The organism is Ruminococcus sporogenes (genome assembly GCF_054655175.1).
The window spans coordinates 1-57671 of record NZ_BAAHOA010000004.1 but is presented as its reverse complement, the minus strand read 5'-3'; the positions used below and the strand labels follow the sequence as shown (position 1 = coordinate 57671).

Here is a 57671-nt window from a genome sequence, read left to right as displayed (position 1 = left end):
GGTTAGAGTAAACGGTCTTGACGGTCTCGCTATAAATAAGCTCGACACTCTCTGCGGTTTGGGGACTCTTAAAATCTGCGTGGGCTACAAAAAGCCGGACGGAAACGTTATAAGCGATTTTCCGCCGACTCTTGAAGAATTAAGCGGATGTGAACCGATCTATGAGGAAGCCGAGGGATTTGATGAGGATATCACCGGCTGCCGCAGCTTTGAAGAACTACCGGAAACCTGCCGCAGATATATTGAACGTCTGGAACGGCTTTGCGAGTGCAGGATCGCGATGATCGGCGTTGGTCCGGACAGAAGTCAGATAATCGAAAGATAATTTTATATTGATATGTCTGCGGCTTAAATGCCGCAGATTTTTTTGAAAATATTTTGTTATCATGAGCTAACAAATTTGCTAAAATGAAAAAAATGAGTTATAATAATATTCGTAAATTAAAATTCGGCAGGTGAACGACATAAAAAAGGTTGAGATTTTTACAGACGGGGCTTGCAGCGGAAATCCGGGACCAGGCGGATACGGCGTCGTTCTTCGCTGCGGAGAGCATATAAAGGAGCTTTCCGGCGGGGAACGGGAAACGACAAATAACCGAATGGAGCTTACCGGCGTTATACGCGGTTTGGAGGCTTTAAAATATCCGTGCGAGGTTACTCTTACAACCGACAGCAGATATGTTGTAGACAGCGTAACCAAAGGCTGGGTTTACGGCTGGAAAAAAAGGGGATGGATAAAATCTGATAAAAAGCCCGCGCTGAACGTCGACCTTTGGGAAAAGCTCTTGCCGCTGCTGGAAAAGCACAAGGTAGAATTTGTTTGGGTAAAGGGACATGCCGGACATCCCGAAAACGAGAGATGCGATCGTCTTGCTGTTGAACAGCGGGATATACATTCATAAATATATAAAGCAGGGGACTTGCATATGGAAAAAAGATTTATTTATGCGGATAACGCCGCTACGACAAAAGTATCCGAGCCTGTTCTTGAAGCTATGCTGCCGTACTTTACAGAGGAATACGGAAACGCTTCAAGCATATACGCTCTTGGCAGAAATGCAAAAAAGGCTCTTGAAACCGCAAGAGAATCAATTGCCGCTTCAATCGGAGCGCAGCCGTCGGAAATATATTTTACAAGCTGCGGTTCAGAATCTGATAACTGGGCGATAAGGTCTGTCTGCGAGAGACTTGCGGCAAAGGGTCAAAAACATATAGTAACTTCCGTTTTCGAGCACCATGCGGTACTTCATACCTGTCAGGCGCTTGAAAAGCTGGGGTTTGAGGTGACTTACTTACCGGTTTACGAAAACGGTATTGTTAAAACGGAGGACGTAAGAAACGCAATCCGCGAGGATACGGCGCTTGTGACTATTATGTACGCCAATAATGAGATAGGAACGATACAGCCTATTGAGGAGATCGCCGCAATCTGCCGTGAAAAGAACGTTATTTTCCATACTGACGCAGTTCAGGCTGTGGGACACGTTAAAATAGACGTTCATGCTCAGGGAATTGATATGCTCTCCATTTCCGGACATAAGATACATGCGCAGAAGGGAATAGGAGCGCTTTATGTAAGAAAGGGCATACCTATGACTAATCTTATATTCGGAGGCGCTCAGGAGAGAAACAGGCGCGCGGGAACGGAAAATATACCGGCAATAATGGGACTTGCAAAAGCAATGGAGCTTGCCAATACGGATATAGAGGAAAGAGCGGAAAAAACGTCAAGGCTGCGCGACAGACTGATTGACGGACTTTTAAAGCTTCCGAGGACTCGTCTTAACGGCGATCGTGTGAAAAGACTTCCCGGAACCGTCAACGTTTCAATAGAGGGAATAGAAGGCGAAAGCCTGCTGCTTATGCTGGATATGAACGGAATCTGCGCTTCTTCGGGATCGGCGTGTACCTCAGGTTCGCTGGATCCGTCCCATGTTCTGCTTTCACTGGGATTAAAGCACGAGGTGGCTCATGGATCTCTCAGGCTTTCTATTAATGAAGAAACTACGTACGAGGATGTTGACTATATTCTGGAGGTCGTTCCGAAGGTTGTAAAACGTCTTCGTGAAATGTCGCCGCTCTGGGAAAGAATATGCGGGGAAGAAACAGTTTAACGTTATATATTGTAATACGTATATATTCCGTATTTTCGAACGGAATATTACATTCGTCAGGTTTTGATTTTAAGGAGGAATTTTAAAATGCTATACAGTGAAAAGGTTCTGGATCATTTCTCAAATCCGAGAAACGTCGGAGAAATCGAAAATGCCGACGGAGTCGGCGAAGTAGGAAACGCTAAATGCGGCGATATTATGAAAATGTATATAAAGGTTGATAACGGCGTAATTTCAGACGTCAAGTTCAAAACCTTCGGCTGCGGCGCCGCTGTCGCTACGTCTTCTATGGCTACAGAGCTTATAAAGGGCAAGCCGATTGACGACGCTCTCAAGCTTACAAACAAGGCCGTAGTGGAGGCGCTGGACGGTCTTCCGGCAGTCAAGCTGCATTGCTCGGTGTTGGCGGAACAGGCAATAAAATCGGCTCTTTCAGATTATTATTCAAGACAGGGCGTGGATCCTGTGCCTATCGTAGGCGAAATCGGCGAATGCGAACATTGTCATTAATATAATACTGAAAAAAAGATAACTCCCGGATTTATTTAGTCCGGGAGTCTTTTTTTAAGATTGATTCTACCGCGTTCGGTATTTCCGTAATACTTTCAACTGTTATATCGGCGCTATCAAGCTCTCCCTTTTCTCCGTAGCCGTAATTGCAGCCAATGGATTTGAGAGAGAATTTTTTAGCTGTCTCGAGATCAAGAAATCTGTCGCCTACGATAATAAATTCGCCGTCGTACTTTTGCTGAATATGAGTGAAGATTTCCGGCTTTGATATGAATCCGAAATCCTCGGTGCAGTAATAGCCGCTGTAAAACCTGTCAAGACAGTGAACCTTTCGGTGAGCTTCCATATAATCATGCATACAATTGCTGAGGAATATCAAGGCGTGTCCTGAACTTTTAAGCTCTTGAAGCGCTTTTTCCGCTCCGCTGTACAGAACTGATTTTCCGTCAGCTATCATTTTAAGCATTTCTTCGCTTATAATTTTACCGCATTTATCTCTGTGAGAACGCTCAAGCTCTGGCATGAATCTGTTCCACATCTCATTAACCGAATAACCCAGATAGCCGCTTACTTCATTGTAGCCGTATTCATGAACGGGAGCCAGACCTCTGTCGGTGAGATATTTATATCCGGTGTAAAAAGCCGGAACATATATTTTTGCACAGTCATGGATTGTGCCGTCGTAATCCAGAATTATATTAGCCATTATTTATTAATTTCCCTTATTAGATTTACCATTTCTATAGCGCCCAGCGCACAGTCATATCCCTTGTTTCCTGCCTTTGTACCGGCGCGCTCAATTGCCTGTTCAATGTTTTCCGTAGTTACAACTCCGAACATTACCGGTATGCCTGAGGAAAGAGAAACAGAGGCTACGCCCTTTGAAACCTCGTTGCAGACATAATCATAATGAGAGGTAGCTCCTCTGATTACGGCTCCTAAGCATATGACGGCGTCATATTTTCCGCTTTCAGCCATCTTTTTTGCAATAAGAGGAATTTCAAATGCTCCCGGTACCCATGCTACGTCTATATCATTCTTTGCGACGTTATGCCTTTCAAGACCGTCGATAGCGCCGCTTAATAGCTTAGAGGTTATAAACTCATTGAATCTTGCCGCAACTATCCCTATTTTTATGTTTTCCGATACTACCTTACCTTCAAATACGCTCATTTTTATTATACTCCTTTATTAATAATTTAATATATGGCCCATTTTTTTCTGCTTTGTTTTCAGATAGAATTCGTCAAATTCGGTTGCTTCCATCTGTATCGGAACACGTTCTTTAATAGAAAGTCCGAAATCCGATAACCCTTCTATCTTTTGGGGATTATTGGTAAGCAGACGGAGGGATTTTACGCCTAAATCACGAAGTATCTGTGCTCCTATATAATACTCTCTGAGATCCTCGTCGAACCCAAGAGCAAGATTGGCCTCGCAGGTGTCCATTCCCTTATCCTGAAGCTCGTATGCGCGCAGCTTGTTTATAAGTCCTATTCCTCTGCCTTCCTGACGAAGATAAAGCAGGATTCCTCTGCCCTCCTTTTCTATCTGCGTCATAGCCGCTGCAAATTGCTGCCCGCAGTCGCAGCGTACGGAGCCGAACGCGTCGCCTGTAAGACATTCGGAATGCACCCTGCAAAGGATACCCTCGCCGTCGCCGATATTCCCCTTAACAAGCGCCACATGATGCTCGCCGTTTAGCTTGTTTACATATCCGTAAGCCTTGAAATTACCGTATTTTGTCGGCATTCTCGTTATTGCGGCACATTCTACAAGTTTATCGTTTACCTTTCTGTATTGCTGTATAGCTTTAATTGTAATAAACTTAAGACCGTATTTTTCAGACATTTCAATAAGCTCCGGCGTCCTCATCATAGTTCCGTCGTCGCGCATTATTTCACAGCAGAGACCGCATGGCTTTAGTCCGGCAAGCTTCATAAGATCGACTGTGGCTTCAGTGTGTCCGTTTCGTTCTAAAACGCCGTTTTTCCTTGCAAGCAATGGAAACATGTGTCCCGGACGTCTGAAGTCCTCCGGTCTGGCGTTATCGTCGGTACATTTCATTGCGGTTACGGAGCGCTCCGCAGCGGATATTCCTGTCGTAGCGCTGATATGATCTATAGAAACAGTAAAGGCCGTTTCATGATTGTCGGTGTTGTCGTCTACCATCTGGGGCAGCTTTAGCTTTTTAACGTATTCCAGGCTCATAGGCATACAAATAAGTCCCTTTGCATGTGCCGCCATAAAGTTGACGTTATCGGTTGTTGCAAATTCCGCCGCGCATATAAGATCGCCCTCGTTTTCTCTGTCCTCGTCGTCAGTTACAAGAATAAGCTTTCCCTGACGCAAGTCCTCAAGGGCTTCGTCGACCGTATTGAATTCAAACATTACGCTTCCTCCTATATAGAATTAAAAAATACGTTTTTCCTTTAAATTAAGGCATTATATTTTCCGTTAAGCTTTCAACCGCTTATTTACTATTTAAAAACCGTTTTTAATCAAAAAATCTGCTGTAATATTGCTGTCCGTAATACGCTTATTCTTAATATCCGGACATCCTGTAAGCTTTTCAACATATTTTCCTATCATATCATTTTCAATATTTACCCTGTCTCCGCATTTTTTATTTGAAAGTATTGTTTCACGGGCGGTATGCGGAATAACTGACACGCTGAAATCCTTATCCGTTACCGCCGCGACGGTAAGACTGATTCCGTCAATGGAAACCGAACCTTTTTCGACGATATATCTAAGCACAAAGCTTTCTGCCGCTATTTTATACCAGACTGCGATACCGTCGTTTTTTATTTCCGTAACGGTACCGGTTCCGTCCACATGTCCGGCGACTATATGACCTCCGAATCTTCCGCCGGCCGCCATTGCTCTTTCAAGATTTACCGGACTGCCCGTTTTGAGGTCGGAAAGGGAGGATCGGTTAAAGGTTTCGTTCATAACGTCGGCAGCGAAGGTTCTGCCGCTTATTTCGGCCGCCGTAAGACAAACTCCGTTTACAGCGACGCTGTCGCCGATTTTAAGGTCGTCAAAAATAATATTACCGCTGATAACAAGTCTGGATTCTCCCGCGCCTCTTTTTATAGACGAAATTTTTCCTATTTCTTCAATTATTCCCGTAAACATCAGTCCATAATCCTCCATTCGATCAGAATATCCTCTCCAAATCGGCTTATGCTGGGATTATGCAGCATAAAGGCGTCCGCCGGACTGCTTACGCCTAATCCGCTTACAGGAGAGGGCGCGTTTTTTCCTCCGAATATTTTCGGAGAAATATATGCCTGAACTTTATTTACAATTCCCGCCTTCATAGCGCTGTAATTAAGCTCCGATCCGCCCTCCAGCAGTATACTGTCAATTTTCATTTCTCCAAGTCTAACGACAAGCTCTTTGAGATCGACTCGACCGTCCCTTTCGCCTGTTCTGAGAATTTCAACGCCGTATTTTTGGTAAATTTCCGCGTTTTTCGCTGTTTCAAGACATGCTATAATAGTTCTGACCTTATCGGCGGTTTTAACGATATTGCAGTCGGCGGGTATTCTAAGCCTGCTGTCGCATATAATACGAATCGGATTTCTTCCGTTTTCAAGTCGGCAGGTCAGCATAGGATCGTCCGCAATTACAGTTCCCGCCCCCACCATTACAGCCGAATACCTCAGCCGGCTTTTCTGTACGTTTTCTCTTGCCCTTTCTCCGGTTATCCATTTAGATTCTCCGTTGTAGCAGGCGATTTTACCGTCGGCTGTCATGGCATATTTCATTACCACAAAAGGAGTTTTATAGGTAATATAATGAAAGAAAACATCGTTTATCCTGTCGCACTCTTTTTTTAAAATCCCCGATTCCACATATATTCCGTGTTTTCTAAGCGTTTCTGCTCCTTTTCCTGCAACAAGCGGGTTGGGATCCTCTGAGCCTATGAATACTTTTTTAATACCGCTTTGAATAATAGCTTCTGTGCATGGAGGAGTTTTACCGTAATGGCAGCATGGCTCCAGAGTAACGTAAATTTCCGAGCCGTTTAAGTTATCCTTACAGTTGTTTATCGCGTTTCGTTCGGCGTGAAGCTCTCCGTATCGCCGATGGTAGCCGCGGCTTATGATTCTGCCGTCCTTTACGATTACAGCGCCGACCATTGGATTTGGATTAGTAAATCCCAAGCCTTTGACAGCCTCGTTCAGAGCGGCTTTCATATAATCTTCCTTTTTCATAGACACCGCCTTCTCAACAAAAAGACGCCCCGATTATATACGGAGCGCTTTAGGGTAAATAATTAATCCCTGAAATAAATATTTCAGGGACATTGTTCTGCTTTTATCTTCTTTCATCCAGACTTTACTGTCGGTTCCGGAATTACACCGGATCATGCTTTTTAGCTCGCAGACTTTAACTGCCGGTAGGGAATTATCACCCTGCCCCGAAGATTATTATATTTTATATTATTGTAGCATTGCCTAAGCGGTTTGTCAATAGGGAATTTTACAGAAAGCTTGTTCATAAAAAGTTTACAATTTAAATATTGACATTTATTTTCTTTATTATATAATATTTTATAGAAATAATATTATCACGATGAATTATGCGATTTTTGCTAACAATAAATAAGTAATTTATATAACCGTCGTATTAAATTAAGGGGAGATCAATATGAACAAAAAAGTTTTGGCGTCAATTATTTCCTTGAGCGCAGTCGGCGTTCTGGGCGTGGGAATTGTCTGTGCTAACGCTGATAAAAGCCCTGTGCCTGATATTCCTAAAACAGCTGAAAACGGAGCGGCAATGCTTTCAACTGAAAATTTTCAGGATATAATCGGACGTCTTGAACAGAATCAAAGCTCCGGCAGCGAGATTGCTTTGGCTGCCGTAACAGATAACGAGGAAATCGCAAAATATGATATATTCTACAAAATGCTCAATAGTATTGATTATTTTGATACGGCGGAAGGGCATGTAGAAATTTTAAGACGTAATGGGGTGACAACGGCTGATTTTGCATGTAATCTTGTAACAGCCGATTGTTATGAAAAATCCTATCAGCCTGATGGAAATATTTCTGAAATTTACACATCTTCTGACGATTCGATTATAGAAGTTTCATCTGAAAACAAATCAATTCTGTATAGTCTTGGTTCATGCAAAAGGGAATATGCAGCCCCTATTCCAAATAACGAGCGCATAACGCTTGGCGCCGACGGAATCAATACCTATGCTCACAGAGCCGACCCGACAAATACGAGAACTGCCAGCGAGGCTCTTTTTGCGCAGGATATTATTTTTAATTTTATGACTGTCGAGGATATGTGGGAAATCGACGGGGAGACAGCTTTACTGGGCAGAGACTGCGTTGTTATTAAAGGATATACAAGCGATTACGCCAGAGAAAAATTAGGCGTATATAATTTTAAATTTACAGTCGATAAAATAACCGGAGTTATTATGGACTATGAAGGGTATGCAGAGGACGGCGGCATAGAAGCTTACTGCCGACTGACTGAAATAGAGTTTGACGGTAATCCCGAAATAAAGACCTTTGATATTAATGATTATGAGGATTACGAATATAACGATATTTCTCATGGAATTCAATAAAATAAAATTCTTAAAGACGCTTTATAAAATAAAGCGTCTTTTATTGTATAAACGTCAAATTCAATAATATATAATAAGTCTTTTTGTTGAAATTTAACTATTTGATAATGTGGAGTATAAATTATTATATTAATATTGACAATTCGGAGATTAGGGGTTATAATTTATAAAGAGAAATATTCGTAATATGTATATGAGGAGGAATTGCAAAATGCTGAAAATAATTAAAAAAATCGCGTCGGCTGTGACTGCGGCGATGATGCTGTCCGCAATGGCTTCCGCAGTCCCGGCGGGAGCGGCGGAAACAGACGTGATTTTTGATGATGAATGTGAAAATCTTGAGCTTGACGGACTTGATGTCTGGACTTCTATTTATGACAAGCAGCTCCCGGGATACTCGGGTGAAGGATTCGTTTACCTGACCGGTGGAACAATGAGGTTTGAGGTTACGGCTCCGGAGGACGGCATGTACGAGATCAATACGAGATATGTTCAGATACTTGACCAGGGTTCGAGAATGCAGACTATTTCAATAAACGGCGCTGAGAATATGGTCGATTTTCCGTATGCCGATACGTGGACTGACAAGAGCTTTGGAATATTCAGATTGAACAAGGGCGTAAATACTATAGAGCTTCTTACGAAATACGGATATGCCGCGTTTGATACTATTACCGTAAAAAAAGCGGTCTTGCCGGAGCTGAATATAGATCCGACGCTATCCGACCCAAATGCGACAAAGGAAGCTCAGGGATTAATGAATTATCTCTGCGACGTTTACGGCAAGAATATAATCTCCGGTCAGCAGGAGATATACGGCGGAGGACATACTGAGGACAGTCCAAATGGTTACAGCGGCGACGAGTTATTAGGTTATGAAACCGAATTTGAGTGGATCAAGAAAAATTTCGGAGATTATCCTGCTATAAGAGGCTTTGATATGATGAACTATAATCCTCTTTACGGCTGGGACGACGGCTCTACGGAGCGAATAATTGAATGGGCAAACGATAGAAACGGTATTCCGACAGTATGCTGGCATATAAATCTTCCGAATGATTTTACAAGCTATGAGGTCGGCGAAGCGGTTGATTGGAGTAAATGCTCATATAAACCCAACGATACATTCAGCGTTGAAAATGCCGTTGTCAAGGGAACAAAGGAATACGAGTATATAATGCTGGCTATTGAGGATATTGCCGAGCAGCTTATTAAGGTGCAGGAAGCGGGAGTACCCGTAATTTTCAGACCTTATCATGAAGCGGAGGGAAATCCCGGCGCCGCATGGTTCTGGTGGGGACAGGACGGAGCAGAGGCTTACAAGGCTCTTTGGAAGCAGCTTTATACCGAGCTTACAGAAACCTACGGACTTCATAACCTTATCTGGGAATATAACAGCTATACTTATTCCTCGTCGCCTGAATGGTATCCCGGAGACGAGTGGGTTGATATTGTGGCGTATGATAAATACAATACGGTATATAACAGGACCGACGGGCTTTCAGGCGTTCCGAATGAGGACGCAATATCCGGTACATTTTATAATCTTGTAAATCTTACGAATAATAAAAAGCTTGTGGCTATGTCTGAAAACGACTCGGTACCAAGCGTTGATAATATGCTTATAGAAAAGGCTTACTGGCTCTATTTCTGTATCTGGTATGACAACGGTACGGATAATTTCTTGTCCGACAGTCAGCGCTACAATAATTTTGACACCTTAAAGACGACATATCAGAGCGATTTCTGCGTTACCCTCAGTGAGCTTCCGGATTGGAAAAATTATAAAGCAGATGAAAAGCCTACAGAATCTACCGAGGAAACAACGGAAAATCCATTAGGATTTATTCCCGGAGACGTCAAGGCCGACGAGGTTATTAATGTGTTCGACGCCGCGGCTTTAAGAAGCATGCTTCTTAAAGATATCCCTGATGTAATTGAAGCGTCTGCTGCCGATACAAACGGCGACGGAAGCATAACGATTGCGGATCTGGTACTTCTTCATGAGTATCTTGTGGGAATGGACGTTGAGCTTACCTATTATAAGGGCGTTTAAGTCTGCATTTTAAAACGGCGGTTTATACCGCCGTTTTTTGTTTCGTTATATGCTTTTTGTATTTATATCAATTGAAAAAAACAGTTATTTATGTTATAATAGCATTAATTCAATAGAAACGGAATGATTTAAATGGAGATATATCTTGATAACGCCGCTACCACAAAGCCTTGCAGCGAGGCAGTTGAAGCGGCGCTTGACTGTATGACGGATAATTACGGAAACCCTTCGTCCTTACACGCCAGGGGGTTGAAAGCCCAGATTGCAATAGATGAGGCAAGAAAAATTATTGCAAGGGAGTTAAGCTGTCCAACAGAGTGCGTTTATTTTACCTCTGGCGCCACTGAAAGCAATAATGCGGCTATTTTCGGCGCTGCAAGGTCGTTCGGAAAGCGACGTCCCAGAATCGTGACGACGTCGGTCGAGCATGCGTCGGTTAAAGCCGCGATGAACGAGCTTGAAAAGCAGGGGTTTGAAATCGTTAGGATCTCGCCGGATAGTTCCGGAAAAATATCCTGCGAAGAAATTGTCGGCGCCGTTGACGAAACAACATGTCTTGTCAGTATGATGATGGTTAATAACGAAACAGGCTATATACTGCCGGCAGTCAGCGTATTTTCGGCTGTTAAAAGGAAATTCCCCCAATGTCTGACTCATTGCGACGCAGTGCAGGGCTTTATGAAGCTGCCGCTGCGCATGAAATCGCTGAATGCCGATTTGATATCTATGAGCGCGCATAAGATATACGGCTGTAAGGGAGCAGGAGCCCTTTATGTAAAGAAAGGTCTTCATCTTTCGGGATTGCTTTTCGGCGGCGGGCAGGAAAAAGGCTTTCGCCCGGGAACAGAAAATGTTCCGATGATTGCCGCGTTCGGAGCAGCCGTAAAGTCGCTGAGCGGTACGGCGGATAAAAGATATTCGGAAATCGTCAATCTGAAAAACGCATTTATAAAGCGAGTTTTGCTTATAGACGGAGTTGTTGTTAATTCCGGCGACGACTGCTCTCCTTATATAATAAATTTATCCGTTCCCGGAATACGTTCGGAAATAATGCTTCATTATCTTGAGTCCAAGGGGATTTATGTATCAAGCGGTTCCGCCTGTTCAAAGGGAACGCAAAGCGGCGTTTTAACCGAATTCGGTTTGAATTCTCGTTTGTCAGATTCGGCGTTAAGAATAAGTCTGTCTTTCTGTAACACTGAGGAGGAGCTTATGACGCTGGCCGACGCGATTGAAGAAGCGCAAAAAAAACTGATACATTATAAATAAAATCCCGGTAAAAATTGTATGACAAGTATGCTTGACATATACCTGCGGATATGATATTATATTTCTATGATTTAAATGCGCCGGCGCCTGAAAGGAACTGTTATGGACAAGGAAGAAATATTGAAAAGAGGCCGTGAGGAAGGTCCTGATGAGAGAGAGCAGAAAATATATCTTGACGCTTTGAATTTTTCAGGGATAATAGTATGTCTGATATGCATATTTTTTATCTGCTACAGTATTATAAAGGGCGTTTCTCCTTATCCTTACTGTATAATGGCTATGGCCTACTGCGCTTCCGATAAGCTTTACAGATTTGCGAAGCTTAAAAGAAAAAACGATTTGATCTTCGGATTGGCGGCGTCCGCCTCGCTTATCTGCTGGGTCGTGCTGTTTATTCTTGATTTCTGACGGGAGGGGTTAAAATGGAGGCGTTAACGCTGCAAAACCGCCTTAAAGCCGTCAGGGCGGAAAAAAAGGTTTCACAGGGAGAATTGGCGGAAATGGTCGGGGTATCCCGTCAGACAATAAGCTCAATAGAGAATAATCAATTTTGTCCGAGCGCGAAGCTCGCCTTATTAATTTGCGTGGCTCTTGAAAAGCGTTTCGAGGAGCTTTTTTATTTTGAATAACGGAGATGATAAAGGGATGAAGGAAATTATTTTGGTGAAATACGGAGAAATGGCTCTGAAGGGCCTCAATAAGAGGACTTTTGAGGATGTTCTCGTTAAAAATATAAAAAGACGTCTGAAAGATCTCGGCAAAACAAATATAACAAGGGCTCAGTCGACGATTTTTATTGATCCTTACGAAGAGAAATACGATACTGACGAAGCTGTGGATCGGCTTAAAAAGGTTTTCGGTATAGCGGCGCTCTGCCGGGCTGCCGTTTGTGAAAAGCAGTTTGACGATATAAAAAGAGTTAGTCTTGAATATCTGGAAGAGGCACTTAGCTATGCTTCTACCTTTAAGGTGACGGCCAAAAGAGCGGATAAGAGCTTTCCTATGAAATCGCCTGAAATCTGTCGTGAGCTCGGGGGCGCTCTTCTTTCCAGATTTGACAATCTTAAGGTGGACGTTAATAATCCGGAGGTAACGGTTACTGTGGAAATCCGTGACAGCAAGGCTTATGTCCACGGGGAAAACATTAAAGGAGCCGGCGGCCTTCCGGTTGGAACAAGCGGTCATGCTATGCTGCTGCTTTCCGGAGGGATAGATAGTCCGGTGGCGGGATATATGCTTGCAAAGAGAGGAGTACATATATCCGCTGTTCATTATGTCAGCCCTCCTTATACTTCTGAAAGAGCAAGGTTAAAGGTAGAGCAGTTATGTGAAAGACTGACCGATTACTGCGGAAGCATAGCCTTTTTCTGCGTTCCGTTTACTGAAATACAGGAGGCTATAAAAAATCATTGCCCCGAGGAGTTTTTCACAATAATAATGAGAAGGCTGATGATGGAGATTGCTCAGAGGATATCAGAAAGGGAAAAATGCCTTGCTTTGATAACCGGTGAAAGCGTAGGACAGGTTGCAAGTCAGACTATGAACGCAATAGCGTGTACCGATGCAGTGTGCAGGATACCCGTTTTCAGACCGCTTATCGGAATGGATAAGACTGAAATTGTCGAAACTGCCAGAAAAATAGATACTTTCGACATATCAATTCAGCCTTACGAGGATTGCTGCACTGTCTTTACTCCGCGTCATCCAAAGGTCAGACCGCTGCTTTCGGATGTTGAAAACGCTCAGAACGGATTCGACTTTTCCGAGCTTGTAGACAAGGCGGTAAATGATACGGAGCTCAAAATATTTAATCTTGAATTTTGATTATTAGAATAAAAAGTTAATAGTGTAAACGAAAATTTGGTGAAAGTATGAAAAATACAGATAGGAATAATGGTGAAATAGGACAAACTAACGAAGTGACCCCTGATAATCTTGACAAATTGGTTACAGATGTAGTAAAATTGTTATTAATTAAAGGAGTAACTATAGCTACGGCGGAGAGCTGTACCGGAGGACTCCTTTCAGAACTGATAACGTCAGTTCCCGGCGCGTCTAAGATTTTTGAAATCGGAGTATGTACATATTCTAATAAAATAAAACACGAATATCTGGGCGTTCCTAAGAATCTTTTCAAGCAATACGGCGCTGTAAGCCGTCAGGTTGCCCTTGCGATGGTGGCAGGACTTCAAAAGCAATCCGGAGCCGATATATGTATTTCTGTGACAGGAACGGCAGGGCCGGGCGGCGGAACGCCCGAAAAGCCTGTAGGTACCGTCTATGTCGGCATAAGCTGCGGTAAAAAGCGTATTGTAAAGCTTCTTAAGCTGTGGCAGCTTGAGGATAAGAGTCGGGATAATATAAGAATGAATACCGCTTATAGAATTTTCGAATTTCTTGAGCAGATGCTTGTCGTAATGCCCGACAATCTTCCTAAAAAGAATGTTTCAGGCAATCAGAGGCGAACATACAAGGACGTGATTAGGGGACTCCTGCCTTGGAAGGGCGACAGCGTAGGCGAGGTTGTAAGGAAAACAATTTTTATGGCGGCGGTCGTCGTATTTAGCGTTTGCCTTTTTCTGATCGCTGATTATTATGTCGAAAACTATAAAAACAGACAGCTTGGAAAAGAAATAGAGGATATTTACGATAAGGCTAACTCCGGCGCGGCAGAGGAGCCGTCTCAGGAAAATGAAGCGGAGCCCGAGGCTTATAAAAGCTGGGAGCTTAAAGAGGGCGCTAAGCTGCTTCTTGAAAGAAATCAGGATGTTGTCGGATATATAAAGATACCCGGAACCGAAATCAGCTATCCTGTCGTTCAAAGAAGGAAAGAGGACGGCAACGAGTATTATCTCAATAAGAATATTGATAAAGAGGACGCCAAGGCAGGGACGATATTCCTTGACTGGAGAAATTATTTCGACTATGTGGTAGACGGAGTTAAGGTTCTTGAAAATTCACAGAACCTTATTGTTTACGGACATGACATGAAGGACGGCTCTATGTTCGGAGGTCTTCAGGATTATGAAGACGTAAACGGCTTTTACAGCGAACATCCGATTATCGAGCTCAGTTCCAATTACGAGACTTATAAATATAAAATATTCGCTTATTTCATCATAGACGCGGAAGATGAAACCGAAACAAAGTTTGACTGCTGGAATACCCTGAATTTTGCAGGAGAAGACGATTTCTATGAATTTGTGAATAACGCTAAAAAACGTGCGCTCACATTTAACGATGTGGACGTCAGATATGGCGATCAGCTTCTTACGCTTTCGACCTGCAACAGCGTTTTTGACACAGGAAGACTTATAGTTATGGGCAGGCTTTTGCGCGACGGAGAGGATCCTTATGAGGGAACCGACAACGTAAGGAAAAATCCTAATATACTCTGGCCATCGATATATTATGAATGGAACGAAAAGACATACGATCCAGACGCCGAATTTGAAGGCTATCCGCTTGCGACAAATTAAGGACGTATGAAAGGGCAGGAAACAAAATGATATCTAAGAAAAGCTTGATTACTATCGGCTGCACTGCCGCAGTAGCAGTTATTGCTCTGGGCGCGGTGTTTGTATTCGGCGGAAACGGAGAGGACAAGACTCCGTCAAGCTTGTCGGCCGATGTTTTGGAACCGGTAACTGAGGCTCCCACAGAGCCTGAGCTGCCAATAATAGAAAATTTTTCGGACGAACCCGGATTGACCGGACTTGCTAAGATGCTTCTCAGGGAAAATGACGATGTTGTAGGATATATTAAGATAAGCAATACTTATGTTGATTATCCGGTTGTTCAGTATGACGGCGAGGATCTTGACGAACAGGGAAACGACTATTATCTTCATAGAGATCTTTACGGCGATTATCTTGAATCTGGAACAATTTTTATGGATTACAGAGATAATTTTGAGGCAGATGAAAGCAAGCAGACTGACAACGTGGTGCTTTACGGTCATAACATGCTTAACGGTTCAAAGTTTGCCACGCTGCATTATTATAGGCAGGACGAATCCTTTTATGATGAAAATCCTATAATTGAATTTAGTTCAAATTATAGAGATTACAAATATATAATCTTCGGATATTTTGTGACAAGCGGAAGTTACGGAGAATCCTCCTACGGACCAGAATTTGCTTACTGGGATATGCATGATCTGAGCAATGAAAAGGATTTTGACGATTATGTCGAAACTGTTCGCAGTAGATCTATGATATCGCCGGATATAGACGTTGATTACGGGGACAAGCTTCTTACGCTTTCAACATGTCATTTGGACGAGGACAATTCACGCTTTATCGTCGTCGCAAGGCGTTTGCGTGATCACGAAACAGCAGATAACATTGATAAGACCGCGAGCGGCGGCAATGCTCGTGAAGACTCTGCTGTAACTGAGGATCAATAATAAATAGGAATTGGAGAGAGATATGGAATTACGAATACCACGAAAGGGCATAGCCGTTTTAACAGCCGCTGTGATAATGGGTTCCGCCGCATTAACAGCGAGTCTTTATACCGGAAATGTTGAAGCAGTGGAAGATAAACAGGTTACAACTGCGCCTGCTGCCGAAATTGAAATTCCTGAAACGACGGAGAATTCGACGGATGAATACGAGGTTACGGCATGGTGGAAGGCTAATTTATCAGATTATAATGATAATTTATCGCTTGTAAGCTATGAAACCGTCGAGGCGCCCGAGGAGGAAACCGAGCCGTCTGACGAGGGAGTCGTTGTAAACGATACGGGCGTAAGCTACATAGAGCAGGACGATTATGAATCAATTCAGATTGTTCCCGTACCGGAACGTCAGGAATCTGAGCCTGTAAATGTTGAGGCGGGCAATTTTGCCTTTACAACCTATGGATACGGGCACGGAGTTGGAATGAGTCAGAACGGAGCTAATCATTATGCGTCATACGCTGGATGGAACTATCAGCAGATCCTTCAGCATTATTATCCCGGAACTTATATCCAGAATACCGGCAGGACAAAGGATACTATTTCGGCCGGAGGAGTCAGCGGATCGGTACTTGACATAGTATCAATGGTTACATATAACGAGGTCGGCTCTTCTATGAGCAACGAGGCTATCAAGGCTCAGGCGGTAGCGGTCTATACTTATATTATGTATAAGGGAGGAAGCGCCGGAGATCTTTATCCTAAGTCTAATCCTCCGCAGAATGTAATTAACGCTGTAAATTCAGTATTGGGCGAGGCCGTTTACTATAACGGAAGCTTTGCGCTCGCCATGTTCAGCGCCTCCAGCGGAGGAAGCACCGCGTCTTGCTACGACGTATTCTATGAGGACATTCCTTATTTGAGAAGCGTATACTGCGAATATGACGCTCAGTGTGACCCGCATTACGGAACGGTCGAGGTTATAAGCGTTGATCAGGTAAGGTCTGATCTTGAATCATGCCTTGGAATTACTTTATCTGACAATCCGGCAAACTGGATTTCGATAGTCGAGGGAGACGGAGGCTATGCGGCTTACGTTGTAGTAGATAATCAGGTAACGGTTAAGGGCAATGATTTCAGAGGCTATCTGGGATTGAAATCGCCTAATTTTACTTGTACATATTATTAATTTTTTAAGCGGCATTACCGATAAAAGCGGTAATGCCGCAAATACTATATAAGGCTGATAAAATTCGGCTTTTTGCATTTTTTAAACCGAATCGCATATAATGTAAATTGCGTCGGTTTTAAAGGAGGAGTTATACAGTGAACGCCTGCGACATTATTTTCAAAACAAAGCGAAAGCAGCCTCTTTCCGCAAAGGAAATGAAATGGCTTATAAACGGATATGTCAGCGGAGAGGTGCCTGATTATCAGGTATCGGCATGGCTTATGGCCGTATGCTTAAACGGTCTTTCTGAGGAGGAAACAAAAAAACTTACTCTTATTATGAGAGATTCAGGAGAAAAAATTGATTTAAGCGGTATTGACGGCATAACTGTGGATAAACACAGTACCGGCGGAATCGGCGATAAGACAAGTCTTATCATAGCTCCGGTCTGTGCCGCCTGCGGCATAAAAGTACCTAAAATGTCAGGAAGAGGACTGGGTTTTACCGGAGGAACAATCGACAAGCTTGAAAGCATTCAAGGCTTTAATGTTGATTTGGAGCGTGAAAATTATATCGATACAGTAAACCGTGTCGGTACTGCAATCATAGCGCAAAGCGGAAATCTTGTACCGGCGGACAAAAAGCTTTATGCGCTTAGGGACGTTACATCAACTGTGGACAGTATACCGCTGATATGCGCCAGTATTATGAGCAAAAAGCTTGCGATAGGTTCGGATTGCATTTTGCTGGATGTTAAAACGGGAAGCGGAGCCTTTATGAAAAATATTAATGATGCGGAAAGGCTTGCGTCTCTTATGGTTGAAACAGGGCGGAATGCAGGCAAAAAGTGCCGCGCCGTTATAACCGATATGAATCAGCCCTTAGGAAAAGCGGTCGGAAATGCACTTGAGGTTATAGAAGCTGTCGAGGTATTAAAGGGCAGGGAAAAGGGAAGACTTTATGAGCTTTGCATGGTTTTGGCGGCTAATATGCTGGAGCTTGCCGGAAAGGGCTCCTTACAGGAGTGCAGAGCGTTTGCAGAAAACGCGGTTGAATGCGGAGACGCTTTAAGAATATTTAAAAAGATGATCTCGGCTCAGGGGGGCGACGCGGGATTTATAAATAATTATTCATTACTTCCTGAAGCGAAGCATAAAATAGAAATAAAAGCTAAAGAAAGCGGTTATATCGCTGAAATTGACAGCGAGGGAATCGGTTTTGTATCTCTTCTCACAGGCGCGGGACGCACAGGCAAGGATGACGCTATTGATTATTACGCCGGATTGATTATAAATTTCGTTCTTGGAGATTATGCCGAAAAGGACAGCGTTTTAATGACGCTTTATTCTAACGATAAAAATAAGCTGGAGGAAGCCGCCCGAAGAGCTGAAAATATTTTCAGGCTCACTGACAGGCCAACAGATCAGCCTCCTCTTATATATTCCGTTATATAAAAAGTATTTATTAATTTGTTTATTATTACTATTGACATAATTCAGGATTCAGTATAAAATTATTATAAGATTTTTAATATGGAGGAAAAATTATGCAGAAAACTAAAATTGGTATTTCAGTGGGCGTTATGGGAGCAGTCATGTATTTTGCATCGCTTTTCGGGGGATATATACCAATGCTTTTACTGGCAGGCTACATCTTTTTGAGGGAGGAAAATATATGGCTGAGAAAGGCCGCCTTCAAGGCTGTGGCGCTGATGCTGGTATTTTCCGCCTGCGGAGCGGTTATAAGCTCAGTTAATGATATTCTGGGCATATTCAACAGCCTGTTTGATTGGAGCTTGGAAATACCTCTTGAACTGGATTATGTACTTAGCAGAATTATTGATCTTGTCAAAGTAATTATGTTTGCTGTATTAGGCTTTAGGGCGTTCAGCCAGGGAGACGTTGCAATTTCAACTATTGACAAGGCGATCAGTGTGGATTCTGCGGGAAATAATAAATAATATTTGATATTTAAAAGGAGAAAATTGAAATGGGTTTTTTAGATAAGCTTAAGAGCACTGCCGGAAACGCTATGGCTGCGGCAAGCGACGCCGCCAGAAACGTTCAGGATAAGGGCAAGGAAATGACTGAAAAGGCCAGGCTCAATAAGGCGATAAAAAATGAAGAGTCTAAAATTAATAATCTATATATATATATCGGTCAGAAGTTTTTTAATGAAAATAACTCTGCTCCGGCAGGCTATGAGGATCCGTTTAACGGAATAAATAATGCTAAAGCCGAGATTGAAAGGCTTAAGAAGGAGCTTGACAGTATGAACGCTTCTTCTAATTGTCCGCAGTGCGGAGCAAAAATAAATCCGGGGCAGCCGTTCTGTCAGTGCTGCGGCTCAAAGCTTACTTCGGATTCTTCCTCGGCTCCGGAGGATAATAATATTTCTGCTGAGGCAGCTCCTGTTCAGTCTCAACAGACCTCCGAACAGACTCCCCAGCCGGAAGCTGCCGCTGAAAATAATGAAGAATAATGCGGCTGATTATAGTATGAAAAAACGCGGACCTTTAGTTAGTGTCCGCGTTTTTGATTTATAAAAGCAGGACGATATACGTCCTGCTTATTCATTGAATATACGATCCCATCTTTCCTCAGGGGTTCCGGTATATATAAGGTATTTTGCAACGTTTATAGCGTCATATAAATCAACCTGACCGTTCAGGTCGGTATCGGACATGGCGAAGCCCAGAGAATCCAGATAACCCTCCTTGGGCTTGTTTATAAGATATTTGGATATTTCAATAGCGTCATAAAGCGATACGTTGCCGCTTTCGTCCGCGTCGCCCCTTACGCCTATTCCCACAGGAATAACAGCGGCAATTTTATTTCCGGAAGTAATATTCACCTTGAAGGGAGTTGTTTCATTATTTATCAGTTCATTTTCGCCGGCGCTGAAATCTATAATTGAAAGGGCGCCGTAATTAAAATACAGAACCGATGAAATAACCGAAACAGAACAAGCTAATATTTTTATAAATCTGTTTGTTTTCATCTAATTACCTCCTGAATCTGATTATATTATATAATAACATTCTTTGCCCTAACTGTCAAATTTACTGTTATTATAATATTTTCTGAAATCAGGACCGTTTAAGTTTATTTCCTCGGAAAAATAAATGTTCATTTACTGTGTATAAAAAATACGTCGTATGGTATTGTAAATAAATATAAATATGGTTATATCTGCATAAATTTTCTATTTATAAAGCGTTAAAATTTCTTGACATATAGGTGGAAATTATATATAATTATATTGAAAGAAAGTAGCTAAATACTTTTCTGAGAGATTATTTTAATCCAAAAGGAGAATTATTAAATGAAATTAAAAAGAATACTTGCCGCTCTGGCAGCTATGACCATGATGGCTGCGTTTACAGCCTGCGGCGGCGGAGATTCGGACAAATCAGGCTCCGAGTCAAGAACAAAATCTGAAGACGATGTCAAGATTTCTGCTGACGCTTCTATTAATGAAGGCGATCCTGACATTAAAGGACAGACTATAAGCTGGCTCAGCTATTATGACGTTAACCCGACAGGCAATGACGACCGTTCTATCGCGCTTACGCTTTTTGAGGACGTTTACGGAGCTAAGGTTGAATGGATTTCAACAACCTATGAAACAAAATATGACGATTTAGCAAACAGACTTCTCGGCGGAGATCCTGTAGATATGTTCCCTTATGAATGGGACGCTGTTCCAAACGGCGTTTATAAAAATCAGTATCAGCCATTAGACGATTACATTGATCTTGAAGACGAGCTGTGGGCTGATGTAAAGGGCTTGGCTGATAAGATGGAATACAAGGGCGCTCATTATGTAGTACCTTATTGCATAAGCGATCCCGTTTGCATTATTTACAGCAGACAAATGATGGAGGACGAAGGTTTGGACGATCCATATGAGCTTTATCAGAAGGGCGAATGGGATTGGGACGCTTTCATGTCCATGATGAAGAGCTTTGTAAACAATGCGGACGACGGTGAAACAAGATACGGCTGTACAGGCTGGTTCGGGCAGGCTCTTGTTCAGTCAACAGGACAGACTATTGTTAATTATGACGGAACAAAGTTTACAAACAATGTAATGAATCCTGAAATAGAGCAGGCAGAACTTATTCTTGAAGAAATCGCTAAAACAAACCTTTATGATACCGCATGGCACAGCTTCTTCCCGGACGACGGTTCAGTTCTTTTCTACGGAATGGCTCCATGGGCGCTTTCAGAGTCTAACGGAAAGAACCCCGACGGAGATATATTCCTCGTTCCATTCCCTAAAATGCCTGGATCAGACGAGTACTTCCTGTGCACATCGTTCGGCGCTAAGATGCTTGTAGCAAATTCAGATAAGGGCGACGCGGTTGCGGCATATATCAAGTGTGAAAGAATCGCGGCTACAGACGAGCAGTATACCTCGGCGGCAAGAGAAAAGGCTTTAATTCCGACAGTTAATGCCAGCGGCGAAAAGACAAAGTACATAACCGAGGAGCAGTGGGATATGTGGCAGTCACTTATGGATCCTGCAAATGTAACTCCAGTTTTCGATTTCGGCTACGGAATGGGCTCGAGAATGACTGACGAAACATACGATTACAACACCAGAGGCGTTATGAAGAACCTTACCGACGCTCTTATAACAAAATATGAAGGCGCGCCGTCCTCATGGGCAGAGCTTCGCGATTCATGGAAGGCTGTTATAGACGAAGAAATAGCGAAATATAATTGATATGTTTTTTTAGGGAACGCTCATGCGTTCCCTTTCTGACGTATAAAAAAGTTTTTTTAACCCTTGATTTTTCAAGCATAATGTGGTATAATATGAAATAGTATGTATAAAGTATGCTCAAGACCGGAAATTTCCGGTCTTTCTTATTGCGGCATAAAAATGGGTCGCCGCTTGCGTCAAAGCATGGGTTAAAACTTTCAGGAGATTTCGGCAGGAGAATATAAACTATGAAGATAAAAAAATTCGGTCCCACAGAGCAGACCGTTTATGAGCTTGTAAAGAACGAGGCGGAACGTCAGGGCTTGAGGATATGGGATATTCGCTTTGAAAAGGAGGGCGCAGGCTGGTACCTCCGTATTTTTATTGACAAGGACGGCGGAGTCGGAATAGAGGATTGTGAAAATCTGACCAAGCCGGTCAACAAGCTTCTTGACGAAGCTGATCCCATTCCGCAAAGCTATATACTCGAGGTCGGCTCCGCTGGACTTGAACGTGAGCTTATCCGCGAATCACACTTTATAGCCGGAACAGGCCTTCCGGTAAGGGTGAGAGCAATAAGGGATTTTGGCGGCGAGAAGGAAATCGTCGGCATACTCGCGGACTTTGACAAGGAAAAAATTACTATCGCTTTTCCGGGAGAGAACGACGGCGAGGAAGACGTCTGCGGCGAATTAGCCCTTAAAGATATTGCGTATGTAAGGCTTTACGAGGAGTTTGAAGATTTATTATAAATAGTATATAATTTAAACGGAGGAATTTGTAAAAATGAACAGCGGTTTTTTTGAAGCATTGTCGCTTCTGGGCGATGAAAACAGTGTTGAAACAGAAATATTGGTGGAAAAGGTTAAGTCGGCATTGCTGAAGGCAATCAGAAAGGCATATCCGGACTGTGAGGACAATATCAGAGTAGATATTGATCCGGCTAATAAAAAGCTGGAAATGTATCTTATCAAGACTGTTGTAGATGATGAACCGATCGATTATAATGAGATTAATATTGACGAGGCAAGAACTATCGATCCGAACGCTTATCTGGGAGGTACTGTTGAATATCCTCTTGACGCCGCTAAATTCGGCAGAGCGGCGGCGCAGTCGGCAAAGCAGTCCATAAAAGGCGATTTAAGGGAGATTAATCGTGAAAATATACTTAGTCAATTTCAGGACAAGGAAAACGAATGCATAACCGCTAAGGTTTCTCAGGTAGAGCCGGGCAGCGGTACGGTAACGGTAGTTTATGACAAAACAGAGCTTTATCTTTTCAGAAACGAACAAATTCCCGGAGAACATCTCAAAGAGGGGGATCAGGTAAAGGTTTACGTTACCGGCATCGTAAATAAATCGAAAAAACCTATAATTAAAATCTCAAGGGCTCACAGGGATCTTGTAAAGCGTCTTTTCGAGCTTGAGGTTCCGGAAATTTATGACGGAATAGTTGAGATAAAGTCAATATCAAGAGAAGCGGGTTCAAGAACGAAGGTTGCCGTATGGTCAAAGGATGAAAACGTTGACGCTGTAGGCGCATGTATCGGACCTAAAAGGTCAAGAATACAGGCGGTGGTGGACGAATTAAACGGCGAGAAAATAGATATTATTAATTACAGCGAGGATCCGGCTGAATTCATAGCGAAATCTCTTGCGCCCGCTAAGGTGATCAGCGTTACGGTATCAGACGGGGAATTGAAGGAATGCAGGGTTGTGGTTCCGAACGACCAGCTTTCGCTCGCTATCGGCAACAGAGGTCAGAACGCCAAGCTTGCCGCAAAGCTGACCGGTTATAAAATTGATATAAAGCCTGAATTTGAGATACCTATAAAGGGTTTGGACAGATACGATTCTCCAAGGCAGGATGACGATATGGTATTAACAGACGATTCGGCTGAACAATAATATTTCTGCGGAGGCCAAAATATGAAAACAAAAAAAATACCGATGCGAATGTGTTTAGGCTGTAATGAAATGAAAAGCAAGCGGGATATGATAAGGGTTGTAAAAGCTCCGTCAGGCGAGGTTTCTCTGGATTTTACGGGGAAAAAATCCGGAAGAGGCGCGTATGTCTGTAAAAATATCGAATGCTTCCGTAAAGCCAGAAAGGCAAGGCGTTTTGAAAAGTCGTTATCCTGCATGATAGAGGAATCGGTTTTTGAGGAGATGGAAAATGAACTCACAGCAGAAAATAATTAATCTTCTTACAATATGCAGGAAAGCCGGCAAGTTAGTAATAGGCTTCGACGCTGTCAAGGAAGCGGTTTACGGCGGAAATGCGTCATGCGTTATTACGGCGAGCGATATTTCTGCAAAGACTTTAAAGGAAGTAAAGTTTTTCTGTAACAACTCCGCTGTGGATGTAGTTTATTCCGGATTGGACTCCGATGAATTTTACGACGCCGTCGGGAAAAAGGTTGTGGTCGCCGCGGTCTGCGATTATGGATTCGCCGTGAAATTCAAGTCGCTGGGGACGGTTGCGGGACCGCACAGAGGAAGAAAAAGAAAAAACGGCGGAAATAACAGTGAGTGATGAGCTTGCGTTTATATAGATCATATAATAAACTTTTAAGAACATATAGGAGGTTTCGCCTATGACGAAAAAAGTAAAGCTTGCAGAGGCTGCAAAGGACCTTAAAATAGAAAATCAGGAGCTTATAGATTTTCTTGAAAAATATGACGGGACAAAAAGAAAAAATACGACAGCCTTGACAGATGAGGAAATGAATATTATTTTAGAAAACTATTCACAGAAGAATCAGGTTGAAAGCTTTGACGATTACTTTGAATCTAAGAATAAACCGTTAAAATCAGACGCGGAAAAGGAAGAGGAAAAGTCCGTCAAAAAGGAAACGGTAAAAAAAGCCGCTTCTAAGCCTAAAAATACTAGGAGCGCGAAAACAGCAAATCCGGAACCGGTTCAGGCTAAAAAGGAACCGGCAAGGAAAGAAAGCGCCAAGACCAACCTTAAACCTGTCAAAACAGAATCTGATAATATAAAGGCGGAGCAGAATAAAAAGAACGCCAGACAGCCGGCTAAAGCGCAGAAGCACGGCGAAAGACAGAAGCTGGGAACCAATATGTCGTCGAGCGTGGACACAACAGTCGCCAATAACCGCAGGACAATTGACACCAGAGGCTCTTATGTTAATCTGGATAAATACAATGAGCGCTATGAACAGATAGCTCCGACCGGCGGCAAGCATCATAAGGATAATTATTCCAAAAAGCAGAAAATCAATCAGAAATCGGCTCAGAGGAATAAAAATAAATATTCAAGCAAAAAGGAAACGGAGTCTGACAGACTTCGCCGTATACAACTGGAAAAGGCCAGAAACCAGCAGCTTAAAATCATGATACCCGATGAGATAACCGTGGGAGAACTTGCGGCAAGGCTTAAGGCGACTGCTACGCAGGTTATCAAAAAGCTTATGGGACTCGGCGTTATGGCTACGATTAACGAAGTGATTGATTATGATACCGCGGCGCTTGTAGCAGACGAAATGGGCGCTAAGGTAGAAAAGGAAGTTATTGTTACTATTGAAGAGCGTCTTATCGACAACAGTGACGATAATGACAATAATACGGAGGAAAGAAGCCCTGTGGTTGTAGTTATGGGACATGTAGACCACGGTAAAACATCGCTTCTCGACAGAATCAGACACGCGAACGTTACAGCCTCGGAGGCTGGTGGAATCACACAGCATATCGGAGCTTATCAGGTTAAGGTGCAGGAAAAGACTATAACCTTCCTCGACACTCCCGGTCATGAAGCTTTCACCTCAATGAGAGCCAGAGGCGCGGACATTACAGATATCGCTATCCTTGTAGTTGCCGCCGACGACGGCATTATGCCTCAGACAATTGAATCTATAAATCATGCGAAAGCGGCCGACGTATCTATAATAGTAGCTGTCAATAAGATGGACAAAGAAGGAGCCAATGTAGACAGAATCAAGCAGGAGCTGACTGAACACGGTCTTGTCGTTGAGGAATGGGGCGGAGATGTTATGTGCGTTCCTGTTTCTGCAAAAACGGGAGACGGCATTAAAGAACTGCTTGAGGACGTACTTCTCATATCAGAAATGAAGGAGCTTAAGGCTAATCCAGACAGGCTTGCTAAGGGCGCCGTTATAGAAGCAAGACTCGACAAGGGAAGAGGACCTGTCGCTACGCTTTTGGTGCAGAACGGAACGCTTCATACGGGAGACGTAATAATTGCGGGCACGTCTGTCGGCAAGGTTAGAGTTATGACGGATCATAAGGGCGATAAAATTGATTCGGCAGGACCTTCTGTGCCGGTTGAAATAACAGGACTTGCCGAGGTTCCAAGCGCAGGAGATACCTTCAATGCCGTTGAGGATGAAAAGCTTGCCAGAGAGCTTGTTGAACAGAGAAAGCACGAGGCAAAGCAGGAGCAGTTTAAGTCCTATCAGAAGGTTACCTTAGATAATCTGTTCAGTCAGATAGAGCAGGGAGAGGTTAAGGAACTGCCTATTATTGTAAAGGCGGACGTTCAGGGTTCGGTTGAAGCGGTTAAGCAGTCACTTGAAAAGCTTTCAAATGAAGAGGTTAGAGTAAAGGTGATTCACGGCGGCGTAGGAGCGGTTTCGGAAAGCGATATTATGCTGGCAGAGGCGTCCGGAGCTATAATTGTCGGATTTAACGTGCGCCCCGATCCTGTTGCCGAGGAAAATGCAAAGCGCGACGGCGTTGATATAAGGCTTTACAGAATAATTTACGACGCAATAGAAGAAATCGGTACCGCTATGAAGGGAATGCTGTCGCCTAAGTTCAGAGAGGCGGTTCTCGGAAAAGCTGAGGTAAGACAGGTTTATAAAATTTCAAATGTCGGCGCTGTCGCAGGTTCTTATGTCATAGACGGCAAAATAACAAGGTCCTGCGAAATCAGAGTTGTACGCGACGGTATCGTTATTGCCGAAGACAAGATAGATTCGCTTAAGCGCTTCAAGGACGATGTAAAGGAAGTCGCAAAGGGCTATGAATGCGGAATAAGTCTTGAACGTTTTGCAGATATTAAGGAAGGCGATATCCTTGAAGGCTTTATTATGGAGGAATATACTGAATAAGCTTTTTTAGTAGATATTATGCCGGAATAACTTATTCGGAGGTAGCATATGTCCAGTTTCAAGGTAGGAAGAATGTCTGAGGACATTAAACGCGAGCTGACCGATATTCTAAGAGATATCAAGGATCCCAGAGTGGACCGGATGCTGACGGTAGTCAGAGTCGATCTTTCAAACGACCTTTCTCACTGCAAGGTATATGTGTCTTGCTTTGAGGGCATTGAAAGGGCTGAGAAGTCGGTCGAGGGTCTTACAAGCGCGGCGGGATTTATAAAAAGAGAGCTTTTTCATAGGCTTCATATGAGAAAATGCCCGGATTTAAAGTTTATTGCTGACGATTCCATCGCTCACAGTGCAGAGATTAACCAAAAGCTTAAAGAGCTTTGAGGATATGATTTATTAGGAAGTGAAAATATGAAGATAGATTTTAATGAAGCGGCAGGGCTTTTGAAAAATTGCGGAAACGCATATATTCTTATTCATCAGAGCCCGGACGGCGACTGTACCGGCTCGGGCGCCGCGCTTTACCACATATTGAAATATATGGGAAAAAAAGCAAAAATCATATGCTCTGACGAAATACCAAAGAGGTATGGATTTATAACTGACGGATATACCGACGAGGATTTTGAACCTGAGTTTATTATAGCCTCGGATGTAGCCGATATAAATCTTCTTGGAAGATACAAGGAGATTTACGGCGGAAGAGTTGATTTATGCATAGATCACCATATTTCTAATACGGATTACGCTGAAAAAACTCTTGTATGCCCCGACGCGTCGGCAACCTGCGAGGTGGTTTTCGAGCTTATGGAAATGCTCGGCGTACCCTTGACGGAAGATATTACAAAATGCATATATACGGGAATTGCAACCGATACAGGCTGCTTTAAGTATGAAAACACTACTGCAAGATGTCACGAGATAGTAGCTGAGCTGAAAAGGACGTTCGATATTGGATACGCTAAAATAAACCGAGAAATGTTCGAGGTAAAGAGCAGGGGAAGAATAAAGATAGAGAGAGCCGTAACCGATATAATGGAATATTATCTCGACGACCGCTGCACTATGATCTGTGTTACTACTGAAATTCTTGACAAGTGGGGAGTTGATTCCTCAGAGCTTGAAGGTCTTGCCGGAATTCCTTTACAGGTTGAGGGAGTAGAGGTTGGAGTCACAATAAAGCAGAGAGATGAAAACAGCTATAAAATATCAATGCGTTCCGCTAACGAAGTAAACGTGTCGGATATTTGCGCTTCATTAGGGGGAGGCGGACATGTCAAGGCGGCAGGCTGTCTGCTTTACGGTACGATAGACGAGGTCAAGAGGAAAATAGTGGACGCTGTTGCAGAAGGAATTAAAAAATGCAGTTAAACGGCATAATCTGCATAAATAAGCCGGAGGGCTTTACCTCTTTTGATGTAATAGCTAAAATGAGGGGTATCCTTAAAATGAAGCGTCTTGGACATTCCGGAACTCTTGATCCGATGGCAACAGGAGTTCTTCCGGTCTTTGCCGGAAACGCTACTAAAGCGGTTAGTATTATCCCGCATACCGGAAAGAGCTATATTGCGGGCTTTAGGCTTGGGGCTGTAACCGATACACAGGATATTACCGGAAAAATCTTATCTGAAACGAAAGCAGAGGTTTCACTTCGCCGGATAGAGGAGGCGGCCGACTCTTTTTTAGGCGAGTTAAGTCAGATACCGCCTATGTATTCGGCAGTGTCTGTCGGCGGGAAAAGGCTTTACGAGCTTGCCAGAAAAGGCGTCGAGATAGAGCGTAAGGCGAGACGGATAACCGTCAGCTCTTTTGAAATAGCCGATTATGATGAAAAAACCTCTGAAGGAAGGATATCCATAGCCTGTTCCGGAGGAACTTATGTAAGAACTCTTATTCATGACCTCGGACAAAAACTGGGCTGCGGCGCGGTAATGACAAGTCTTGTAAGAACATGCTCTAACGGATTTAAGCTTGAGGATTGCATTACGCTTGGGGAGCTTGAAGCGTTAAGGGATAATGGCGGACTTAAGAACGCCGTTATTTCTGTTGAAAAGCTTTTTGCCGATATGCCGGCAATTTATCTGAACGAGCTGAAAACTAAGCTGTATAAAAACGGGGTGAAGCTTCGCCTTGACAGGCTCGAAGGCTTTGACGGAAAAGAGCGTTATAGAATTTATTCATATAGAAAGGAATTTATGGGACTTGCCTTTGCCGATTTTGACAATAACGAGCTTAGGGTTTTGAAAAACCTTTATCAGGACGGTGACTGTTAAAATGATTGATATAACCGGCGGATCAATGAAAAGCAAGGCGGCCGTTGCTCTTGGGATATTCGACGGCGTTCACTGCGGCCACAGAAAAATTATAAAAGCCGCCGTAGATTATTCTAAAAAGGGCTTGATTCCGGCAGTTTTTACATTTCCGGCTGACGGAATAAGCTATAAGCACGGAAAACCGTATGAGTTTATTTACGGGAACAGACAGAAAATTGATATACTTAGCAGACTGGGAGCAGAATACATTTATTCGCCTGATATAAGCGATGTATTTGAGATGAGCGGTGAAGAATTCGCTGAAAAAATACTTGCCGGAAAAATGAACGCGGAAGCGGTCGTATGCGGTGAAAACTTTCGTTTCGGAAGAGGGGCCGCCTGCGGCGTATGCGAGCTTGAGAGCTTTGGCAGAAGATTCGGCTTTGAGTTGAGCGTATGCGGCATGGAAAGGAAAAACGGGCGCGAGGTAAGCTCGGAAATTATACGGAGGCTTCTGAAAAACGGGGAGGTTTCCGAGGCGGGAGAGCTTTTGGGAGAAGCTTACTTTATAAGCGAGGAAGTAAAAGAGGGCGCCAGGCTTGGCAGAACGCTTGATTTTCCTACGATAAATCAGATTTTCGGTCAAAAACAGCTTGTGCCCAGAAATGGCGTTTACCATACGTTAACGCTTATTGACGGGAAAACCTACAATTCAATAACCAACGTGGGAGTTAAGCCTACGATTGAAAAAAATACGGATCCCTTGGCGGAAACGCATATACTTGATTATTGCGGAAATCTTTACGGAAGAATAATAGAGGTTCGTTTCCTGCGATTTGTAAGAGATGAAAAAAAATTCAGTTCCATAGAGGAGCTTAAAAATCAGGTTCATGAGGATATAGCCCTAATTCGACAGGAAAAAACGGATACAATACGCTAAAGTCTTTAAGAAAGGAATGAATTTAAAATGTCACAAAGAGTAAGAACAAGATTTGCGCCGAGCCCTACAGGATATATGCATATCGGCAATCTGAGAACGGCTCTTTACACATATCTTATAGCTAAGAAAAACGACGGCGACTTTATTTTAAGAATCGAGGATACCGATCAGGAAAGATACGTCGAGGGCGCGGTAGACGTAATATACGATACGCTCAGAAAAGCTGGACTCAAATGGGACGAGGGCCCGGATGTAGGAGGCGAATACGGTCCCTATGTGCAGTCTGAACGAATGGGAATGTTCAAGGATTACGCTTTAAAGCTTGTTGAAAGCGGAAATGCTTATTACTGCTTCTGCGATAAGGACAGGCTTGACGAGGTGAGAAAAATCCAGGAGGCTTCTCACATACCTCCGATGTACGACAGGCACTGCCGTAATCTTTCTAAGGAAGAAGTCGAAGAAAAGCTCGCGGCGGGTATACCCTACGTTATTAGGCAGAAAATGCCGCTTGAAGGAACAACTACGTTTCATGACGAAATATATGGAGACATTACGGTGGACAATTCTACGCTCGATGATCAGATTCTTATTAAGACTGACGGTATGCCGACATATAATTTTGCAAATGTCGTTGATGATCACACAATGGGGATTACTCATGTTGTAAGAGGAAACGAATATCTCTCCTCCGCTCCGAAATACAATCTTCTCTATAAGGCTTTCGGCTGGGACGTTCCGGTGTATATACACTGTCCGCCGGTTATGAAGGATCAGACGTCAAAGCTTTCAAAGAGAAACGGAGACGCTTCGTTTGAGGATATTGTGGCAAAGGGATATCTTCCGGAAGCCGTTGTTAATTTTATTGCCCTTTTAGGCTGGGCGCCAAAGGGAGAGGAAGAAATTTTCAGTCTGGAGGAACTTGTAGAAAACTTCGACATAAGCGGTATTTCAAAATCGCCGGCAATATTTGATCCTGTAAAGCTTAAGGCTGTCAACGCCGCTCATATAAGAAGAATGACGCCGGAGGTATTTCTGGAGCATGTTACTCCTTATATCCGTCAGACCGTAAAGAGACAGGATATAGACCTTCCCCTTCTTGCTTCGGTGCTTCAGCCAAGAACTGAATTATTTAACGATGTTCCTGAAATGGTTGATTTTATTGACAAGCTTCCGGAATATGATATAACAATGTACTGTCACAAGAAAATGAAAACCAATGAGGAAACCTCCCTGAAAGCTTTAAAGGCGGTTCTGCCGGTTCTGGAAAAGCTGGAGGACTGGAATACGGAATCTATTCATAAAGCGCTTTTTGGACTTATAGCAGAGCTTGAAGTGAAAAACGGCTGGCTGCTTTGGCCTGTAAGAACGGCGGTGTCCGGAAAGCAGTTTACTCCCGGTGGCGGAGTCGAGTTATGCGATATTTTAGGGAAAGAGGACGCTTTGGCCAGAATACGCAGAGGAATAGAAAAGCTTTCATAGCTTTTTCATAGAACTGTCACATTAATTAGATATAATGTTAATGCTTAAAAGCTATGTTAGGAGGTAGCGCTTAAAGTATGATAGAGGTAAAAAATCTCACTAAGAATTACGGTGATAAAAGGGCTGTGGATAATATAAGCTTTACTGCCAATGACGGTGAGATATTGGGATTTCTCGGACCGAACGGCGCCGGAAAATCCACGACAATGAACATTCTTACAGGATATATTTCATCCACTTCCGGATCGGCGCTTATAAACGGCGTAGATATCCTTGAGGATCCGATAAAGGCTAAATCCAATATCGGATATCTTCCGGAGCTTCCGCCGCTTTACCTTGATATGACTGTAAAGTCCTATCTGAATTTTATTTTTGATCTTAAAAAATGCAAGCTTCCGCGTAAATCGCATCTTACAGATATATGCGAGCTGTGTAAAATTACAGACGTTAAAGAAAGAATAATAAAGCATCTTTCTAAGGGCTATAAGCAGCGTGTGGGGCTTGCTCAGGCGTTGATAGGAAATCCGCCTGTGCTTATTCTGGACGAGCCGACTGTGGGACTTGATCCTAAGCAGATGGTAGAGATCAGAACTCTTATTAAGAAGCTTGGAAAAAATCACACAGTTATACTTTCTTCACATATACTGTCTGAAATACAAGCCGTCTGCGACAGAGTGGTTATAATAAATAAGGGAGAAATTGCAGCGGACGACACAGCCGGAAATCTTTCAAAAAAGATTTCAACTGACCACCGCCTCATATTGAGGATAGAAGGAAATAAGGATGAGATTCTATACGAGCTTAGAAAAATCGAAGGTATAAAATATGTCAGGGCGGATATGGAACGCGAGCCCGGCGTATTTGAGTTTGAGCTGGAGGCTGAGGAAGGAATCGACCTTAGACGTGAGATAAATAAAACGGTTCAGAAGCACGGCTGGCCCATTCTTATGATGAATTCCTCGGAAATGACGCTCGAGGATATATTCCTTAAAATCACAATGGGCGAAGGAGTTCCGGATCAGTTGAAAAAGCTTCAGGAAGCAAGGCCCTATGAAAATGAATCTGAAAGCGGAGGTAATAACTGATGGGCGCTATATTCAGGCGCGAGCTTGGTTCATTTTTTACATCAAGCATCGCTTATGTATTTTTGGCAGTATTTTATGCCTTTTCCGGATTTTTCTTTTATTCGTCGACGCTTTATTCAGCGTCTACAGATATGACCGGATTGTTTTCCACACTTTTCACTATTATAGTGTTTCTTATACCTGTTCTTACTATGAAGTCCTTCAGCGAGGAAAAAAGACAGAAAACTGAACAGGGGTTACTGACTGCTCCGGTAAGTCTCGGAGGGATAGTTCTCGGAAAGTATTTTGCAACTATTTTAGTTTACATAATGGGCGTAAGTATTATATTTATATATGCTCTTATATTAAGCTATTTCGGAGACGTAGCATGGAATATATTATTTGCAAATTATATTGCCCTCATTCTTCTGGGAGGCGCGTTTATTGCTATAACTATGTTTGTTTCCGCACTTACCGAAAATCAGGTGGTAGCGGCTGTCGGAGGATTTCTTCTGTTGATGGTTCTGCAGATGTTCGACGTTATTGCCTCGTTTATTAAGATTGATTTTATCGCTAATTTATTTACTTCATTATCCTTTTATAATAAATATAATGAGTTTACCTATGGTATTTTCAATCTTTCAAGCGTGCTTTTCTATATCAGCGCCGCTGTTATTTTCAATTTCCTGACTATCAGGATTTTTGAGAAAAGACGCTGGAGCTAAGGAGGATAAATGCAAATGTCAAATGACGCGATTAAACCCGAAAAGAAAAAAAGATCTTTTAATAAAAGAAAGTTTAAATATGGATTTGTGGCTACGGTTATAACGTTGGTTTTCATTGCGGTTGTAATAGTGGTGAACCTAATAGTCGGTATTTTGACCGACCGTAAAAATTTAAAGCTTGATTTAACTGAAAATCAGCTTTTTGAGGTTTCTCAAGATTCTATAGATTACGTGAAATCCATAAAAAAAGACGTTGAAATAGCTGTAATGAAAAATGAAAGCTATTTCACAACCGGAAGTACATATACAAAAATGGTTCTTGAAACCTTAGAAAAATATAAGAATTATTCCGATCATATTAAACTTGATTATTATGATATTGCTTCGAATCCTGATGTTGTGACTAAATATTCAAGCAGCTATAATGGAGAAATAAAGGAAGGCGATATTGTTGTTGCGTCCGGGGATAGAGTTAAGGTTATGAGCGTAGACGATCTGTTTACCTTTCAGTCCGATTATTACGGCAACAGCAGTATTACCGGATATAAGGGCGAGCAGGAGCTGACGTCTGCAATTATGAGCGTGACGGACGCCAATCCAATTAAGGTAGCGTTTATAAGCAAATACAACGGCTCGGCTATCTATCACTCTGATAACGCTTATTCAATTTCCGCGCTTTATTCAATGATGGATAAAAACGGATACGAGGTTTCTGAAATAGATATAATGTCTGACGAACTTTCTCCGGAGGATTATGATATAACAGTACTTCCAGCGCCGATTAACGATCTTACTGAAGATTGCATAACAAAGCTTGACGATTTTCTTTATAACGGAGGCGATCTTGACAGAGATTTGATTTATATTGCGGACGTTCTACAGTATTCAACTCCTAATATTGATGATTTTCTTGAGGTTTGGGGAATTGAAATCGGCGGAAGCATAGTTTATGAATCAAGCAATGACAAAAGTCAGTATGTTACGACTATGAAGGGACAGCTAAGCGCGCCGATTGCGGTAATAGGAGACGAAACCTACAGCGAGGGTTTGTCTAACACAAAGCTGCCTATAATTGCTCCGTTATCCCGACCTGTAAACCTGCTTTTTGATGCGAATGTTGACAGAACAACCTCGGCTCTTCTGACAACCTCCGACACAGCTTTCCTTTACCCGCTTGAAATGCAGACTGCGGAAGAGGCGCAGGCAAAGGCGGATGCTTCTGAAAATGAAGACGCTGCGGAAGCCGAAACAGAGGAGACTACGGAGTTTGATCCTGACAGCGCTGAAAAATCCCAACAGAACGTTATGGCTGTTGCAACAAAAACTAATATGGACAGCGAAAATAAAGCTCATGTAAATAACGTAATGGTTATCGGCAGCGCGACGATACTTGATCAGGTTTTGTTATATTCCAGCAGCTATAACAATGCTGAATATATTATAAATTCAGTTAATAAAATGTGCGGCAAGGAAAACGGAATCATTATAGCTGAAAAGGATCTTTCTGTCCAGACTATTGATATTACGTCTTCTCAGATTAAAGCGATCAGCAGAGTAGTGATATTCGTAATTCCTCTCATAGTTGTGGCAGCGGGAATCGTTGTATTCATAAGGAGAAGAAACCGATGAAAAAGAACATAAAAACGCTTATCGCCTGTGCTGCGGCTCTTGCGGTTGCAGGCGGAGGATATGCGGTATTGGTTCTCACCGGCGATGACGATTCAGAAAAATTATCGTCAGGCGATTCGTCTGTATCAGATTCGGCTTCTGTTTCGACGCCTATTTTTGAATTTGAAAAGGAAGATATACAGTCTGTTTCAGTTAAAAATACTGAAGGAGAATATAAGGCTGTTCCGGCAGGCGGACAGACGGAAGACGAAACGATTACGTTAACGATAGAAGGCTTTGAGAATCTTCCGCTCAACGACACTTTATTAGGCACATTATTAAACAGCAGCACTTCTCTTAGCTCAGATTCAACGGCTGAGGATAATCCGTCCGATATTTCAAAATACGGTTTGGATAATCCTGCGGCAGAAGTGACGGTTAAAACTTCTGCCGAAGAAAAGACGCTGCTTGTAGGAAACGAATCTCCCGTTGATGGGGAGACCTACCTTATGGAAAAGGGCGGAAGCGCCGTTTATCTTGCCGCGACAAGCAGCTTGAGCGTATTTCAGAACAATCCGGAATATTTTATTTCAACAACTCTGCTTGAAGAGCCCGCTGAGGACAGTTATCCGAATGTGGAAGAGATAAGCATTTCAAGAACTGACCTCGATTACGATATAGTTCTCGATTACGATGAATCGGCTGATAACGAGGACGAAAAGAGCGGTACGCTTGCTACTCACTATATGACCGAGCCGATATTTGCATATCTTGACGTTGAGAAATCTCAGGACGCCACTCATGGATTATTCGGTCTTACTGCTCAGTCGGCAGTGTCAGCTAATCCCGGAGACGAGGAAATAAGCGCGGCGGGGCTGAAAGAACCGTTTTGTACGGTAATAATGAAAACTGACGAGCCTGAAACATATACTTTAAAAATCGGAAATCAGCTTGAATCAGAGGACGGAAAATATTATCTCGTTATGATAGATGGAATCGACGTTATTTACGCCGTATCCTCAGACAGCCTCTGCTGGGCGGAACTTCAGCCCGGAGATATTACGTCTAAAATGATTTTCGGTACTTATGTATGGGATATTTCAAAGCTTGAAATCAGTATTAACGGAGGAGAAACTGTCAGCTTCAAGGGAAGCGGCTCTGACGAAAGCGATTATACCGTTACTAAAAACGGAGATAAGTGTGACAGCGAGCGATTCAGAAGCTTTTATACATTTTTACTTAAAACCTCGGCTGAGGAATTTGTAATAGATGAAAAGCCTGAGGGAGATGCTGTCGTTACAATAAATCTTGAAACTCAGGACGGGAAAACCAAGCAGACTATAGAATTTTTTAAATCTGACGGCAAGAAAGCGCTGATAAGCGTAAACGGAGTACCGAGCTTTAAATGCAGAATGGCCTATGTGGATCTGCTGATTGAAAATCTCGGAAAATTCGACTCTGATGAAGATTTTGTTATGAACTGGTGACATTATCCGACATCATATGCAGACGAAGTATGATAGAATAGAATTACACGACATTAGATAAGGAGGAGAAATATGAGCAGCAGTTTTTTTACTTACAAGGGATATCCTCTTGTCAGACACGATAATGTGATTTACTACGGCAACATGTCTGATGATTATGTAGTTATGCTGCAGATATTGCAGAAAAAAAAGGTTAAGGATCTGGAGATTGCCAGTAAGATAAAGGTTTATCAGATGTCAACAGATTTAACGCTGCCGCCTAATAAGGCTATTACAAAAAGCAGTGAAAAGGAAAGTCTTTACGAGGCGCTTGATCTTGCAAACGCATGGCTTAAACGTACTGTCAAAAGCTGAAAATAAAAGTATATTAGAATATTATGCAGAGTCTTGAAAAGACGTAATTTAAGCTGCCGCCGTTTTAAAACGGCGGCAGCTTTTTCCTTTTTTGAAAAAATAAAGATTTGACGACATTGCCAAGAGGATTTAGCTTTTTATATATGAAAAAATACCTGCGCTTAAAAAGCGCAGGTATTTTGAGTATTAGCCGATACAGCCGAGTCTTTGCTTATCGTCATATCCGCGGATAAAATCAACATAAAAGTTCACTGCCCTTGCCAGTGAGGAAACGTTAAGGTTTTCGTTGACCGCATGTGCGGATTTCATTTGACTGTCGGTCATAGTCAAAGGAACAAACCTTAAAACGCAGTTGCATATTTTTGTGTAGTGTCGCGCGTCTGTTCCGGCAAGCATGACATATGGTATTACGGGAATTCTGCCAAAGGTGTTTTCAACCTGCCTGACAACCTTTTTATAGGCGGGACATGTTGTATCGGCAGCAGGCGGAATATCATATCCGGTAATCATTTCCATCCATATATCGTTTTTATCGGCAAGCTTAAGCATTTTTTTAAGAGAGGCTTCAAGAGGCTCATGAACCATAAATCTCATATTCGCAGTTGCGGACGCCGTTTCCGGAATTACGTTTGCGCCGCGGCTCCCTTCCGCCATAGTGAACACGCATGTAGTAGATACGAGAGCTGCAGGCTGTCCGCCCATTTTTTTCATGAAAAACGACATAACCGGTTTAAGCAGCCAAACGTTTCCTAAAAGAAAACGGTATTTAAAAGGCATATACGGCGCCATTGCCTTATACATTTCAACGACGGGTTTTGTTAACCTTGCCTTGAAAGGCGGCCGTGATTCGACCTTGTTAATAAGTCTCGCTAATCTTGCGAATGGATTGTGTCTGAAAGGAATACTGGCGTGTCCTCCGTGTGAATGAGCTATGAATTTTACGTTAGCCCGTCCCTTTTCCAAAACTCCTATCATAGCGCAGGCGGCTTCTGATCCCATCATGTTTCCCATTACAGAGCCGCCCTCGTCCATCACAAGCTCAGGGCGTATTCCGGCGTTATACATATATTCAACTGTTTTTACTGCTCCGTCTCCGGTTATTTCTTCATTGCATGAGGAGGCTATGTAAAAATCCCTTTCAGGGATAAAACCCTTTGAAAGCAGATACTCTACGCTTTCCAGTATCGCGCATAAAGCGCCTTTTGTATCTACGGCGCCTCTGCCCCATATTTTTCCGTCGGCTATGGCGCCGGAAAACGGAGGATATTTCCAGTCTCCGGCAGCTTCAACCACGTCATGGTGAGACATTAGCAGCACCGGAGCCTTTTGACGGTTCTTTCCCTTCCATTTGTACAAAAGAGCGCCGTCTATATCCTTGACCTCAAGTCTGCTGTGAATCAGAGGGTAAAGCTCTTCAAGCCTTCTGTGCATTTCATAGATTTTGGTCAGGTCCCCGTTTCCTCTTCTGCTGACAGACGCGACCTGTATCATTTTTGAAAGGCGTTCCGCATGGAGACTGGGATTTATTCCTTCCTTTTCCATATTATAAGGAATTTCAGCGCCGCATTCTTTTTTTATTATTTCTGTGCGTATAAGCGCAATAAATAAAAGTATGGCGATTAGACCAAACAATCCGGCTATAGCAAATAAAAATATCATATAAAATCTCCGTTCTACATATCAGACAGTCTGACAGTTTTCTATATTCAAGATTTTCAGCAGCTTTTCTGCGTCCTTGACGCTTAATCCATGAAGCTTGTTTTTTTTAGCTGTTTCCGAATTAAAATAGAAATCCAAACGGCATCTGCCGAGTTTCTTTTGTATAGGATTCTGAATTATCTGTATTTTAACTATTTTGTTCATATCGGCCAGAACGGTATGGAAAGCAAAGAATCTTGAATATCTTATGCTTATAAAATTATCTTCAATCGAGGCGCCTGTTGAGAACAGGGCGGCTATTTTTATAATCAGCATCCATATTGAAGGAATTTCCGCCATAATGGCAAAGAAAAGCACAAACTGATAAATGGACGGGATATAGTAAATGAGTATTTTTGCGGCAACCGGTATACCCAGACATAAGGATAAGGGTATGCCGGCGAATGTTATTACCGCCGCCCTTTGCGAAGCTATTGTTCGTTTACCTATTCTTTTTCCGAAATCCAGAATATCTAAAGCTCTGTTTGACTGCTTTCTGTTTAAAATCGGCAGCAGCACCGGCAGTTCGTTTTTTTCATTTCCATAGCCGGAGCAGCTTATATTCAGCGATGTTTTCCTGAAAATCTTCATGATCATGCTTTGGCGCATATCAATATAGTTTATTTTATCAGAAACAATATGAAAGCTGCGCCTTGTAATGGTTCCCATCTTTATTTCAAGCGAACGCTTATTTTTTTTCATGACAAATCCTGCATATCTAAGGATATTTGAAATAAAAGAAAAAAGCCATGTAATTATTATAATAATGGCGAGCGTTATAGCGGCGGGAGGAATACTCAGGGCAAATTTTGAGGAAACCTCGCTGGTAAGCTGGTTAAAGGCGTTCTTTAATTCGTTTTCCAGAAGATCCTTTGAGATTCTGCCGAACTGAAAAAATAATGCGGACATATAAATTACCCCTGATATACTGCTGGAGAAAACAAACGCGAAAAAAACTATAGTAAACCATTTTGGACGCACCTCAAAGGTTTTTTTTACCTTATTATGAGGATTGGGGATTTTATGATGCAGCCGCCGCAGATCCTTTCTTCTCATAAGCAGCGACATATCCGAGCCGTTGAACGCGCCGGCACAGGTATCTACGCTTACCCGCACTGCCTTGAACGGCCGAAGATAAAACGAATGCTCCGCTGTAACTGCGGAAATGCTTTCGTATGGAATAGACGTTTCTTTTTTTATAAATATTCCGGTCATAAGAGAAACCTCATTTTCACCGAATCTGAACCATGTGAATATCCATCTGAAGTATCCGAAGCCTATAATCAGGGCAATGACAAGTATATCGAACCACGCTCCGGTTATCCAGCTATAAAAAACGTCAAAATCAAGGTGAATTGTTCTGATTCCCCTGAGAAGAGGGAAAATCAGAAGCCAGATATTTTTCGAAGCGTTTTTCAGTATTTTAAGAGGATGCTCGTGATACATTTTACGCTCACTTTCTGAATCTGAAGCTTAGCTCTTCAAAATCGTGTTTATTCAGAAACATAATGGTCATCATGCCGCCGAATGCATAAAGCACGACAAAATTAAGCCCTGTAAGCCTGTTGAAGGGAGTTGCGACCGAAGTCGTATACTGAATTGTTTCAAGCTTCATAATTTGTTTTTTTATGAAAAAGAATCCGCTGACCTTAATAATTTTTTCGTCTGAAACGTAATAGCAAAGGTTTCTGAAATATATCGGCAGATAGATAACGGTAATAAAAAATCCGGCTGCAAAGAATATTATATTAAGAAAAATCATAAGTTTAGGAATAAAGGAAAGAAAATATGCGCAAACGCAGAGAAGAGCAAACGTTATTATAATAACTGCTAAACGCAGAATATTAAGACAATTTTTATCCGAATAATATTTTTTCATGTTTCTCTCCTGTATAAATCTATATAACTTTATTATAGCATAAAATAAATGCTAAATTCAAGAAGGGATTGAAAATAATGCTGACGTTGATTAATGATCTGGTGTGGGGGAAGCCTCTTTTGATTCTTTTGCTGGGGACAGGTTTGATATATACCTTGCGACTTAAATTTTTTCAAATAAGAAAATTCCCCTTTATCATGAAAAAAACGTTTTTTTCGCTCTTTAAGGATAAAACAGCGTTAAAAAGCCGCGACTGCGACAGTATTTCACAATTTCAGGCGGTTTCAGCGGCTCTTGCAGCGGCAATGGGTACGGGAAATATAGCCGGCGTCGCAACTGCGATAACATTGGGCGGTCCGGGAGCTATATTCTGGATGTGGGTATCCGCGATAGCCGGAATGGCTCTTGTATACGGAGAAAACTATCTTGGAACGGTTTACAGACGTAAAAAGCACGGAAGATGGTACGGCGGTCCTATGGCCTATCTTGAAAACGGCGCAGGAAGCAAACGGCTTGCCTGTTTATTTGCGGTGTTCTGTGCATTTGCCGCTTTGGGAATGGGAAATATGACTCAGGTAAATTCGATTTCCTCTGCTCTTGACGGCTGCTTCGGAATACCGCCGCTTGCTACCGGTATAGCCGCTGCGGTTATTGCCGGTATCATAATTTCAGGAGGTATTAAAAGAATAGGTTCGGCGTCTCAGGCTCTCATTCCTTTTTTATCAATAGTTTATATAGCTGTTTCGGCATATGCTATAATCTGCAATATAGAAAACGTTCCGGGCGCTTTTTCGCTTATTTTCAAAGAAGCCTTCGGTATTAGGGAGGTAGGCGGAGGAATAAGCGGAGCAGTTATAAGCAAAAGCGTTAATGCCGGATTAAGACGAGGCGTTTTTTCAAACGAGGCAGGACTTGGAAGCTCAGCGGTGCTTCACTCCTCCGCGGACTGTAATAATCCGGGACAGCAGGGAATGTGGGCTGTTTTCGAGGTATTTGCGGATACGATTGTATGCTGCACGGTTACGGCTCTTGTTATTCTCACAACAGGCGCCGCGGACAGCGGAAAGGACGGGGTTCTTCTTGTTACGGAGGCGTTTGGCAGAATTGCCGGAATCGGAAGACTTTCTCCGTATTTTATTGCTGCGGCAGTGGCAATGTTTGCTTTTGCGACAATTATAGGCTGGTTTTACTGCGGCGAATGTGCTGTTACATATCTGTTCGGAGATTCCGGAATTCCGTTTTATAAATTTATATTTACAGCGTTTATAGTAGTGGGCGCGGTTTCAAAGCTTGAGGCGGTCTGGATGGTTTCCGATATTTTCAACGGTCTTATGGCTATACCCAATCTTACCGGACTGATTATTTTAAGAAAAGAAGTAAAATCTGTATAAAAACCTTAGGTTTGCGGGAATACTCCTTTTGGAATAAACAACCGAAAGGAGTATTATATATGAAAGCTGTAATAAAGGAAGGACAGATAACCGGAGGATATTCTCCTGCGGAAGCCGTATTTGCGGGTATCGCTGCCTCAGAGGTTTCCGGAAGAATTATAGTCGGAAGAAGCGAAAAGGGCAGATCGACGGAAATGGGAGTAATTTCCGGGCTGCTGTCCGGCGGAAGCAGCGTGATTTCTCTGGGGAGATGTCTTGAAACGGAGCTGTTTTTTGCTTCAAGACTTGCAAAATGCGGTTTGTGCATATATATAAAGGACGAGCCTCTTATGAAGCTTGACATAAGGGAAAAAGGCGGACTCCCTCTTTCTTCGGATAAAGAGAGGATAATATCCGAAGCTCTTTCAAAGCGCAGGGTTCCGGATCTGGCAGTTCCCGAGGGTATGCTTACCGACGGACGCAGCTTTCGGGAGATTTACAGGCAGCATATAGAGGGACTTATACCTGAAAACTGTCCTTATAACATAAAAATAAGCTCGTCCTCCCCTGTGTGTGAGAAAATACTGCTTAATCGGAAGGGAGAAAAGGAAATGGTCGTTCAGCTTAGTCCTGACGGCGTCAAAGCGGCGCTTTATTCGGATGAAAGCGGATTTGTTCCTTATGAGAAGCTTATATTCATATGCTGCAATCATATCTTTTCTCAGGGAAGGGACGCGGCTCTTCCGTTTGATTTCACGTTTGCCGCAGAGGATTATGCAAAGTCCAGGGGAAGAAAGATATATCGTTATTATTCGTCCGGCGACGGGAGAGAGGACGAGCATGCCCGCAGGCTTGCGAAAGAGCAGAATTTTACGCTTGACGGAATTTTTCTGGCGGCTATGGTAATAGGAATTCTATGCGGCAGAAAAATAAATCTGAAGCAGGCCGTTTCGGAACTTCCAGATTTTTATACTACGAAACGCTTCATTAATACCGACGGCGATAATATACGAAGCATTATGAATCACTGGGAGGGGAGAAAAACTCCTGATGGAACTGCGTTCAGAGATAAGAAGAGCAGAGTAATAGTTAAGCCGTCGGTTTCAGGCAGGGGAATATGGCTAAGCGTCGAAAGCTTTTCAATGGAAACCGCTTCAGAGCTTTGCGGAGAAATTGAAAGCAGGATAAAAAATACTGAAAAATAAACGAAAGGCGCGTAAGCGGAAATCCGTTTTCGACAAAATTCCCTTGACATTTATCGGAAGTCAGAGTATAATTAAAGTGTATATTTGTGTGGCTGTAAGAAAATAATAGACATAGTTATTTTCTTAATCGTTTAATATAAGTATCCGGAGTGGTTGCATTCCGGATACGTCTTAATTTAGATTTTAAGGAGGGTATGCCTCCTGAAATATAGAGGTCTTGAACGAAAAAAAGACCGGAACGTTTTTTCATTTAATTCAGAAAAAAGTTTCACCAAACAAGAAGTACATAATAAACCGGGAAATTGATTCAATTAATTTTGCTTATTGCTGAAACTGAGATAATATGTTACGATAATTCTGCGGACGAATTTTAAGCTGTACTTTTAAACGTCGGTTGATTTACCATTAAAACCAAGTCTGTGTATTAATTTATACGGTCTATGTCTTGAGAACATTTTACTTAAAGTTAAAAAAACGATCATTCCCGGAAAAGAAAAGCGAGGTTAAAAAGTGGAAAATAACACAACCAAAAATCATCAGGATAACAGAAAAAGGTATTCGGGAAAGAGGAGCGCGGCGTCTTCTGAACAGAGCAAGAGCGCCGTTCCGGCCGTACCGGTAAAAAAGGCGCCGGTTGCCAAGCCGAAGAGAGAGCCGAGAAGAACGCCTGTAAGAATAATTCCTCTCGGAGGCTTGAACGAGATCGGAAAGAATATGACCGTTATAGAATGCTCCAACGATATGTTTATAATCGACTGCGGACTTGCTTTTCCCGATACGGAAATGCCGGGCGTAGATATAGTTATACCTGATTTTACTTATGTTGAAAAAAACAGGGATAAGCTCAGAGGCGTAGTTCTGACTCACGGACACGAGGATCATATTGGAGGACTTGCCTATCTTCTTAAAAAAGTGAATGTTCCGGTATACGGAACAAAGCTTACGCTTGGACTTGTTGAGGGAAAGCTAAAGGAACACGGTCTTTACGGCAAGGCCAATCTTAACGTGGTTTCTCACAGAAAAACTGTTCGTATGGGGTGTATGGCGGTTGAGTTTATAAGGGTAAACCATTCTATTCCTGACGCTGTGGGAATGGCGGTGCATACGCCTGCCGGTATCATAGTTCATACCGGTGATTTTAAAATAGATTACAGCCCCATTAACGGAGAGATAATTGACCTGACGAGATTCGGCGAGCTTGGAAGCAAAGGCGTTTTGGCTCTTATGGCCGACTCGACTAACGCTGAAAGACCGGGATATACCCAGTCTGAAAGAAAGGTCGGGGAATCCTTTGAAAAGCTGTTTACAAAGGCGGAGGGAAAAAGGATAATAATAGCGACATTCTCTTCTAATATTCATCGTATTCAGCAGATAGTAAACTGCGCTGAAAAGTATGGCAGGAAGGTTGCCGTGTTCGGCAGGAGCATGATAAATGTTATTTCAACCGCCATTGAGCTTGGTTATCTTGACGTTCCGAAGGGTATCATCATTGATATCGACATGATGAACAGATACGACAGCTCGGAGATCATTCTTATTACTACCGGAAGTCAGGGAGAGCCGATGTCCGCTCTTACAAGAATGGCGATGAATGATCATAAAAAAGTAAATATAACTCCTATGGATTTTATTATAATATCAGCGACGCCTATTCCGGGAAATGAGAAATTCGTAACAAAGGTTGTAAACGAGCTGATGAAATCAGGAGCAGAGGTTGTTTACGAGGCGATGTACGAGGTTCACGTTTCAGGTCATGCCTGCCAGGAGGAGCTTAAGCTGATACAGGCTCTTACAAAGCCTAAGTTCTTTATTCCTGTTCACGGCGAATATAAGCATCTTAAAAAGCATGCCGCATTGGCAAGAGAGCTTGGTATGCCTAAGGAAAATGTTATAATCGGCGAAATAGGAAATGTAATAGAAACCGACGGAAATAAAATGAAGATTGTTTCTCAGGTTCCTGCCGGAAAGGTGCTTGTGGACGGATTGGGCGTCGGGGACGTAGGCTCAATAGTTCTGAGGGACAGAAAGCATCTTGCCCAGGACGGGCTTATTATCGTTGTTGTCGGTATTGAAAAGGCAAGCAATACAATTGTTTCCGGTCCGGATATAATATCGAGAGGCTTTGTCTATGTAAGAGAGTCTGAGGAACTGATAGACAACGCCCGCCATCTGCTGGCGTCCACTCTTGCCACATGCTCCATACAGGATTTTAGAGAGTGGAATTCCATCAAAACGCGGCTTAGGGACGCTCTTTCCGATTATATTTATGAAAAAACAAAGCGCAGTCCTATGATACTGCCGATTATAATGGAGATATAGGCATATCTTAGCTTATAATATTATAAATCTTGATTTACGGAGGTGAAATCCGTTGAAAAGAAGATATCCGGTTACATTTATTATTTCTGCGATAATGCTAGTAGCGTCCTGCATAATATCAGCGATGATGCTTTATAATTACGATAGAGCAAAATTTGCGGTAGCTATTATTCCTACGGCGGTTTTTGCCGTTATATTCTTTATAGATCTGGCGCTTGCTGAGAAAAATTCACTCAAATTTATCGCCAAGCTCAACGAGGCGGTCGGTACCGCTGAAAACGAGGCGCTTTATTACTTTGAAACGCCTTCCGTTATCGTTGATAGCGACTTTAGGGTTCTATGGTGCAATAAGGAGTTTAACGATCAGATAATTCCGGAGTATGATATATTCGGAACAGAGATTTATAAAGCTGTCGATATTGATATAAAAGCTCTTATGCTTGAGGGAGCGGCAACGGTGTTTTTCGGCGACAGATCCTTTAAGGTAGGAGCGGTCGCAACGCAGCGTTACGATCAGAAGCTGATATTTATGAGCTTTACTGATATAACGGAATTTGCCGAGCTTTTCAGTAAATATAAAAGAACGAGGCCGTCTGTTCTTCTGCTGGTTATCGACAATTATGAGGATGTGCTGCAAAATTTCAAGGAGAGCGAAAAGGCGCAGGTGGCCGCCGCCATAGAAACCATGCTCGAGGATTTTATGTCGCAGACTACCGGCGTTCTCAGAAAGCTTGGGCATGATAAATTTATAGCGGTTATAGAGGAACAGCATCTTAATAATATTATTCAGTCAAAATTTGAAATTCTTGATAAAGCGAGAAATATCAGCATTGGCGAAAAAAGCAGTATTATAACTCTTTCAATAGGAGTCGGCAGAGGAGCCTCTACTCTTGAAGAGAGCGAAACGTTTGCAAAGCAGGCGCTGGATATGTGTCTGGGACGAGGCGGAGATCAGGCGGCGGTTAAAACAGAAAACGGATTCAGATTTTTCGGCGGAGTTGCCAACGGAGTTGAAAAAAAATCCAGAGCTAAGTCGCGTATCATTTCTAATGCGATACAGGAACTGGTACATAACAGCGACAATGTTTATATAATGGGGCACAGGTTTGCCGATCTGGACGCTGTAGGCGCCGGAGCAGGACTTGCAGGAGCAGTAAGACAAGCCGGAGGGGAAGCATACTTTGTGGTGGATCCGATAAAAAATCTTGCAGGAGGTCTTATTGAAAGACTTCACAGCGAAATTCCGGATCTTTTGATTACTCCGCAGCAGGCGGTAGAGAATTTTTCTGAAAACAGTCTGCTGATTATAGTAGATACTCACAATGCGGAGCTGGTTGAAAGCCGTGAGCTGCACGATATGGCAGTCCACAAGATAGTTATCGATCATCACAGAAAATCAGTTAATTTTATTGATGACGCCGTTATTTTCTATCACGAGCCTTATTCGTCGTCGGCGTCTGAAATGGTGACCGAGGTTATACAGTATTTTAAAAACGTAAGCTTTCTTCCGCAGGTTTACGCCGAGGCGCTTTTAGCAGGTATAATGCTCGACACTAAAAATTTCATAATGAAAACTGGAGTCAGAACCTTTGAGGCGGCCGCTTATCTCCGTAAGAACGGAGCGGATACCGTTAAGGTTAAGGGCTTGTTTACAAATTCCATCGAGGCGTACAGAAAAAAATCAGCGCTTATATCTACGGCGGAAATATTCGACAGGTGCGCAATTGCTGTTTCTGACTCCAAGTCTGACGATATAAGGATAATAGCTCCTCAGGCGGCCGACGAGCTGCTTGGAATCAGCGGGGTTGACGCTTCGTTTGTTATATATAAAACCGGAGATGTCGTTAATATTTCAGCAAGGTCCTTGGGGGTTATGAACGTTCAGGTGATTATGGAAAGGCTGGGCGGCGGAGGACATCAGACGATGGCTGCGGCGCAGCTTACCGACGTTTCAGAACAGAAGGCAAAGGAAATGCTGATAGAGGTTTTAGATCAGGATTGAGAAAGGACGTAAAAATAAATGAAGGTTATTTTTTTGCAGGACGTTAAGAGATCCGGAAAAAAAGGAGAAATAAAAAATGTTGCCGACGGCTATGCCAGAAATTTTCTCATTGGTAAAGGTCTGGCGGTTGAAGCCAACGCAAAAAACATGAATGTTTTAAACGGACAGAAAGCCGCGGAGCAGCATAAAAAAGACGTTGAAAAGCAGAATGCCGAGGATATAAAATCGCTTATCGACGGTAAAAAAATTACTGCCGCGGCAAAGGCTGGTTCAAACGGAAGGCTTTTCGGATCTGTTACAACGGGAAACATAGCGGAATTAATTGAAAAGCAGTTCGGGAAAAAAATTGAGAAAAAGAAAATTGTCTTAAAAAGCGATATAAAAAATTTTGGCAGCTACGAGGCTGAAATAAAGCTTTATAATGGCGTTTCAGCGGCAATAACGGTTGAAGTTGTAGAAGAATAGAGAAAATTAAGGCGGTCATATTTCGGCTGCCTTTAGGTGTTTACGGAGTTTTTCATTATGGATTATCCTGATTTTTCAGATAAGGAAATGCCCTATAGTCTTGAAGCTGAGCAGACTATTTTAGGAGCCATTTTAATAGATCAGTCTGTTATATCCAAGGTGCTTGAAAAAATCAAGCCTGAATGCTTTTATAATGAACAGCACAGACTGCTTTTCAATATAATGCTCAGAATGTTTACTTCCGGCATAAAGGCGGATATAATAACGGTTCTCAACGAGGCTGTCAGGGAAGGTATTTTTGAAACGGCTCAGGAGGGAAGAAATTATCTTGCGGCTTTGGTCAATATGGTTCCGTCCGTTGATAATATCGACAGCTACTGCCGGATTTGCTCGGAAAAATATTATATTAGAAGTCTTGCTTTGGTAGCGCGAGAGCTTCTTCATGAAATAACTCTCGGTCAAAGCAGCGCCCAGATTCTTCTTGATTCGGCGGAACAGAAAATATTTGATATAAGACAGGGAAAGGACGTTCAGGGATTAAGCCCTATAAGCGATGTTATATTTGAATCATGGGACAGGCTCCAGAAAATTTCCGGTCCCGACAAGGATAAGTTTCTCGGAGCTAAAACGGGGTTTACGCTCCTTGATTCAATAACGACCGGACTTAATAAATCCGACCTTATTATTCTTGCCGCACGTCCGGGTATGGGTAAAACTTCGTTTGCGCTGAATATTGCGACAAATGTTGCCAGACATTCCGATAAGGACGTTGCAGTTTTTTCTTTGGAAATGTCAAAGGAGCAGCTTGCAACAAGAATGCTGTCTACGGAGGCGCTTGTTGATTCCAATAAGCTTAGAAGCGGTCATCTTTCGGAAAATGACTGGGTAAGGCTTGCTTCAAGCGCGGACGTTTTGTGCGGTCTTCCTCTTTATCTTGACGATACGCCCGGAACAAATGTACCTCAAATAAAAGCTAAGCTCAGGCGTATGAAAAATATAGGACTCATAGTTATAGACTATCTTCAGCTTATGGAATCGACAGTAAAATCAGAAAACCAGGTTTTGCGTATATCAGAAATTACCAGAAATCTTAAAATTCTTGCGAAGGAAATAGATATACCGGTTATTCTGCTGTCGCAGCTTAACCGAGGAGTTGAGGGACGTCCGGATAAGCGTCCGATGCTTTCAGACCTGAGAGAATCCGGTTCAATAGAACAGGACGCGGATATTGTTATGTTTTTATACCGCGACGCATATTATAATAAGGAAAGCGCGGAGCCTAACGTTTCTGAATGCATAGTTGCAAAGAACCGTCATGGTGAAACCGGCACAGTAAAGCTTATATGGGACGGTCAATTTACCAGATTTTCAAACGCTGATTTCGACAGTAATGCGGAGGGTAAATTTTGACAGAGAGAATAATTGGCTCTATTGATACATACAGTATGCTTAAAGGGGGAGAACGCGTTACGGCGGCTCTGTCCGGCGGAGCAGATAGCGTATGTCTACTGCTTGTTTTAAAGGAGCTGGAGGAAAAATATAATATTAAGGTTTACGCGGTTCATGTCAATCACTGTATCAGAGGAGAGGAATCGGACAGAGACGAACAGTTTTGCCGTGACCTTTGCAGAAAATTGGGTGTTGAATTAACGGTAAGAAGAATTGACGTACCGGCATATGCGGCAGATAATAAACGGTCGCTTGAAGAAGCGGCAAGAGATATAAGGTATTCGGTTTTTGCCGAAGTAGCTTCAGGCGGAAAGCTTGCAACTGCTCATACCGCCTCGGACAGTGCGGAAACAGTTATTCTTAATCTTGCAAGAGGTACCGGTCTTAAGGGCATATGCGGCATACCTCCCGTCAGGGATAATATAATTCGTCCGCTTATAGACGTAACCAGAAATGACGTTGAAAATTATCTTTTAAAACGAGGGCAGAATTTTATTACAGACTCCACTAATCTGTCCGTAGATTATACGCGGAATCGAATCAGACATAAAATTATACCTGAAATCCTTCAAATTAACAGCGGCTTTTATAAAACTTTTTGTGCAGAACTTAAAATATTTTCGGAAGAAAATAAATTTATTGAAAAATTCGCTGAAACCGCTTATAATATATGTAATGAGGACGGCGCTCTTTGCGGTCTTCAAAAATATGATCCGGTTATAAGAAAAAGATGTATTGCAAAGCTTCTTAAGAGTAAAAAGCTTGCGGTTAGCTCTGAGAGGATAAACAGTATAGACGAAATCCTTGAATGCGGCGGTAAAATAAATATAGCTTCGTGCGTATACGCCGTATGCCGTAAGAACGTTCTTACCATAGTAAAAGAAAACAAAATAGGCGCGTCTCAGTCTGTACTTCTGGCTGAGGGTGATAATACGATATTTAAAAATAAAATCGTTAAGGCGGAAATAAAAAATGACGGCGGCGGTATAATAGATTTGGAAAAGGTCCGTGGAGATATTATACTACGCGGCAGAAATTACGGCGATAGGATAAAATTGGCGGGCAATGGATTTACTTCATCTGTAAAAAAGTTGCTTAACGAAAAAATACGAGCCGATATAAGACCGTTTATACACTTTCTGGCAGACAGTGTCGGTGTTATATATATTGAGGGCATAGGGACGGCAGAAAGAGTTAAAACTGACTGCAATACCTCAAAGAGCTTGTATCTGACTATAAAGGATGTGATATAATGCTTGAGCGCGGCGTAGGCGGCATTCTTATAAACGAGGAGCAGCTTGCCGGACGCATAAAGGAACTCGGTGATATTTTAACGGAGGAGTATGCGGGAAAAAATCCGTTATTTATTTGTCCGCTTAAAGGATCCGTAATGTTTTTTGCGGATTTGTTAAGGAAAATAAAAATTCCTTGTGAAATTGACTTTATGGCAGTTTCAAGCTATAATAGTAATACGGTCAGTTCAGGGAAGGTTCAGGTTATGAAGGATCTGACCTGTGATATAGAAGGACGGCATGTCGTTATTGTTGAGGATATTATAGATTCCGGAAATACTCTTTATGAATTAAAAAGTATGCTTAAAAATCGCAGCCCGGCGTCGCTTAAAATCTGTACGCTTCTGGACAAGCCGGCCAGACGGGAAAAACCCGTTGAATCCGATTATTGCGGATTTGAAATTCCCGATCTGTTTGTTGTAGGATTCGGTATGGATCTGAATGAGGAATACAGAAATCTGCCTTATATTGGGGTTTATAAAAATACATAGAGAAAGAATGGAGTGAAGGTTTATTGACACCTAACAGGAACAGAGGAATTGCCGCTTATACTGCTATTGCGGCAGTTTTGCTTATTTCGATTATTATTATTTTCCCTAAGCTTTTGCAGTCTGGGGATAAAAAGGAATATTCGGAGGTTATAAAGAACTTCGACGAATATAAGGTAAGCTCATATACGCTTGATCTGGGAACCGGCGAGCTTGTTTATAAACTTATCGGCGACGACAAGGAATATAAATATGAGGTTCCCAATGTAAGTATATTCCTTGATGATACTGATACAGATACGAAGGATTACAGAACAGAATATAATAAGCTTCATCCTGATACTCCTCTTGCTCAGGATTATAAGAAAATAAAGGATAATTCCTGGATCATTTCTGTCGTTCCATCGATATTGCTTTTGATACTTGGCGTAGCTCTGTTCTTTTTTATGATGAAGCAGACAGGCGGAGGCGGGAAATATTCTTCCTTCGGAAAGGCAAATATCAAAAATCAGGCTCATAATAACGGAAAAAGAGTTACCTTTGCAGACGTGGCGGGAGCTGACGAGGAAAAGCATGAGATGGAGGAAATTGTTGATTTTCTCAAAAATCCTAAAAAGTACTCGGAAATCGGTGCAAGAATACCAAAGGGAGTATTGCTTTTGGGTCCTCCCGGTACAGGTAAAACGCTGCTTGCAAAAGCGGTTGCCGGCGAAGCGGGTTGTCCGTTTTTCCCGATTTCAGGTTCTGACTTTGTCGAGATGTTTGTCGGCGTCGGCGCGTCAAGAGTACGCGATTTGTTTGAACAGGCTAAGAAAAATGCTCCTTCAATTATATTTATAGATGAAATTGACGCTGTAGGCCGTCACAGAGGCGCAGGATTAGGCGGCGGACACGATGAGCGTGAACAGACGCTTAACCAGCTTCTTGTTGAAATGGACGGCTTTACAGGCAATGAAAGCGTTATTGTTATTGCCGCAACTAACCGTCGTGATATACTTGATCCCGCTCTTTTACGTCCGGGAAGGTTTGACAGGCAGATAGTAGTCGGTTATCCGGATATAAAGGGACGCGAGGAGATCCTTAAGGTTCATACGCGCAACAAGCCGCTTGCCCCGGATGTAAATCTTAAAACAATCGCTAAAACAACCGTGGGCTTTACGGGAGCCGATCTTGAAAATCTTGTGAACGAAGCTTCATTGCTTGCGGCACGAGCTAATAGGAAAGCGATTATCAAGGAAGATATAGAAGAAGCGACTATTAAGGTAATAGCAGGTCCTGAAAAGAAGTCAAGAGTGGTAACGGAACGCGAGAAGAGACTTACTTCATATCATGAGGCCGGTCACGCTGTTTGTACCTATCATTGTCCGACACAGGATAAGGTTCATCAGGTGTCGATCATTCCAAGAGGAATGGCAGGCGGCTTTACTATGTCTCTGCCGGAGCATGATAAGTCTTATGTAAGCAAGACTGAAATGAAGGAAAATATTGTAACCCTGCTCGGCGGACGTGTTGCAGAAAAGCTTATTCTTGAGGATATTTCAACCGGGGCTTCAAACGATATAGAGCGTGCAACGGCAATTGCAAGAAATATGGTTACGAAATACGGCTTTAGCGATAAGCTGGGTCCGATGGTTTACGGCACGGATCAGAACGAGGTGTTCCTGGGACGCGATTTCAACAGCTCTAAAAATTATTCTGAAAACGTAGCGGCTGAGATTGACGCTGAGATGCGTGAGATTATTGAAGAGGGTTATGAGCGTGCAAAGGATCTTCTTGAGCAAAATATGGATCAGCTCCATCTGCTTGCTAAGTATCTTATGAAATATGAAAAGATTGACGACGTTGATTTTGAAAAGCTTATGAAAGGCGAACTTGACGAAAGCGTTCTGAATGATGATGAGGATTCGGACAATGAGTCTGAAGAAGGCAATACAGAAGAAAACAAAGAAAAATAAAGTAAAAGCCTCCCATAGGGGAGGCTTTTTTATCTTATAAAGCTTTCAAGACCTGCCGCAAGGCGTTCTTCCTTGCGGCGTTTTTTGTTTTCGTACATTGCCTGATCCGCCATGGAAATAACCTTGTAAAGCGACATATCTATATCCGCTTTGGTGATTATATAACCTATGCTGGCGTCTATGGCGTATGGCTTATCGGAAATCCTGTTGAACTTTTTGATATGCATATAAATGCAGTCGATAAGCTCCTTGGCGTCGGAGTCTGTGTGGTTGTCGGCAAAAATGATAAATTCGTCGCCGCCGTATCTTGCAAAAATCTGATTGCGGTCGCAGGCGGATTTTATAGATTCGGAGATCTGCTGCAACGCATAATCACCCTCGCTGTGCCCGAACTTGTCGTTTATATATTTCAAACCGTCCATATCAATAAACATTACCATGATATCCTTGTATTCGTGAATACATTTCTGATATATCGGCATAGCGTTCTTGCTGAAGCCGTTGCGGTTATAAATATGGCAGAGAGGATCTATAACAGATAATCTGTCGAGCTTGCTGACCATTTTATCCAGACATACTATTTTTCTTATGTTTTCAATAGAATTGCTTACATTCATAATCCATGTCTGAAACAAGCCGCTTTCCATGGGAAATTTACTGTTTTTTATTACACAGTAACCAAGACATCTTTCACGGAAATGCACGGGAACAAAGTAATAAACATTGCTTTTATCGGTTGAATTATAAATATCCGGCAGCATTTCCGAAGATTTAAAGTCATGTTTTTCTTTGAATCGGCCGTTTTCATAATTAATGAGAACCTTCATGTTCTCAGTGTATCCTGAGTGAGAAAAGCTGTCGAGTAAATTGATTTCAGCGTCGTTTGAATCATATTCGTCTATCCAGTCGTCACACAGACAGAATACGAATTTTTCACAGCCAATTTCACTAATAAAACGTTTCAATACATCTACGTTTTCTTCTATTGTAAGGCATTCTTCAAATTCACAGCACATTCTGTTTATCATAGGAACGCCGATATTATAGGCTTCGATACATCTATAGCAGGACTTTTTAAATTTAATTATATTGTCGTATGTGTTGCTGTTTTCGCAACCGCAGCTATCTAAAAATACGCATTCTGCGTCAAGAAGCTCCGTTCTTTCAGGATTCATTCCGTTTATTGCTTCATATACCTTTTTAGCGGCGGTATATCCGGATAGACGAAGCGGACGTTTAACTGAAGTTATAGCCGGAAAATAATTTCTTGCCATATATATATTGTCAAAACCGGTTACCATTACGTCTTCCGGCACTTTTTTTCCGGTTTTTTCAAGCTCGATAACTGCCGAAAGAGCCATTGCATCGTTAGCGCAGATTATAACCTCCGGGAATTCCATATCTGAATCCAGAAAATGATTTACGGCTATTCGTCCGTCCTGACCTCTGAAAAATCCGTGGAATATTCTTTTTTCTTCTATGGGAATATTATGTTTTTCAAGTACGCTTTTATATGCTGCCAGTCTCATAATGCTTTCGGGATTATCATAGGGACCTGAAATATAATTGATACGCCTGGCGCCGTGGTGAGTTATAATGTGTTCCACCATATTTTCCATAGCCTTGAAATTATCTATTCCTATATAATAAAAGTTATTCAGATCGTTATCTATGCATGCCGCCGGTATATTTGCGGCAGTTATTTTCTCAGAAAGCTGTTTGGTTATCTTGGGTGAAGATATTGTATTTGTAAGCAATATAACTCCGTCAAACTTTTCAAAGTTTATTAGATTATATATATTGAATTCGCCCATATCATGCTGTTTGTTTTTCAGAATGCCGCCGAAAGCGATAAAATTGCATATATTTATTTTTTTTTCAGCGGCGAAGTCCTGTATCCCCAGAAGTATGGTATTCTGATACTCTTCGTCAATGCCGGCAACGACAACCGCTATATTGATCGGATTTTTCATATTTTTTCCTCCATATCATAATCAATTTATATTATACTACATTTAGACAAAATTTTAAATAGTTTTTGCATAATATGCAAAAATATTGGCGAAATGTTCTAAAAATAACGTACTTGATTTTACAAATTGTACAAATAACTTTAAAAAAAGCGGACGTTTAAACGTCCGCTTTTATTATTCTTTGTCAAGTCTTGCAGCTTTCAGCATTATAGCGCATTCAAGCCGCTTTTTTTCAAGCTGGCATGAAAATTTATGAGCATTGTGAATATCTCCGGCGTAAATGTAATTATTTGCGTTGCATCCGCCGCTGCAATAGAATTTTGCCCAGCACTGACGACATTCCGGTTTGGTATAGACGTGAGCGGCGGCAAATTCTGCTTTAAGATCAAGATTGAAAGTACCCTCGTCGAGATTTCCCATTTTGAATTCCTCAAGACCTACAAACTGATGACACGGATATATGTCGCCGTCCGGAGTTATCGCAACATATTCATTTCCGCATCCGCATCCTCTCAGACGTTTTATAGCGCAGGGACCTTGGTCAAGGTCCAGCATAAAATGAAAGAAATTGAATTTTTTTCTGCGGTTTTCATTATCAAGGATTCTTTCGGATAATTTTTCATACTCTTTAAAAATCTGAGAAAGCTCTTTTTCTGTGAGAGAATATGGAACCTCAGGAGGACAAACAACCGGTTCAACGGATATCTGGTCGAATCCCTCGTTATAAAGACTAAAGACATCTTCGGAAAAATCAAGATTATACTTTGTGAAAGTACCTCTTACATAGTATTCTTTTTCGCCTCTTTTTGACACAAGTCTTTTAAATTTCGGAAGTATAGAGTCATAGCAGCCTGTTCCGTCAACTCTTTTTCTTACCTTGTCGTTTACTTCCTTTCTTCCGTCTATTGAAAGAACTACATTAGACATTTCTTTATTTATAAAATCAATTTTATCGTCGTCGAGCAAAACGCCGTTTGTAGTAATGGTGAATCTGAATCTTTTGCCGTAATCTTTTTCTCTTGATCTGGCGTATTCGACTATCTGTTTGACAACTTCAAAATTCAAAAGAGGTTCTCCGCCGAAGAAATCAAGTTCAAGATTTTCTCTGTCTCCGGATTTTTCAAGAAGAAAATCAATCGCTTTTTTTCCTGTTTCAAAGCTCATAAGCTTTCTGCCCTTACCGAAATCTCCCGTTGAAGCAAAGCAGTATTCGCAGCGTAGATTGCAGTCGTGAGCTATATGCAGACACATTGCCTTAATCGGAGAAGCTACGGAATATTTGGCAAATTTTTCATAATCGTCTTCTGAAAACAATATTCTGTCATTATAAAGAGCTTTTATTTCGTCATAGCAGGAGATAATTTCCTCAGACGGATAAAATCTTGAAAGCTTTTCCATAACCTTTTCAGGACATTTTTCTTCAAAAGGCGGTTCAACATTATCCAATAGATCGTATGTAATATCGTCCACTATGTGAACTCCGCCGCTGTTTGTATCCAGCACTATGTTATACCCGTTAAGCTTATATTTATGTATCATTTTTATTTCACCTCATAAAATTTAAAAGGGACATATGGCGATGTCCCTTTTAATAAACAAACCTTCTTATATATTATCTTTCACATTTCTGGTTTGCCACTGTGCAGGAAGTTTTGCATGCGGACTGGCATGAAGCCTGACATTTACCGCAACCGCCTTTCTTAGCAGTTTCCTTGAGATTAGCCTTATTGATAGTTCTGATATGCTTCATAAAAACCTCCAAAAAAATCTTTCATAATCAACATGAAAACATTATACCACATTCAATAAGCTTTTTCAATAGCTTTTTACCGAAAAAATACACAAATATTACATGATTTTTATGTATGCTCAGTATAGTTAAAGGGGAGGACGTTTTATTTTTGAATTGACGCCTGTTACTCCGCCGGCGGCTCCGGCAATACACAGCATAATCAGAAAGCGTGTTAAACGAAACGGAGGAATTCCTTTTAAGTAAATTATTCCGGCTGAAAAAATAACGGCATAAATTATAATTCCGCATATTACCCCGTTTTTAATTCCCTTATGCCTTTTTTGTTTACCATAAAGGAAACCTGAAAAATATCCTCCGGAGCATATTGCAAGGCTTCCCAAGACCGATATTATTCCGTCTGACATTCCCGCGGCTGACGCGGCATAGCTGAAAAGAAGAATAAGAGCCGTTATAAGCGCGATTCCGGAAACGGAAGAAAAAATAAGATTATAATATTTAAGTCTGCGGATGGTTCTTTTGTTTCTTTTCATGGCTGTTCACCGCCGTAATATTTTTTAATAATTTCGGCGATATACAATAGTTCGCCGGCCAGCTTTTCGCTGAATGCGGAATCGTAGCTGTATATCGCTATGCCAAGATCGTTTTTTGCTGAATATTCCGCCTGTCTGGATATTATACCGCTGTCCTCGATCCATTCATTTTTTCCGCTTCCGGCCCATTTATCTTCGTTCCCTACTTTATAGGCTCCCAGTCCTATAATAAGTGAAACATCGTCGCATGTATTTATATCCTTCCATTTTTTTACCGTTTCTTCAAAGGGACAGCTTTCATTTTTAAATCCGTAATAAATCTGAGGAACAATATAATCGCAGTAGCCTGATTCGGAGGCCCATGTTTTTACATCGGCGTATTGACCGGAATAATTTGAATCAATATTGCCCTGCGGACTGATTCCGAAGAGAGCTTCTTTGTTTTCCTTTTTTAC

55 protein-coding genes and 1 riboswitch (1 of these 56 running past the window's edge) are annotated in these 57671 nt (G+C 42.2%); of the genes, 41 read left to right on the top strand and 14 right to left on the bottom strand.

The window, feature by feature from the left end:
• The 4 genes from ACYQ0N_RS13240 to nifU all read left to right on the top strand — a co-directional run.
• Positions 1 to 325: the 3' portion of an adenylosuccinate synthase gene (locus tag ACYQ0N_RS13240; protein WP_177532003.1), read on the top strand. The gene continues 950 nt to the left of window position 1, outside the view; the window shows 325 of its 1275 coding nt (coding positions 951-1275); its start codon lies off the left edge, out of view; it ends in the stop codon at positions 323 to 325.
• A 139-nt stretch (positions 326 to 464) separates the two neighbouring features.
• On the top strand, positions 465 to 902 hold the full coding sequence (rnhA, locus tag ACYQ0N_RS13235) for a ribonuclease HI (protein WP_177532058.1): 438 nt from the start codon (positions 465 to 467) through the stop codon (positions 900 to 902).
• A 24-nt stretch (positions 903 to 926) separates the two neighbouring features.
• Positions 927 to 2114 carry a cysteine desulfurase NifS gene (gene nifS, locus ACYQ0N_RS13230; protein ID WP_460162970.1) on the top strand — a complete coding sequence of 396 codons (1188 nt, stop codon included), beginning with the start codon at positions 927 to 929 and terminating at the stop codon, positions 2112 to 2114.
• Positions 2115 to 2201: 87 nt separating this feature from the next.
• Positions 2202 to 2624: a Fe-S cluster assembly scaffold protein NifU gene (gene nifU / locus ACYQ0N_RS13225; protein ID WP_177532001.1), complete on the top strand. Its 423-nt coding sequence runs from the start codon at positions 2202 to 2204 to the stop codon at positions 2622 to 2624.
• Between the two features lie 31 nt (positions 2625 to 2655).
• Here nifU and ACYQ0N_RS13220 read toward each other — a convergent pair whose 3' ends face one another.
• The 5 genes from ACYQ0N_RS13220 to ribD form a co-directional block, all read right to left on the bottom strand.
• The gene (locus tag ACYQ0N_RS13220) at positions 2656 to 3330 is read right to left on the bottom strand and encodes an HAD family hydrolase (protein WP_460162969.1); all 675 of its coding nucleotides are present in this window, start codon (positions 3328 to 3330) and stop codon (positions 2656 to 2658) included.
• Entirely contained in the window at positions 3330 to 3797 is a 468-nt protein-coding gene (ribH, locus tag ACYQ0N_RS13215; protein ID WP_177531999.1) for a 6,7-dimethyl-8-ribityllumazine synthase, read from the bottom strand. The genes ACYQ0N_RS13220 and ribH overlap by 1 nt, the downstream gene beginning before the upstream one ends.
• Before the next feature lie 18 nt (positions 3798 to 3815).
• Positions 3816 to 5015, bottom strand: a complete 1200-nt coding sequence (locus ACYQ0N_RS13210; RefSeq protein WP_177531998.1) for a bifunctional 3,4-dihydroxy-2-butanone-4-phosphate synthase/GTP cyclohydrolase II — start codon at positions 5013 to 5015, stop codon at positions 3816 to 3818.
• Between the two features lie 93 nt (positions 5016 to 5108).
• Entirely contained in the window at positions 5109 to 5765 is a 657-nt protein-coding gene (locus ACYQ0N_RS13205; RefSeq protein ID WP_177532057.1) for a riboflavin synthase, read from the bottom strand.
• Complete coding sequence (gene ribD / locus ACYQ0N_RS13200; RefSeq protein WP_460162968.1) at positions 5765 to 6850, bottom strand: bifunctional diaminohydroxyphosphoribosylaminopyrimidine deaminase/5-amino-6-(5-phosphoribosylamino)uracil reductase RibD; 1086 nt, start codon at positions 6848 to 6850, stop codon at positions 5765 to 5767. The genes ACYQ0N_RS13205 and ribD overlap by 1 nt, the downstream gene beginning before the upstream one ends.
• Before the next feature lie 101 nt (positions 6851 to 6951).
• A riboswitch (FMN riboswitch) is annotated at positions 6952 to 7068 on the bottom strand.
• 218 nt (positions 7069 to 7286) lie between these two features.
• Between ribD and ACYQ0N_RS13195 the strand changes: the two genes are divergently transcribed.
• The 12 genes from ACYQ0N_RS13195 to ACYQ0N_RS13140 all read left to right on the top strand — a co-directional run bounded on the left by ACYQ0N_RS13195 (position 7287) and on the right by ACYQ0N_RS13140 (position 19607).
• Complete coding sequence (locus tag ACYQ0N_RS13195) at positions 7287 to 8228, top strand: hypothetical protein (RefSeq protein WP_460162967.1); 942 nt, start codon at positions 7287 to 7289, stop codon at positions 8226 to 8228.
• Between the two features lie 211 nt (positions 8229 to 8439).
• Positions 8440 to 10284: a glycosyl hydrolase gene (locus tag ACYQ0N_RS13190; protein ID WP_460162966.1), complete on the top strand. Its 1845-nt coding sequence runs from the start codon at positions 8440 to 8442 to the stop codon at positions 10282 to 10284.
• A 132-nt stretch (positions 10285 to 10416) separates the two neighbouring features.
• Positions 10417 to 11553, top strand: coding sequence for a cysteine desulfurase family protein (locus ACYQ0N_RS13185; RefSeq protein ID WP_177531994.1), 1137 nt, complete (start codon positions 10417 to 10419; stop codon positions 11551 to 11553).
• 102 nt (positions 11554 to 11655) lie between these two features.
• Entirely contained in the window at positions 11656 to 11961 is a 306-nt protein-coding gene (locus ACYQ0N_RS13180; protein ID WP_460162965.1) for a DUF6442 family protein, read from the top strand.
• A 14-nt stretch (positions 11962 to 11975) separates the two neighbouring features.
• Complete coding sequence (locus ACYQ0N_RS13175) at positions 11976 to 12182, top strand: helix-turn-helix transcriptional regulator (RefSeq protein ID WP_460162964.1); 207 nt, start codon at positions 11976 to 11978, stop codon at positions 12180 to 12182.
• A 16-nt stretch (positions 12183 to 12198) separates the two neighbouring features.
• Positions 12199 to 13377: a tRNA uracil 4-sulfurtransferase ThiI gene (gene thiI / locus ACYQ0N_RS13170; protein WP_177532056.1), complete on the top strand. Its 1179-nt coding sequence runs from the start codon at positions 12199 to 12201 to the stop codon at positions 13375 to 13377.
• A 47-nt stretch (positions 13378 to 13424) separates the two neighbouring features.
• Positions 13425 to 15032, top strand: a complete 1608-nt coding sequence (gene srtB, locus ACYQ0N_RS13165) for a class B sortase (protein WP_177531991.1) — start codon at positions 13425 to 13427, stop codon at positions 15030 to 15032.
• Between the two features lie 26 nt (positions 15033 to 15058).
• Positions 15059 to 15961, top strand: coding sequence for a class B sortase (locus ACYQ0N_RS13160; RefSeq protein ID WP_460162963.1), 903 nt, complete (start codon positions 15059 to 15061; stop codon positions 15959 to 15961).
• Positions 15962 to 15983: 22 nt separating this feature from the next.
• A complete protein-coding gene (locus ACYQ0N_RS13155) occupies positions 15984 to 17144 on the top strand; it encodes a SpoIID/LytB domain-containing protein (RefSeq protein ID WP_460162962.1) in 1161 nt (386 codons plus the stop codon).
• A gap of 137 nt (positions 17145 to 17281) precedes the next feature.
• Entirely contained in the window at positions 17282 to 18580 is a 1299-nt protein-coding gene (locus ACYQ0N_RS13150) for a thymidine phosphorylase (RefSeq protein WP_460162961.1), read from the top strand.
• Positions 18581 to 18672: 92 nt separating this feature from the next.
• A complete protein-coding gene (locus ACYQ0N_RS13145; RefSeq protein ID WP_460162960.1) occupies positions 18673 to 19086 on the top strand; it encodes a hypothetical protein in 414 nt (137 codons plus the stop codon).
• A 29-nt stretch (positions 19087 to 19115) separates the two neighbouring features.
• Positions 19116 to 19607, top strand: a complete 492-nt coding sequence (locus ACYQ0N_RS13140; protein ID WP_460162959.1) for a hypothetical protein — start codon at positions 19116 to 19118, stop codon at positions 19605 to 19607.
• An 87-nt stretch (positions 19608 to 19694) separates the two neighbouring features.
• Here ACYQ0N_RS13140 and ACYQ0N_RS13135 read toward each other — a convergent pair whose 3' ends face one another.
• Positions 19695 to 20126, bottom strand: a complete 432-nt coding sequence (locus ACYQ0N_RS13135) for a dockerin type I domain-containing protein (RefSeq protein ID WP_177531986.1) — start codon at positions 20124 to 20126, stop codon at positions 19695 to 19697.
• A 324-nt stretch (positions 20127 to 20450) separates the two neighbouring features.
• Here ACYQ0N_RS13135 and ACYQ0N_RS13130 point away from each other — a divergent pair, with 324 nt between their 5' ends.
• The 16 genes from ACYQ0N_RS13130 to ACYQ0N_RS13055 all read left to right on the top strand — a co-directional run bounded on the left by ACYQ0N_RS13130 (position 20451) and on the right by ACYQ0N_RS13055 (position 36838).
• On the top strand, positions 20451 to 21857 hold the full coding sequence (locus ACYQ0N_RS13130; RefSeq protein WP_177531985.1) for an ABC transporter substrate-binding protein: 1407 nt from the start codon (positions 20451 to 20453) through the stop codon (positions 21855 to 21857).
• Between the two features lie 227 nt (positions 21858 to 22084).
• A complete protein-coding gene (locus ACYQ0N_RS13125; RefSeq protein WP_460162958.1) occupies positions 22085 to 22588 on the top strand; it encodes a ribosome maturation factor RimP in 504 nt (167 codons plus the stop codon).
• 34 nt (positions 22589 to 22622) lie between these two features.
• A complete protein-coding gene (nusA, locus tag ACYQ0N_RS13120; protein WP_177531983.1) occupies positions 22623 to 23744 on the top strand; it encodes a transcription termination factor NusA in 1122 nt (373 codons plus the stop codon).
• 21 nt (positions 23745 to 23765) lie between these two features.
• Positions 23766 to 24038 carry an RNase P modulator RnpM gene (gene rnpM, locus ACYQ0N_RS13115; RefSeq protein ID WP_177531982.1) on the top strand — a complete coding sequence of 91 codons (273 nt, stop codon included), beginning with the start codon at positions 23766 to 23768 and terminating at the stop codon, positions 24036 to 24038.
• A complete protein-coding gene (locus tag ACYQ0N_RS13110) occupies positions 24013 to 24372 on the top strand; it encodes a L7Ae/L30e/S12e/Gadd45 family ribosomal protein (RefSeq protein ID WP_177531981.1) in 360 nt (119 codons plus the stop codon). Before rnpM ends, ACYQ0N_RS13110 begins: the two co-directional genes overlap by 26 nt.
• A 61-nt stretch (positions 24373 to 24433) precedes the next feature.
• Entirely contained in the window at positions 24434 to 26929 is a 2496-nt protein-coding gene (infB, locus tag ACYQ0N_RS13105; protein ID WP_460162957.1) for a translation initiation factor IF-2, read from the top strand.
• Between the two features lie 48 nt (positions 26930 to 26977).
• Complete coding sequence (rbfA, locus tag ACYQ0N_RS13100) at positions 26978 to 27313, top strand: 30S ribosome-binding factor RbfA (protein WP_460162956.1); 336 nt, start codon at positions 26978 to 26980, stop codon at positions 27311 to 27313.
• 27 nt (positions 27314 to 27340) lie between these two features.
• Positions 27341 to 28300 (top strand): DHH family phosphoesterase, encoded by a 960-nt coding sequence (locus tag ACYQ0N_RS13095; RefSeq protein WP_177531978.1) that lies wholly within the window; start codon positions 27341 to 27343, stop codon positions 28298 to 28300.
• Positions 28291 to 29202 carry a tRNA pseudouridine(55) synthase TruB gene (gene truB, locus ACYQ0N_RS13090; RefSeq protein WP_460162955.1) on the top strand — a complete coding sequence of 304 codons (912 nt, stop codon included), beginning with the start codon at positions 28291 to 28293 and terminating at the stop codon, positions 29200 to 29202. Before ACYQ0N_RS13095 ends, truB begins: the two co-directional genes overlap by 10 nt.
• Position 29203: 1 nt before the next feature.
• Positions 29204 to 30121 (top strand): riboflavin biosynthesis protein RibF, encoded by a 918-nt coding sequence (gene ribF, locus ACYQ0N_RS13085; RefSeq protein WP_460162954.1) that lies wholly within the window; start codon positions 29204 to 29206, stop codon positions 30119 to 30121.
• 27 nt (positions 30122 to 30148) lie between these two features.
• The gene (gene gltX, locus ACYQ0N_RS13080; protein WP_177531975.1) at positions 30149 to 31600 is read left to right on the top strand and encodes a glutamate--tRNA ligase; all 1452 of its coding nucleotides are present in this window, start codon (positions 30149 to 30151) and stop codon (positions 31598 to 31600) included.
• 77 nt (positions 31601 to 31677) lie between these two features.
• Positions 31678 to 32685 carry an ATP-binding cassette domain-containing protein gene (locus tag ACYQ0N_RS13075; protein WP_177531974.1) on the top strand — a complete coding sequence of 336 codons (1008 nt, stop codon included), beginning with the start codon at positions 31678 to 31680 and terminating at the stop codon, positions 32683 to 32685.
• On the top strand, positions 32685 to 33389 hold the full coding sequence (locus ACYQ0N_RS13070) for an ABC transporter permease subunit (protein ID WP_460162953.1): 705 nt from the start codon (positions 32685 to 32687) through the stop codon (positions 33387 to 33389). Before ACYQ0N_RS13075 ends, ACYQ0N_RS13070 begins: the two co-directional genes overlap by 1 nt.
• 15 nt (positions 33390 to 33404) lie before the next feature.
• Positions 33405 to 35018 carry a DUF7088 domain-containing protein gene (locus tag ACYQ0N_RS13065; RefSeq protein ID WP_460162952.1) on the top strand — a complete coding sequence of 538 codons (1614 nt, stop codon included), beginning with the start codon at positions 33405 to 33407 and terminating at the stop codon, positions 35016 to 35018.
• Positions 35015 to 36484, top strand: coding sequence for a DUF4340 domain-containing protein (locus ACYQ0N_RS13060; RefSeq protein WP_460162951.1), 1470 nt, complete (start codon positions 35015 to 35017; stop codon positions 36482 to 36484). The genes ACYQ0N_RS13065 and ACYQ0N_RS13060 overlap by 4 nt, the downstream gene beginning before the upstream one ends.
• Before the next feature lie 72 nt (positions 36485 to 36556).
• Positions 36557 to 36838: a hypothetical protein gene (locus ACYQ0N_RS13055; RefSeq protein WP_177531970.1), complete on the top strand. Its 282-nt coding sequence runs from the start codon at positions 36557 to 36559 to the stop codon at positions 36836 to 36838.
• A 186-nt stretch (positions 36839 to 37024) separates the two neighbouring features.
• Here ACYQ0N_RS13055 and ACYQ0N_RS13050 read toward each other — a convergent pair whose 3' ends face one another.
• The 3 genes from ACYQ0N_RS13050 to ACYQ0N_RS13040 are packed head-to-tail and all read right to left on the bottom strand — an operon-like array spanning position 37025 to position 40415.
• Positions 37025 to 38497: a M20/M25/M40 family metallo-hydrolase gene (locus ACYQ0N_RS13050; RefSeq protein ID WP_460162950.1), complete on the bottom strand. Its 1473-nt coding sequence runs from the start codon at positions 38495 to 38497 to the stop codon at positions 37025 to 37027.
• A gap of 21 nt (positions 38498 to 38518) precedes the next feature.
• Complete coding sequence (locus tag ACYQ0N_RS13045) at positions 38519 to 39982, bottom strand: PH domain-containing protein (protein ID WP_177531968.1); 1464 nt, start codon at positions 39980 to 39982, stop codon at positions 38519 to 38521.
• 7 nt (positions 39983 to 39989) lie between these two features.
• On the bottom strand, positions 39990 to 40415 hold the full coding sequence (locus ACYQ0N_RS13040) for a PH domain-containing protein (protein WP_177531967.1): 426 nt from the start codon (positions 40413 to 40415) through the stop codon (positions 39990 to 39992).
• A 77-nt stretch (positions 40416 to 40492) separates the two neighbouring features.
• Between ACYQ0N_RS13040 and ACYQ0N_RS13035 the strand changes: the two genes are divergently transcribed.
• The 9 genes from ACYQ0N_RS13035 to ftsH all read left to right on the top strand — a co-directional run bounded on the left by ACYQ0N_RS13035 (position 40493) and on the right by ftsH (position 52960).
• A complete protein-coding gene (locus ACYQ0N_RS13035; RefSeq protein ID WP_460162949.1) occupies positions 40493 to 41806 on the top strand; it encodes an alanine/glycine:cation symporter family protein in 1314 nt (437 codons plus the stop codon).
• A 59-nt stretch (positions 41807 to 41865) separates the two neighbouring features.
• Positions 41866 to 42990 (top strand): phosphohexomutase domain-containing protein, encoded by a 1125-nt coding sequence (locus ACYQ0N_RS13030; protein WP_460162948.1) that lies wholly within the window; start codon positions 41866 to 41868, stop codon positions 42988 to 42990.
• 510 nt (positions 42991 to 43500) lie between these two features.
• A complete protein-coding gene (locus tag ACYQ0N_RS13025; protein ID WP_460162947.1) occupies positions 43501 to 45309 on the top strand; it encodes a ribonuclease J in 1809 nt (602 codons plus the stop codon).
• Between the two features lie 52 nt (positions 45310 to 45361).
• Entirely contained in the window at positions 45362 to 47311 is a 1950-nt protein-coding gene (locus ACYQ0N_RS13020; protein ID WP_460162946.1) for a DHH family phosphoesterase, read from the top strand.
• 18 nt (positions 47312 to 47329) lie between these two features.
• A complete protein-coding gene (gene rplI / locus ACYQ0N_RS13015; protein ID WP_460162945.1) occupies positions 47330 to 47776 on the top strand; it encodes a 50S ribosomal protein L9 in 447 nt (148 codons plus the stop codon).
• 57 nt (positions 47777 to 47833) lie between these two features.
• Complete coding sequence (dnaB, locus tag ACYQ0N_RS13010; RefSeq protein ID WP_177531962.1) at positions 47834 to 49186, top strand: replicative DNA helicase; 1353 nt, start codon at positions 47834 to 47836, stop codon at positions 49184 to 49186.
• Complete coding sequence (gene tilS / locus ACYQ0N_RS13005; protein WP_177531961.1) at positions 49183 to 50478, top strand: tRNA lysidine(34) synthetase TilS; 1296 nt, start codon at positions 49183 to 49185, stop codon at positions 50476 to 50478. The genes dnaB and tilS overlap by 4 nt, the downstream gene beginning before the upstream one ends.
• Entirely contained in the window at positions 50478 to 51008 is a 531-nt protein-coding gene (gene hpt, locus ACYQ0N_RS13000) for a hypoxanthine phosphoribosyltransferase (protein WP_177531960.1), read from the top strand. Before tilS ends, hpt begins: the two co-directional genes overlap by 1 nt.
• 23 nt (positions 51009 to 51031) lie before the next feature.
• The gene (gene ftsH, locus ACYQ0N_RS12995) at positions 51032 to 52960 is read left to right on the top strand and encodes an ATP-dependent zinc metalloprotease FtsH (protein WP_460162944.1); all 1929 of its coding nucleotides are present in this window, start codon (positions 51032 to 51034) and stop codon (positions 52958 to 52960) included.
• A 29-nt stretch (positions 52961 to 52989) separates the two neighbouring features.
• Here the strand turns inward: ftsH and ACYQ0N_RS12990 are convergent, their stop codons facing one another.
• The 5 genes from ACYQ0N_RS12990 to ACYQ0N_RS12970 all read right to left on the bottom strand — a co-directional run.
• Complete coding sequence (locus tag ACYQ0N_RS12990; RefSeq protein WP_177531959.1) at positions 52990 to 54933, bottom strand: substrate-binding and GGDEF domain-containing protein; 1944 nt, start codon at positions 54931 to 54933, stop codon at positions 52990 to 52992.
• A 174-nt stretch (positions 54934 to 55107) separates the two neighbouring features.
• The gene (scfB, locus tag ACYQ0N_RS12985; RefSeq protein ID WP_460162943.1) at positions 55108 to 56472 is read right to left on the bottom strand and encodes a thioether cross-link-forming SCIFF peptide maturase; all 1365 of its coding nucleotides are present in this window, start codon (positions 56470 to 56472) and stop codon (positions 55108 to 55110) included.
• A 73-nt stretch (positions 56473 to 56545) separates the two neighbouring features.
• Positions 56546 to 56683, bottom strand: coding sequence for a six-cysteine ranthipeptide SCIFF (gene scfA, locus ACYQ0N_RS12980; protein WP_177531957.1), 138 nt, complete (start codon positions 56681 to 56683; stop codon positions 56546 to 56548).
• Between the two features lie 128 nt (positions 56684 to 56811).
• Positions 56812 to 57216: a TIGR04086 family membrane protein gene (locus tag ACYQ0N_RS12975; RefSeq protein WP_177531956.1), complete on the bottom strand. Its 405-nt coding sequence runs from the start codon at positions 57214 to 57216 to the stop codon at positions 56812 to 56814.
• The coding region (locus ACYQ0N_RS12970) for a family 10 glycosylhydrolase (protein ID WP_460162942.1) at positions 57213 to 57671 on the bottom strand (459 nt) is incomplete at its 5' end. The genes ACYQ0N_RS12975 and ACYQ0N_RS12970, both read right to left, overlap by 4 nt.

Bases quoted from the DNA above. Each gene is read 5' to 3' on its own strand.
- ACYQ0N_RS13210 (WP_177531998.1), bottom strand. From the start codon at position 5,015: ATGTTTGAATTCAATACGGTCGACGAAGCCCTTGAGGACTTGCGTCAG.
- rbfA (WP_460162956.1), top strand. From the start codon at position 26,978: ATGTCCAGTTTCAAGGTAGGAAGAATGTCTGAGGACATTAAACGCGAG.
- ACYQ0N_RS13145 (WP_460162960.1), top strand. From the start codon at position 18,673: ATGCAGAAAACTAAAATTGGTATTTCAGTGGGCGTTATGGGAGCAGTC.
- ACYQ0N_RS13180 (WP_460162965.1), top strand. From the start codon at position 11,656: ATGGACAAGGAAGAAATATTGAAAAGAGGCCGTGAGGAAGGTCCTGAT.
- rnpM (WP_177531982.1), top strand. From the start codon at position 23,766: ATGAAAACAAAAAAAATACCGATGCGAATGTGTTTAGGCTGTAATGAA.
- ribD (WP_460162968.1), bottom strand. From the start codon at position 6,850: ATGAAAAAGGAAGATTATATGAAAGCCGCTCTGAACGAGGCTGTCAAA.
- ACYQ0N_RS13075 (WP_177531974.1), top strand. From the start codon at position 31,678: ATGATAGAGGTAAAAAATCTCACTAAGAATTACGGTGATAAAAGGGCT.
- ACYQ0N_RS13155 (WP_460162962.1), top strand. From the start codon at position 15,984: ATGGAATTACGAATACCACGAAAGGGCATAGCCGTTTTAACAGCCGCT.
- ACYQ0N_RS13205 (WP_177532057.1), bottom strand. From the start codon at position 5,765: ATGTTTACGGGAATAATTGAAGAAATAGGAAAAATTTCGTCTATAAAA.
- ACYQ0N_RS13135 (WP_177531986.1), bottom strand. From the start codon at position 20,126: ATGAAAACAAACAGATTTATAAAAATATTAGCTTGTTCTGTTTCGGTT.
- ACYQ0N_RS13040 (WP_177531967.1), bottom strand. From the start codon at position 40,415: ATGAAAAAATATTATTCGGATAAAAATTGTCTTAATATTCTGCGTTTA.
- thiI (WP_177532056.1), top strand. From the start codon at position 12,199: ATGAAGGAAATTATTTTGGTGAAATACGGAGAAATGGCTCTGAAGGGC.
- hpt (WP_177531960.1), top strand. From the start codon at position 50,478: ATGCTTGAGCGCGGCGTAGGCGGCATTCTTATAAACGAGGAGCAGCTT.
- ACYQ0N_RS13030 (WP_460162948.1), top strand. From the start codon at position 41,866: ATGAAAGCTGTAATAAAGGAAGGACAGATAACCGGAGGATATTCTCCT.
- ACYQ0N_RS13185 (WP_177531994.1), top strand. From the start codon at position 10,417: ATGGAGATATATCTTGATAACGCCGCTACCACAAAGCCTTGCAGCGAG.
- nifS (WP_460162970.1), top strand. From the start codon at position 927: ATGGAAAAAAGATTTATTTATGCGGATAACGCCGCTACGACAAAAGTA.
- ACYQ0N_RS13060 (WP_460162951.1), top strand. From the start codon at position 35,015: ATGAAAAAGAACATAAAAACGCTTATCGCCTGTGCTGCGGCTCTTGCG.
- ACYQ0N_RS12975 (WP_177531956.1), bottom strand. From the start codon at position 57,216: ATGAAAAGAAACAAAAGAACCATCCGCAGACTTAAATATTATAATCTT.
- truB (WP_460162955.1), top strand. From the start codon at position 28,291: ATGCAGTTAAACGGCATAATCTGCATAAATAAGCCGGAGGGCTTTACC.
- nusA (WP_177531983.1), top strand. From the start codon at position 22,623: ATGAACAGCGGTTTTTTTGAAGCATTGTCGCTTCTGGGCGATGAAAAC.
- rplI (WP_460162945.1), top strand. From the start codon at position 47,330: ATGAAGGTTATTTTTTTGCAGGACGTTAAGAGATCCGGAAAAAAAGGA.
- ACYQ0N_RS13175 (WP_460162964.1), top strand. From the start codon at position 11,976: ATGGAGGCGTTAACGCTGCAAAACCGCCTTAAAGCCGTCAGGGCGGAA.
- nifU (WP_177532001.1), top strand. From the start codon at position 2,202: ATGCTATACAGTGAAAAGGTTCTGGATCATTTCTCAAATCCGAGAAAC.
- ACYQ0N_RS13055 (WP_177531970.1), top strand. From the start codon at position 36,557: ATGAGCAGCAGTTTTTTTACTTACAAGGGATATCCTCTTGTCAGACAC.
- ACYQ0N_RS13190 (WP_460162966.1), top strand. From the start codon at position 8,440: ATGCTGAAAATAATTAAAAAAATCGCGTCGGCTGTGACTGCGGCGATG.
- ribF (WP_460162954.1), top strand. From the start codon at position 29,204: ATGATTGATATAACCGGCGGATCAATGAAAAGCAAGGCGGCCGTTGCT.
- ACYQ0N_RS13220 (WP_460162969.1), bottom strand. From the start codon at position 3,330: ATGGCTAATATAATTCTGGATTACGACGGCACAATCCATGACTGTGCA.
- scfB (WP_460162943.1), bottom strand. From the start codon at position 56,472: ATGATACATAAATATAAGCTTAACGGGTATAACATAGTGCTGGATACA.
- ACYQ0N_RS13195 (WP_460162967.1), top strand. From the start codon at position 7,287: ATGAACAAAAAAGTTTTGGCGTCAATTATTTCCTTGAGCGCAGTCGGC.
- ACYQ0N_RS13065 (WP_460162952.1), top strand. From the start codon at position 33,405: ATGTCAAATGACGCGATTAAACCCGAAAAGAAAAAAAGATCTTTTAAT.
- dnaB (WP_177531962.1), top strand. From the start codon at position 47,834: ATGGATTATCCTGATTTTTCAGATAAGGAAATGCCCTATAGTCTTGAA.
- ACYQ0N_RS13140 (WP_460162959.1), top strand. From the start codon at position 19,116: ATGGGTTTTTTAGATAAGCTTAAGAGCACTGCCGGAAACGCTATGGCT.
- ACYQ0N_RS13050 (WP_460162950.1), bottom strand. From the start codon at position 38,497: ATGATATTTTTATTTGCTATAGCCGGATTGTTTGGTCTAATCGCCATA.
- ACYQ0N_RS12990 (WP_177531959.1), bottom strand. From the start codon at position 54,933: ATGAAAAATCCGATCAATATAGCGGTTGTCGTTGCCGGCATTGACGAA.
- ACYQ0N_RS13130 (WP_177531985.1), top strand. From the start codon at position 20,451: ATGAAATTAAAAAGAATACTTGCCGCTCTGGCAGCTATGACCATGATG.
- infB (WP_460162957.1), top strand. From the start codon at position 24,434: ATGACGAAAAAAGTAAAGCTTGCAGAGGCTGCAAAGGACCTTAAAATA.
- ACYQ0N_RS13045 (WP_177531968.1), bottom strand. From the start codon at position 39,982: ATGTATCACGAGCATCCTCTTAAAATACTGAAAAACGCTTCGAAAAAT.
- gltX (WP_177531975.1), top strand. From the start codon at position 30,149: ATGTCACAAAGAGTAAGAACAAGATTTGCGCCGAGCCCTACAGGATAT.
- ACYQ0N_RS13095 (WP_177531978.1), top strand. From the start codon at position 27,341: ATGAAGATAGATTTTAATGAAGCGGCAGGGCTTTTGAAAAATTGCGGA.
- ACYQ0N_RS13125 (WP_460162958.1), top strand. From the start codon at position 22,085: ATGAAGATAAAAAAATTCGGTCCCACAGAGCAGACCGTTTATGAGCTT.
- ACYQ0N_RS13035 (WP_460162949.1), top strand. From the start codon at position 40,493: ATGCTGACGTTGATTAATGATCTGGTGTGGGGGAAGCCTCTTTTGATT.
- ribH (WP_177531999.1), bottom strand. From the start codon at position 3,797: ATGAGCGTATTTGAAGGTAAGGTAGTATCGGAAAACATAAAAATAGGG.
- scfA (WP_177531957.1), bottom strand. From the start codon at position 56,683: ATGAAGCATATCAGAACTATCAATAAGGCTAATCTCAAGGAAACTGCT.
- ACYQ0N_RS13160 (WP_460162963.1), top strand. From the start codon at position 15,059: ATGATATCTAAGAAAAGCTTGATTACTATCGGCTGCACTGCCGCAGTA.
- ACYQ0N_RS13070 (WP_460162953.1), top strand. From the start codon at position 32,685: ATGGGCGCTATATTCAGGCGCGAGCTTGGTTCATTTTTTACATCAAGC.
- ACYQ0N_RS13110 (WP_177531981.1), top strand. From the start codon at position 24,013: ATGAACTCACAGCAGAAAATAATTAATCTTCTTACAATATGCAGGAAA.
- srtB (WP_177531991.1), top strand. From the start codon at position 13,425: ATGAAAAATACAGATAGGAATAATGGTGAAATAGGACAAACTAACGAA.